Below are 57,671 nucleotides of genomic sequence, written 5' to 3'. Positions count from 1 at the left end.
GCGTCATCGGAAGCGATATCGGTTCCCTGCTGCTGCCGATCGGCACGCTCGCAACCTTGATGTGGATGCATATCGTGCGCAAAGGCGGCGTCAAAATCAGCTGGGCCCAATACCTGAAGGTGACCGTCATCGCGATTCCCGTCACCGTCCTGTTTACGTTAATCGTTCTTTCGTACTGGGTCGGCTGGATTTTTTGAGATATAAAGGGATGGGAACATCGCCGGAACAACGGGACGAAAAAAAGACCCGCGTTTTCAGGCAGGTCCAAGATATAGATGATGGATATAGGATAATTTATGCCGATGAGGCAATAGAAGGTGCAGGTGAATATCCGTCTCAGACATGGAACCATTCGTGACGGAATAGCATGAAACAGGACTTCAGGCGTAATCGGTGCCCGAGGTCCTATTTTCGTTTAGAAGGAAAATGATGGATTTTGTCGAATAAGGAGAGTATCGAAAAAAGGAAGGAAGAGTGCAGGATGAATATGAAAAAAAGCGGGCGGCGGTCCTTGCGGGACAAAGGAGCGCCGAAGAGAATGGCACAGCAGGGAACTCATGCAGCAATCGGAGCGTTCCGCAAATGGGCGGTCGTTCCATTCGTTGCGGCGGGGCTGCTGCTGGGAACGTGGGCGGCGGAGACCCCGGCATTTGCCGCGCAGGTCCAAGCGGACGGGATGGATCAGGATCAACGCGAGGCCTTGGCATACCTGAACGACGTCCGGGCCAAAGCGGGACTGCAGCCGTTGCAGCTCAGCGGCATGATATCCCAGGCGGCCCGCCTCCATGCAGTGTATTACAACGAGAATCACGACAAAAAGCAGGAAAGCGCCCATAACGAAACCAAAGGGATGCCAGGCTTTACCGGCGCAACCGTTACGGACCGGTTGAAAGCGGCAGGATGGACGTACGGTTCGAAGGGATATTCGACAGGCGAGGTCATGCATTACGGGCAGGCCAGCAGCAAACAGGCGGTCGACGGCTGGCTGGATACCGCCTATCATCGCAAAATCATTCTCAGTCCCAAATACAGGGAGGCCGGTTTCGGTTTGGCGGACGGAACGGCCGTGGCCGATTTTGCCGGTTTTTCGGAGCCTGCTCCGATCCAAGGGGGAATCTCGGTTTATCCCTATGACGGCATGAAAAACGTCGGGGTCGGTTTTTACGGACTTGAATCTCCGAACCCGCTGAGCCAATTTAACGTCAAACATTCCGGCTACATCATTTCGGCCACGACGGAACGGGATATGGTTTGGCATGATGCGAAGATCACCGACGAAAGCGGCGGGGACGTGCCGTATAACGAAGAGCTTTACGGCGGGGACACGTTGTTCCTGTTTCCCAAGCAAGTTTTGAAAGGCAATCATACATACAAGGTGTCCCTCTCCTACGAGATGAAAGGGACGTCCGGAAAGCTGCAAAAGACATGGTCGTTTACCACCGGCAAAGGGCATCAGTTGGTCTCCGTCCAATCCAAATACCCGGAGCTTGTTCTGAATGAAGGCGGGGAACTGCAGGTTTCGGCGCAGGGGCAATACGACGACGGAGTGACGGAGCCGGTCCAATCCGGAATCGGCTACGCGAGCAGCGATCCGAAGGGGCTCGCCGTTTCGCCGGATGGCCTGTTAAAAGGCATCAAGCCGGGAAATTACACGGTGACGCTGGCTTTAGGGAGCATTCAAAACCGCGTCAAAGTCCAAGTGCTGCCCAAGCTGAAGCAGAAGGAATATCCGGGAACCAACCCCGCCACCATGAAGGATATTGCCGGACACCGCAGCCAATCCGCGATCGAATGGGCCCTTCGGTCGGGAGTCATGAGCGGTGCGGACGGCAATTCGTTTCGTCCTGACGCAGCGGTGACCGAGGCCGGGTTCTGGTCGGCGCTGCTTCATATGTACCGAATCGACGATGCGGCGTATGCGCCGGCGAAAAAAGCGTATGGGACGGACGGCGCTTACCAAATCGCGAAGGAACGGAATATTCCGCTGGCCGGAATCGCGAACGTCGCCGCAAGGGAACAGTCCATGCCCCGGCAAAAAGCGGCCGAAATCATCGCCGCGATCGACGGGGTGAACTACGCCAACACCTATGCCGTGTGGTACGTCATGGGGATGGGTTACGCGCAGGGCGTCACCGACAGCTCGCTCGAAGGCTTCCAAAGCGAAACGCTGCTTACGCGCGGAGAAACGGCGAAGCTGCTTCAGTACCTGCAGCCCAAGCTGAAGGAGCTTCGCGGGCGTCCTGCGTCGCCCACGCCTGTAAGCGAACTTCCGCCGCTCCCGGCGCGGGAAGTATACGAAAAGCCCGCCCGGCTGGAGAATTTGATGTTTATCGCGGATTTTCATGCCGATCGCACGCTTTCGCTTGAAGGAAAATTTGCAAGCCATGCGGGAGAGACGCTGAAAATCATGGTGCAGACCGGGGGAACCAAACCGAAGCAGATTGAGGACCTTCAAGTGACGCTGAACAAGGAAGGCGTTTTTCGCTTGGATTCCGCGGGTCCGTATAACGAGGATGCCTTAAACTTGTATCTGGTCACGCCGGAAGCTTATTATTGGATCGATGTCGCTGCCGGCAGATTTAACGTCAGCCAATATCAACCGTAACAGTTTGCCTGAAGCCGCTCCTGAACAGGAACGGCTTTTTTTTGCATGTTTTCGAAAATTAAAATGGGCTTTACATTTCCGATGTCCTAGTGTACTATCTAACTATAACACTAATACAAAGGAGATGTGAACGTGACGCAATCTCAAAACATACATGAAGAAACCGCCGTGCTTTCGTTAAGAGGCGTGTCCAAAAAAATCGGAGGCAAAAAAATCGTCGACCAGCTTTCATTCGACGTGCGCGAAGGAGAGATCGTCGGGCTGCTCGGGCCGAACGGCGCCGGAAAAACGACGACCATCCGGATGATTGCCGGACTGATCCAAATGACCGAGGGCGACGTGTTCGTCCGCGGCAGCAGCATCCGGCACGAATGGAAGAAGGCGATCCGCCATATCGGGGCGATTATCGAAAACCCGGAATTTTATCCTTACATGACGGGTTACGACAATCTGAAGCAATATCAGCGGATGAACGAATGGATCAGCAACGAACGGATCGACGAGGTTGTCCGGCTGGTGGGACTCGAACAGGCGATGAAAAAGAAAGTCAAGGCGTATTCGCTCGGCATGCGCCAGCGCCTCGGCATCGCGCAAGCGCTGCTGCACGAGCCGTCGGTCCTTATCCTGGATGAGCCGACCAACGGCCTCGACCCGGCAGGCATCCGCGAAATGCGCGATTACCTGAAAACGATCGCCCGCGAGGAAGGCATCTCGATCCTGGTCTCCAGCCATTTGCTGCTGGAAATGGAGCAGCTGTGCAGCCGCGTCGTCGTCATTCAGGACGGCAAGCTCGTGACGGTTCGCGCCATCGGAGAAAGCGGAGCATTCGCGGCGGAAGAGAAAAACTTCGTGCGCGTCATGTTCCGGGTCGGGCTTCTCGAGGAAGCGAAGCAAGTGCTGGGAAGCCAGAAGCATGCCGAAATATTGCAGGTAGCGGAGGAGCAAAACGAACTTCTGCTAGCGCTCCGCTACAAGGATATTCCGGATATCGTCACTGCCCTTGGCGCCGCCCGGGTGCCGATCTACCAAATCACGGAGCTGAAGCAGTCGCTGGAAGACGAATTTTTGAAATGGACGGGAGGAAACCGCATTGCTTAGTTTTAACCGGCTTGTCTTAAACGAATGGCTTAAAATGTCCAAAAAACGCAGCTTTTTTATCCCTTACGCGATCATTGCCGTCGCTCTCGTGGCGCTGGCCTGGGCCTTCAAACGCTGGGGAGGGGACATGATCGGCTCCGCATTCGAATATACGGCCATCATGTCGTCGACGAACGGCTTCGGCCAATTTACCGCCATGCTGGCCGTCATCTTTACCGCCGGGCTGGTTGCAAGCGAGCACAGCCTGGGAACGATCAAGTTCCTGATGATCCGCGGGCAAAGCCGCAGGAAAGTGCTCGCTTCGAAATATGCCGCCGCGTTGCTCTTTACGTTGTCGCTTTTCGTCTGGCTGATGGCAGTGGGAATCGCTGCCGGCGCCGCGTTTTTCGGAACGGCTGCCTCCGCCGGTTCATGGCAGGATCTGGCGGTTGCCGGCGGAAGCGCGTTCGTCTATAGCGTGGTTTACGTGACGCTGGGCTTTATGATGGGCGTGCTGACCCGTTCCACAGGCGCGGCGATGGGCGTCAGCATGGCCGCGGTCGTGCTCGGCAGCCTGACGATCCCGAAAAGTTTTTACAAGTACGTGCTGTTCCCGAACGCCGATCTGTCGGTGTACAGCAACGGAGGGCATCCGCCGATCGAAGGGATGACGCTTCCTTTTTCCATCGCGGTACTGGCGGTATATATGGTCTTGTTTCTTGGCGCCAGCTTTGTTACGTTTAAGAGACGTGATATAGCCTGATGCGGCAAAGGAGCTAAGCTGACGGCGAAAGGAGTCTGTCCACTTGAGCATCGAATTCGACAACAATTTGCCGATCTATCTTCAGATCATGAACCACATCAAAAGACAGATCGTATCCGGCCTGCTTCAGCCCGGCGATAAAATCCCGTCGGTAAGGGAGCTGGCGGCGGATATGCAAATCAACCCCAACACGATTCAGCGGACGTTCCAGGAACTCGAACGCGAGGAGGTCGTTGAGACGAAACGGGGTCTGGGAAGATATGTGACAAGCGAGGAATCCAAAATTATGGCGATCAAAAAGGAAATGGCCGGAGAACTGCTTCACCAATTTATCCATGGCATGCAGGAGCTGGGGTTCAAAAATCAGGACATCGTGACGATCGTCAAGGAGGCCGTGGCGGCCGCCGAAGACGGTACGGACCGGAAGGAGGGGCATCCGGATGGACGCACTTCTGAAGGTTGACGGCGTATCGAAAAAATACGGCGGAAAGCAGGTGCTGGACGGCGTCAGCTTCCACATCGGACAGGGCAGGTTGATCGGCCTGCTCGGCTCGAACGGCAGCGGCAAAAGCACATTGATGCAAATCATCGCAGGGCTCACCCCGGCCTCGTCCGGCGACATTTCTGTAATGGGCATACCGACCGGCAGAGAGACGAAAAACCTCATTTCCTACATGCCGGATCGCCCGATGACGGAAAGCTGGATGAAGGTGAGGGATGCCATCGCCTTTTACAACGATTTTTATGCGGATTTCGATATGGAAAAAGCCCGCGAGATGCTCGACTTCATGAAACTGGACGAAAAAAGCGGCGTCAGCATCCTCTCCAAGGGGATGAATGAACGGCTGCAGCTGACGCTGGCCCTCTCCCGGAACGTCAGTCTGTATTTGCTCGATGAGCCGATCGGCGGCGTCGATCCGGTGGCCCGCGGCAAAATTTTGGACGCGATCGTCCGCTTCTACCGCGAAGACAGCAGCCTGATCATTTCCACCCATCTGGTGCGCGACATGGAACGGATTTTTGACGAGGTGATGTTTTTGCAAAACGGCCATATTGTACTGCACGAAGAAGTGGAGCATATCCGCATGAAGCATGGAAAAAGCGTTGACGACATGTTCAAAGAGGTGTTCGGCGAATGATGAAGCTGCTGAAATACGACCTGAGGCGAAACGCGAATTTGCTGCTGGCCGTTTGCGCCGTGCTGATTTTATGCGAACTGGCGGTGATCCTGTCGCCCGCGATGCTGGAGGTCAAAATAGCCGTCATCATCGTCGCCAACCTCGCCGCCGCCGTCATTTTCATGATCAACAACCTGAGGGTGTTCGACTACAACATCAAATCGGTAAGCCGCAGGCTTCTGCCGGTAAATACCCTCTCTTACGTTTGGGCGTCCCTCGTCTACGGCATCCTGAATACGTTGGCTTTAATCGTGATCGGCGGCGGGGCGGGGCTGTATTTTTTCCGCCGTTACGATATGCTCATTTTGGGGAATGCTATCCAGCTGCCTGCATACGTGTGGCTTGGTTTGGCGCTGGAGGCCGTTTTTACGACCGTTTACGGGTTTTTGTTGTTTTACGTGGTGATTGCGCTGGCCCGCAGCATCACGAAAAAAGGAGCGTTTTGGGTCGGTCTGCTGCTGTTCCTGGTTTTGTCGGCCGCCGTTGACTGGCTGGAGAACCTGCTGTTCAGCGAGGATTCCACTCAGCCATTCAATCTGGTGACCTTTCATTACGAAAACTCTACCGGCGTTATTGCGAGTGATCCGTTGACGGCCGCTGAAGGCTGGAGATGGTTCGGATCGTTCGGCTTCGAGCTGCTGCTTAGCATCGCGTTTCTGTTCGTCATCAAGTGGTGCGTGGAAAAACGCATCGAAGCGAGATAAAATAAACCGGAGCCTGCGTGGTTTTTTCACGCGGGCTTTTTTTCGTGACAGGGTACCGGCTTAAGCTTGTTGGGGATGATTGTGCCGCTTGCCAACCGCGTTTCCGAGCGGGTACAATAAGATTGACATTCAGGCGGAATTCGCTTTCATCCAAGCGGGATGATGATATTCCGGACGAGCCGTTTTTTGAAAACGTTCGCGCAAAACGGGAAGGGGAGAAAACATGCCGGGCATGCAGGAAATGGGGAAAACGCTGCTGAACATCCGCAGCCATATGAACGGGTTGACCAAAACCGAGCAGAAGGTTGCGCAGTATATTTTGGAGAACGCCCAGGATTTGATCTACGATTCGGTGACGGAGCTGGCGGAGAAGGCGGATGTCGGCGAGACGACGGTGCTGCGTTTTTGCCGGAAGATGAAATTCCAAGGGTTCCAGGACTTCAAGCTGTCGCTCGCCCAGGATTTGGTCAAACCGACCGATCATATTCACGAAGAAATCGCCGAAGACGACGACCCGTTGACGCTGAGCCAGAAAATCATCGGCACGCATCTGCGCACGCTGGAGCAGACGAGGGAGCTTGTCGCCGAAGAGCAGCTGACCCTCGCCATCGACGCGCTGGCGGAAGCGGGGAACATTCACTTTTTCGGCGTGGGATCGTCGGGGCTGACGGCGGCGCAGGGGGCGCACAGCTTTGCGAGAATCGGGAAAAACAGTCTTGCAAGCAGCGATACCCATTTTCAGGCGATGCAGGCATCGCTCATGAACAAAGGCGACGTCGCCGTAGGTTTGTCCATTTCGGGCAGCACCAAGGACACGATCGATAACCTGAACATCGCCAAAAAAGCGGGGGCCCGCGTCATTGCCATCACCAGCAACGCCCGTTCGCCGATCACCAAAATCGCGGATATCGTGCTGATCGTCGTCGGCAGGGAAAATCCGCTGCAGGGCAGCTCGCTTGCGGCCAAAATATCGCAGCTTGCCGTCATCGACATTTTGAATGTCGCCGTATCGTTAAAAATGAAAGACGAAGCGATCAAATACCGGGAAATCACCGCCAAGGCGACCTCGGACAAGCTGTATTAATCGAATGTTTACGGCGAGGTTTTAACGCTCATCCGGAATTACCCGGGGCAGGCGGGAAGGCAGGCATAAAAAAACGGCTGTTCCACCGTAGCTCGAGTCTACTTGCGGAACAGCCGTTTTTGATTGATTTCGAATTTTGGCCACGCATATCATAACGCGCTTCACTCTACCCGGACTAAGGCGTATACTCGGATACCGCTTCCAGCAGCCGGCGGTAAGCCTGGTCAAAAGCGGAAGGGTCCGTGTTTACTTCCGTAAAGCTGTTCATGCAGACCGATAGGATGTCTTCGGCCAGTTCCGGGCGATGATCCCGAAGATCGCGCAGCAGCTCATAATCCTCCACGCCGGCGCGCATCGCTTCCAGCCTCATGCTGAGAAGCGGGCCGTCGGGACCGGGATACGCGATATGGGTGTCTCCGGCCGGTACCCGCCGATCGTGAACGTCCGGAGCAAGCAGCGGATTCGTCAGCTCGAACGGGTCTTGATTTTTAAAATAATAATTGAATCCCCAGTGCAAATATCCATCCAGCCCGTACTTGAAATTGCCCCAATGCAGGTAACGCGTCTTCAGGAGAGGGAAGTCGAGGAAACGGTTCAAATAATCGCCTCCCGGATTCCAGCACGTGTAGAACCATAACGTGTCCCCGCATTTCCGGTAACCTTCGTAGTCTTCCTGATGAAGTTCATATTCCTTGTTCGTCGGCACCCATATATCGACGGCTCCCGCAACGCCCGTATTGATCACGGCATCGATAAGCGGCACGCCAGGAAGCCATTTGCGCACGATGCCCGACAATATGCGGTAGTCCGCCGCCGAAGGCTCGATCGGCTCATCCGCGACGTGCTGAACCAATAACGAAAGCCAGCCTTTGCTTTCAAGCCACTCCCGCCATGCCTTCAAATATTGGGACAAAAAAACGTAGCCTTCCCTTGACGTCGCCTGAACGCTGGGATCCGCATTCAAGACGAAGGTCGGATCTTCCCAGTTCAGGCGATTCGCCACATGGCCGCCTTCAATATGGGTAAATCCAAGCTTGAGAAACAGGGTGATCAGACGTTCCGCTTTCGAAAAGTCAAAGGTATAACGTCCTTCCCCATGCGGCTTGACGTCGATAAACGAGCCGTTCACGAGGAAGTGGGTTTGCCGGCAGCGCCTCATCGCCAGTCCGTACTGCTCAAGCATCGACCAAAAGGCTTCGGACCATGGCTTCAGTCCGTACCGCTCGGCAATGTTGCGCGTAGAAAACCAGTTGGTCACATGAAGCCGCCCTTGTTCAGGAATAAGCGCCTTAAACACCTCGATTTGAACGGGGATAATACAGGTCTGATTGTCGGCTGCAAGGATGATGTCACCGCCGAAAATACCCGGGGCAGCTTGTGCCGGAATATGCCAGCATAAGTAGTAGGCTTCGGTGGAGCTGCCGGCGGAACATTGCCGCCCGACCGGAAGCAGCGCGTCATATACGCGGAACGGGGCTTGGCGCGTGACGTAAGGAGGGGCCGGCGTTCCAGCGGGTACGGTCGATACATCGACATCGGTATTTTCGTTCACTTGGACATCGATGAGCCGATAGATCCGCAATTCAGGTTCGCAGTGGGGACGTTCTTCAGGCCAACTCCGCCCGCGAAACGTCCAGGTCAGCTCTGCCTGGGGCGGAAGATCGTTGAAAAGGACTTGACACCCTGCATACGAGCCGCGGGCGCCCGCGATCCGAATCCGGAGCTCGCGTTCCGGCGGATCGGCAATGGTTTGATCGGGATATACCCATTCGTTTGCGCTAAAGACTTGGAATTTCAAGCAGAATCACCTCTTGCTTAAGGTCGTTCGAGCCGCCCGGACCGAACGTCATTCCTTTTGATTTTTCGCTTCCGTAATCTTGACTGCGGACTCTTCTTTCAGTTGGCGCAGGAACGATGCGATGTCCATATCCGATCGGGAAAACTTTAGCATGGATCCTCCAATGTCGACGTACTGGTCCCAGGAACTGATTTTTGCCGGAGGCAGAGCCGGCGGGACCTCGTAAAACGCCGCCACATTTTTCCCTTTGAACACCTCCACGTCTTCGCCGAAGTGGCTGATCACGTCTTTGTTATTGAACAGCGGCGGCGCATCCCCGATTTTGGCAAGCTCGGTTTGATGCTCAGGGGAGAGGTAGGCCATCAGCACTTTGAAAGCCGCATCCTTATGCTTGCTGTATTTGTTAATGACAAGGAGATTGCTTCCGGCCGGCGGAGCGGACTCTTCCCCGTCTCCCCATACGGGCAGCGGAGCCGCTTCCATGTTGGCTGCCACTTCGGGATCCCCGACGCCCCAACGTAAATATTCGATCCAGGATACGATCATCCCTACGTTTTTTTTCGGAAATTCATAATCCTTGCGGGCTTCCGGGTCTTCGTTCACGATGCCGGGAATGCTGTAAATTTTTTTCATCAGCTCCAGGTATCGCGTCACGGCCGGTTCTTTGTCGATGAGGACTTCGCCCGTATCCGGGTCCGTCAAGTTGACGGCAAGCTGGGACAACGGTACGGTGACTTCGCCTGAGGCGAGTCCGGGCCCCATTTCCAGCCCGCGGTATTGAACTCCGTCGCGTTCCGCGGTCATCTGCTTCGCAAGCTCGGCGACCTCATCCCAGGTTAAACGTTCCGCAGGATATTCGATGCCGAATTTATCGAACACGTCTTTGTTATACCAAATTCCGTACGGGCTGTATTGGATGGGAAACCCGAGAATCCTTCCTTTTCCCGTTCGATCCATCGAGCGGATGGAGGCCAGGAGCGAAGGATCCAGCGTATCCAGGTCAAACTGATGTTTTTGAATCAGGTCATCCAGCGGTTCGATCATATCAAGCTCGTATAAGGCGTCCAGTCCCCAGTTTGCAAAAATGATGTCCGGTACGATTTTTTGGGCGTTCAGCTCCTGAAGCGGGTCCATCTGGGCCTGGGAATCGACAAGCTCGATCGTGACGTTCGGAAGCAGCTTCTCAATACCGCGGTACCGCAGCTCGAAGTTATCGGCCCCCCATGGATACAAAATTTTGACGGTAACCGGTTCGTCGTTCGTTTTTTCATCCGGATCCGTTTGGCTTGGCGCCGATGCGGCATCGTTTTTCGGAGTCGTTTCTTGGGGAGTAGAAACGCTTCCCGAAGAACTTGGAGAAGAGCAGCCGGAGACGATGATCGTCAAGAGCAGAAAAACGGCGAGCAGCATGCGTTGACAGCGATTTCTTTGATTCATAAAGGCAACCCCTTTCTGAATTCAATTCGTACGGCCTTGGGTTCGGCGACAACTTCATTATAGGGAGGGAGATGTTAATTTAGTGTTAAATCGAACGGCGTAACATCGGTGGGCATTATAATGACAAATGGAACAATCGGCTTTGGAAACGCGGCGTTCCGGGAGATGGCTGTACAGGTTGCGGACCGGCTGTTATGGGGTATATGATGACCGTAAGCCGCTATAAAAAAGCTTCTGTCCAAATCCAACTTCGATAAGTTCCGCAAATAAGAGAACCCGAAAGCGAGGTGAACGCGATGCCGGAAATACCGGATCATCTGGATTACGGTTTGTCGATTTTGTTTATAGGCTTTAATCCGAGCCTGCAGTCCGGAGAAACCGGGCATCATTACGCCAATCCGCGCAACAACTTTTACCGGATCCTGTACCGGGCGGGGCTGACCCCCCGGCTGTATGAAGCTTCCGAAGACCAGGACCTGCTGAGGCTCGGGTACGGATTCACCAATATCGTCGCGCGTCCGACGCGGGGAATTGACGATATCGACCGCGGCGAATATGCGGAGGGGAGAAAAATCCTTCATACGAAGCTGCTGAAGTACCGCCCAAAGGTGGCCTGTTTTGTCGGCAAAGGCGTCTATACCCAGTTCAGCCAAAAAAGCAAAGCGGACTGGGGATTTCAGCCGGACCCGGTCATCCCGGAAATCCATGAATTTGTCGCCCCGTCGTCAAGCGGCCTGGTGCGGATGCCGATGGATGAGATCGTGGCGATTTATCGCCGGCTGGCGGAGCATATCGCGGAGCATGGGAGTTAAAACATATAAGGTACAAGCACTCAAGCTCTCATTTCGGTAGATGCAGAACCAGATACTGAAAAACACGGTCCATATAAGCAAAAAAAACTGCCCCTTACCTTAAGGGACAGTTTTTTTTGCTTTGATTGGATGATCAGTAACCCCAGATCATCGCAAAGAGCGTACCGAAAATCGTAACGACGCCGACGAAAACCGCATAGGCGATGTTGAGGTAAAGCGTCTTTTTCGAGTCTGTTTCACCGATGTGCATGAACAGGACCAGCTGCAGTGACGCCTGAATGAGAGCGCAGATGATCAGAATGACCATAGCGGCCGCGAACGTCAGATCCCAGTAAATCACGCCGAGTGCCACAAGCGAAAGGACCAGCGAGAAGATGTATCCCATCACGTGACGTATCGGGAACAATCGTGCCATATTACATCAATCCTTTCATGTAGACAAAGCTGAAAATGAAGATCCAGACGACGTCAAGGAAGTGCCAGTACAGCGAGAAGATAAACGATTTGTTCGCCGTCTCTGTCGTAAAGCCTTGGCGGCCCACTTGAATCAGGATGCCTGCGCCCCATAGAATACCCATGGTCACGTGCAGACCGTGCGTGCCAAGCAGGACGAACAAGCTGGACAGGAATGCGCTCGTTTGCAGCGTTGCGCCTTCATGCACGTAATTGACGAATTCCGTAATCTCGATGCCGAGGAAGCCAAGGCCCATCAGCAGCGTAACGATGAAGAAAATCATCATCGGTTTTTTCAGTCCAAGGCGCATGGCATGAATGCCAAGGCCGCAAGTAAAGCTGCTTGTGAGGAGCAGGAACGTTTCCCAGATGACCCCGCCGACCTCGAAAAGCTCTTTGCCGGTCGGGCCGCTGCCCGTGCGGTTCCAAAGCGTGAAGTACACGGCGAACAACGTAGAGAACAAGGCGATCTCTGCTCCAAGGAAGAGCCAGAATCCGAAGATTTTGTTGCTGTTCTCCTCGGTTCTGTACTCCAGCGGCAGTGTGTCATTTATTTTCATACGGTATCACCCCGCAGTTTCTGTTCGGTAGCGGCGATTTCCTTCGGTGAAATATGGTAGCCGTGATCGCGTTCGAAGGAACGAACCGCCAGCATGACAATCACGCCGATGCCCGCGATAATCGCAGGAATGAACCAGCTGAACACGAGGAAAAAGCCAAGGAAAAACATAATTACGCCGAGAATAAACGGTTGCCCGCTGTTGTTTGGCATATGAATCTCTTCGTAAGGTCCTTCTTCGTAAAGCGGAACGTTATGCTTTTTGGCATGCCAGAAAGCATCTTCGGACTTCACGTTAGGCAATTTTGCAAAGTTGTAAACCGGAACCGGACCAGGTGTGCTCCATTCGAGCGTGCGTCCATCCCAAGGGTCCCCGCCTTCGTTGCGTGGGCTGTGGCGGAAGCTGTAGAAGAAGTTGTAGCACAGCACCACAAAGCCGATTGCAAGGACCAAGGCGCCGATTGTCGCGATCATGTTCAGCGGACCGAAGCCGGTGCTTGCCGAATAGGTGTACATCCGGCGCGTCATGCCGTTAAGTCCGAGGAAGAACAGCGGCATAAAGGCAACGTTGAAGCCGACGATGATCAGCCAGAAGGCCGTTTTAGCCAGCCGTTCGTTCAAACGGAAGCCGAACATTTTAGGGAACCAGTAGTGCATGCCGGCCAGCACCCCGAATACCGTACCCGGAATGAGCACGTAGTGGAAGTGGGCAACCAGGAACATCGTATTGTGGTATTGATAGTCGGCGCTTGCCATCGCAAGCATGACGCCGGTTACGCCGCCGATCGTAAAGATCGGGATAAAGCCCATCGCGTACATCATCGGAGACGTAAACGAAATTTTGCCTTTGCGAAGCGTAAACAGCCAGTTGAATATTTTCACCCCGGTCGGAACTGCGATCGCCATCGTCGTGATGGAGAAGAAGCCGTTGACCATAGCGCCTTGGCCCATCGTATAGAAGTGGTGAGCCCAGACGAGGAAGGACAGAACCGAGATGGCGACCATACTGATAACCATCGATTTGTAGCCGTACAAATTCTTTTTGGAGAATGTCGAAATAACATCGCTGAATATGCCGAAAGCAGGCAAAATAACGATATATACTTCAGGGTGTCCCCACACCCAGAACAGGTTGGCCCAGAGCATATCCATACCGCCGTTGGCCATCGTAAAGAATTGGCTGCCAAAGATGCGGTCGAACATCATCAGGGCAAGCGCTACGGTGAGCACCGGGAAAGCAAACAAAATAATGACGTTCGTAATGAGCACCGACCAGGTGAACATCGGCATACGCATCAGTTTCATGCCCGGGGCGCGCATTTTCAGGATTGTCACGATGAAGTTGACCCCGGTCATCAGCGTACCGATACCGGATATTTGCAGCGCCAGCGAGTAGTAGTTGTTGCCTACCGTCGGACTGAATTCGTTGCTCGCGAGCGGGAAGTATGCGGACCAGCCGGCATCCGGCGATCCCCCGATGACAAACGAAATATTGAACAGCATCGCTCCCGCAAAGAACAACCAGAAGCTGACGGCGTTAAGTCTAGGGAAAGCGACGTCACGGGCGCCGATTTGCAGCGGAACGACGACGTTCATCATCCCGATGACAAACGGCATCGCCATGAACAGAATCATGATAACCCCGTGGGTCGTAAATATTTCATTGTAGTGCTGCGCATCCAAAAATTTGGAGTCCGGCGTCGCGAGCTGGGCCCGCATCAACAAAGCGTCGACGCCGCCGCGGAACAGCATGATTAGAGCCGACAAAATATACATAATGCCGATTTTTTTGTGGTCCACCGTGGTGAGCCACTCACGCCACAGATATCCCCATTTTTTGAAATAGGTCAATCCGATCACGATGGCGAGCGATACGAGCACGATGCTGATATCGGCCGCGTAGATCATCGGCTCGCCGGTAACAAAAAATTCGTCCCATTTCATGCAGTGTGTTCTCCTTTCTCCATGATGTTAATGTCCTTGTTCCATGGAAGAATGATCGTTCATGTCTTTCATGTCACCCATGTTCTTCATATGATCTGCGGAATCCGTGCCGGATTCTTTGCTGTCTTTCGAATTGTCCCCGCCATGCCCGTGTTCGGACATGTTCATGTCGGACATATCCATAGGCGCCGGCGAGAAGCTCAAATGCGTGGAACTGTAAGATTTGCGTCCGACGAAGTCGGTATGCAACACAGTGTTGAATTCCTGCTCGGTCAGCTTCGGTGCCGTTTGCTGCACTTCTTTGACCCATTTCATGTAGTCGGCAGGAGATTGGGCGAGCACCTCGAATTCCATTTGGGCGAAGCCTTTACCGGAGAAGTTCGAGTTTTTACCCATGTACGAACCTTCATGTTCGGCGACGAGATTCAGCTTGGTGATCATGTCGCTCATCGCGTATTTCTGGCCGCCGAGCTGCGGAACCCAGAAACTTGAAATCGGACCGTACGAGTAGAGACGGAACTCGACCGGACGGTTCGTCGGAATGTTGACGTAGTTCACCGTTTCGATGCCTTCCTCCGGATAGCTGAAATGCCATTTCCAGTTGGAGGAGGCGGCGTAGATGACAAGCGGCTTTTGATCCTCATAGCCGGCAGGCACCTTTTCTACGGCATAAGTCGTACGCACGGTAACGACAGACAAAATGGCTACGATAATGATCGGGATGGCGGTCCAGATGAATTCGAGCCATTTGCTTCCTTCCATATGAGGCGGTTCATAATCATCCGGCGTTTTGCTGGCCCGGTATTTGGTCAGCATGAAGATGTACAGGACGTACACGACGATTAGCACGAGCGCCATCATTAGAATGGAAAAGATAATTGTATTGGATTGTGTTTTCGCTACCGGCCCTTTCGGATCCAGAACCATCAGTTTCGAGTCGCATCCGCTGAGCAGCATGACGACGGAAATAAACATGAGTGAAAACAACCATCTTTTTTTCTTCACTGTAAACTCCTTTCTAGCATGCCTTCATCGCTGAGTGTTTGGATCATTCGCGAATCCTTATAGCCATAGCATATTAACTTGTGAAAAAGAAAACAAATACATTAGAATGCAAAAATGTAAATAAAATACAATTATTCTGTGACAAACTTCACATTGTTCATGAAAAAACGCCAAAAAAACCGATTAAGCTTTGAAAAAGGCTGAATTCGGTGATTTTCATTTTTGTTCAAAATTGATCGGGCGGGGAACAGTTGTGCCAGTTTCGTCACAATTGAAAGGGTTTTAGCCCTGAATACCCTCTTTTTAAACGCGGGCGGCAGCCGCCGAAACCGGCTAGTACCGCGGTGGAATGTGCTAGAATAGACACAAATTCGTTTTCCGTAACAAACATCACAACAGATCGAGAGGGATGGACATGGGGGAGAAACGGAGCTTTGGCAAAGGCATATTTTTTGACGTGGACGATACGCTTTACGACCATTTGCAGCCACTGCGCGAAGCGCTGCGCGACGTGCTGGGCACAGGGGAAGAATTTCCGTACGAGGAGGTTTATCACCGGTTCAGATATTACAGCGACATGCTTTCGGCCAGCCACGGCGCGGTGAATGCGCAGGGGGCGGAGCGGGATTTGCAAGACATGAGGGTAAAACGGGCCCAGCTTGCGCTGGCGGAATTCGGGGTTCATGTGACGAACCCGGAGGCAGCCCGGATTCAGCAGCAGTATCTGGAGCGCCAATTCCGAATCACTCCGTTTCCCGGGGTTATGAAGCTGATATCCGATCTGCAGGCGGCGGGACACGTGGTCGGATTGATCACGAACGGGCCGGAGCGCCACCAGATGGCCAAAATCAAGGCGCTGGCGATGGACGCGGCCATTCCTTCCGAACGCATCTTCATTTCAGGCGCGGTCGGGTACGACAAGCCGGATCCCCGTTTGTTTACCTTTGTCAATGAACGAACGGGGACAAAAGCCTCGCAAAGCTATTATGTCGGCGATTCCTGGCGCAATGACGTGGTGGGCGCGCTTGAGGCGGGATGGACCGCGGTCTGGTTCAACCACCGGCGGGTCGAACCCGAATCGGAACATCAGCCGCATTATACGGCAGGAAGCTACCGGGAGCTGGCCGAGTTCCTATTGTCATAAAGGAAGAAGCGGAATGGATATACGTAAAAAGCAGGCGCGTACCTTCAAAGGCAGCAGCGCCTGCTTTTTTGCACAATAACGAAGCCGCCGGAGTTATTCAATCCGGCGGCATATTTTGCCTGCGTTACGGCTCTACCGCCGTATCTTCCGGCGCCGCTTGCGCCGGGGCGTTTTTGCGTTTGTACATCAGCCTGGACACGACGATCCCGATCGCTCCGAGCCCGATGAACAGAATCGCCCTCACTGCGACGGACACGTCCGGCAGATCGGCGACGATCACTTTGATGAGCGTCAGGAACAGCAGGCCGATGCCGGCAAAACGGACCATTTGCCGCTGGAGCGCCAGCCCGCCGACGATGACGGCGATGGCGTATACCGCCCAAACGGCGGACAAGATCAAATGCCGGAGGTCTTTGGCCAGCCCGTCTGTCAGCACATTGGTCAGTTCGGTCAAAAAAATGATGGCCAGCAGCGCGTCGATCCACATGCATAGATCCGGCAAACGGCTGGAAAAAATACGCTCAGGCATGCGGCGCAGCACGTACGCGAGGATGGCAAAAGCGGCCAGCAAAACAAGCCAGGATAGGCTTTCCGCCGAAAAGACGCGGTCGATGACAAGGAAGAGCGTTCCCGCCGCGCCGTACGCAAACACGATGGCCGCCGTGATTTGCTGCATGACGGTGTTCAGCCTGAAACCAAGGATGATGCCCGCGGTTCCGATGACGACGGCCGCGGCCGGCGAGTAGCTCTCGTTCAGCAGATCAAGCGCCCACAGGAACCAGGCTGCCGTTGCGATGGAGACCAATACCGGGGAACGCTGTTCCTTCATGTATTTGCCCCATGCGGACAAAGTGTAGATCAGCGCCCATACGAGCAGCATCAGCGGGCGCCAGTGAACGGCGCCTTCGGACATCGGATACAGGGCGTAGATCCATAGCGCCATGATGCCGAATCCCGGGAAAAGCGACAGCGTTTCGTCAAGCTTGCGGCGTCCGGGCCCAAACAGGGCGTATGCGAGCAGCGCCGCGTGCTGAACGAAAACGGCCCCGATGAAAACATGGCGGCTTTCGCCGAAATCGCCGGCGGCATAGCCGATGAGCAGCGGCAGATGAAGCACCCCGACCGCCACGAAATAAGCCGCCCGGAAATCGAACTTCAGGGAAACGGCGATCATCGCCAGCGAAAACGCGGCCTCGTATCCCCCGAATACCCATGCATTCGGCTGGGCGGAATGCACGAGGAAGGGGATCAAATACCCGGCCACCGTCGCGATGATGATCAGCGCTTGGGAACGGCGCCGCAGCGCGGTAAATACGCATAACGCGATCGAAAGAACGTACAGCGCAAAGGCGATGCCCGAAGGAATCAATTCATACAGCTGGTGCGCCGCAAACACGGACAGGATCAGGATGCCGATGGACCCTCCCAAAAGCACCTGGCCGAGCGCCTCCCGTTTGCTGCGGATCTGCCGTTCGCCAAGCCAATACATGGCGGCGGAAACGGCGACGCCAAGCAGGCAGCGGACGGGTTCGGTCAAATATCCGGCTTTGACCGCCGCCGTAAATCCCCACAGCACGCCAAGCAGCAGCACCACGATGAACACGCGGGGCAGCCATACCCTGGCGATCAGATGCTCCCAGTCCTTCGGCGGCTTGGGCTCCCGGGGGATATTGGCATGCTGGGGCGGATAGGCATACGGGTTCATGCCCTGCGGGTAAGGCCGTTCCGCCGTCTGATATTGAGGCTGAACGGGCGGCATCTGGCCCTGATAACCTTGCCCCGGCGCCCCTGGTGGCGGGTATGCGGGCATTCCTTGGCCGTAGGATGGCGGATACCCCTGCCTTCCGTGCGGCGGGGGCGTCTGGCCGCCGTACATGCCTTGTCCCGGCGGTGCCTGAAATCCGGGCACACTCTGCGGGGGAGCCGGCCGGTGCGGCATCGGTCCGGCAGCGGGAGCCCCCGCCTGAGCGGGATGTCCGCCCGGATGAGGGGACTGCCCCGGCTGCTCCGGCGCCGGTTGTCCCTCCCCGCGCCTGGCTTGGCGCAGTTCATTCAGCTCAAGTTCCATCTGTCTCATTTTGGACTCCAGCTGATTCATTCTCTTTTCCAAATCCAATGGTTAACCACCCCTGATAAACAAAATTTAAACTTTCTGCGATAGGTTTATCATACCACAAAATTCCATTCAGAAGGCTTTTGCGAGCGTGATTAATCCCGTGATGGTGATGACGTTAAAGAGGGTCGAAAGCAGCACGGTTTGCGCGGCGAAATCGGGTTCGTTTTTGTATTCCTCGGCCAGGATGGACGTATTGACTCCGGTCGGCATGCCGGAAGCGATGAGCAGCGCCTGCGCGGGAATCCCTTTGAGTCCCAGCGCGAAGACAAGCGCGCACCCGATCGCCGGGCCGATGATCAGCTTCAGGAACATGCTGACGTAAACGTCCAGCCGGTAAAGCTTAAGCGGATATTTGACGATTTGCGCCCCGAGCGTCAAAAGGGCGATGGCAACCATCGACTGCTGGGCGTACGTCAGCGGCTGGGACACGAACAAAGGCAGCGGGGCTTTCAATATATGAAGCAGCAGCCCCAAAACGAGCGCATACGGAACCGGCATCTTCAAAAAACCGATGATCATGCTCCGGTAATTTCCTTTCAGTTTCGCCCCCTGAATCGCGATGACGCCGTACGTGAAAGTGAGGAGGCTTTGCAGGGACATGATCAGCGCCTGCATTGACGAGGCAAGCGGATCCCCCTTGAATACGAGCGCGTTGATCGGCATCCCGTAATTGCCGGAATTGTCGAGCATAATGCTGTTATTAAAAGCGGCCTTCATGCTGCTTTCGAACTTGAACAGGCGTCCCGTGACGGTCCCGATTACCCATAAAACGAGCACGTACAGTCCGTAAAACAAACAGACGGTGCCGAGCAGCTCCCCGGACATGTCGGAATGGTACATGCTCATGAAAACGGCGGCCGGCGTAATGAAATAAAAGTTGATTTTGGATAAGGTATATAAATCGAGCTGGAAAAGCCGCTGCATGAGCGACCCGAAGGCGATCAGAACGAACACCGGCAGCACGACTTCAAGCAATATCGTCGCAATCATTAGTTCAGCTTCCTTTGTCTTTTTCTTGATGATATAAAATGGCGGGCCCATTCATTATAGCATCACTCGGAAGCGGCGGGGTTAAGAAAAACGTCTACCGACGCACTTTTACAGAAGACAGACCGCGTTTCGCGGAGGTTATTTTTAACGTTATGGAGTTTATAAAATAGAGTATATAAATTTCGGCCTCCCCGCAAAGTACATGAACCCGCTTCGAGGCAAGGCCCCGCTTTGTAGGGTTATTTTACGATCATAGATTGTTCGGCTTGGCTGAAAACTTAAGCATTCCAATGATGATCAAAAAATCGAGGTTGCACAGGGAGGTTTTTTTATGGAAAGTTCTTCATTTTTTAGGAAATAAGGTCGATATATATAGCATACACGCAAAATCGGACTGCAATGGGCATTCAGACGCATGAAACATCAAGGGCTTTGGCACCAATCCAAGCCAAGAGACAGAGGGTCCAGGGAGAAGCAGTTCGAGCAGTAACCGTGGATTTTGTCGAATTCATTAGGAAGCCATTCATCGGCAACGTCATGGATTCATTTGGCTGTTTCGAAGCAGGGAAAGGGCATCCGGCGTCATATTTTTGCAAGATTCTGAACGGGGAGGTTATCGAGATGCTGCCTTTTTCGGTACAATCGCAAAAAAACATCCGCAGCGGACTTTTTCACGAGGATGCGTACGAGTTGTATGCCAAAGCCCGCAGCTGGAACGATTTATCCCTTAGTTACATCCATTTTGCGCGCCCCCTGCTGGAGGCAGGTTTTTGCAAAGCAGCGCTGGTTGTCGCGCACATGAGTGTCAAAGCGAAGCTGAAGCAGCTTTATATGCAATTGGAAGGAAAGTTTCCGCCGGAGGATCTTTATTTCGACGAACTCATCGGCCTGCTTCGGCAAACGGCCGGGATCGATTTGGAAACGGAGCTGTTCCTGAATACGCTGCAATATATTGCCGAATGCACGGACGCAGCCTTTTTTCTGCAGGACGGGGGCGACCATCTGCCAAAGATGCTTGAGAGGGTGGAACAAACGCTGGAACGTTTGGACGTATGTGCGGTTGGCGGCAGCGTGAAAGTCAGGCTCGAAAATTAGTCAAAAAGCCGGTTACGTCATCCGCAGATGATGGTCTCCGGCTTTTTTTTCGTTCAGCACTTGCTCCACCTTCGAAATATGCAATTCCATGCGGGCGGAGGCTTCCTTGGCATCCTGTCCGGCGATGGCTTCGTAGATCCGGATATGCTCCTGAAGCAGCCGTTCCGCGGAGGAGCGTTCGGCATAAAACCAAAGCGCGCGCATATCCTTCATGCTTTCATGCAGCTTGCTCGCCAGCGATTCCATCAATTCAAGCAGAAGCGGGTTGCGGGTTGCGGCCGCGATCTGCTGGTGGAATTTAACGTCGGCCTGTTCGATAAAATGCTCGTCTTCGGATTGTCTCATGTCTTCAAGCAGCTTCTCGAAAACGGCCAAATCCTCCGCCGTTCGCTGCTGGGCGGCAAGCGCGGCGCAGCCGGTCTCAAGCACCCGGCGCACTTCGAGGAGATGGCGCAGCGATGCGGCGCGGCCTTCCCACAAGTCGTCGTACCGCTGCATCGGGTGTACCGGGCCGGCTTCGGAAGGAGGCGCTTTGACGAACGTGCCCCCGCCTTGCTTAATGTTCAGCAGTCCCATCGCTTTCAGCGCGCTAAGCGCCTCCCGGATCGTCGATCTGCCTACATTGTACTGGGCGGCCAGGTCGACGACGGAGGCAAGACGGTCTCCGGGAGCAAGCCGTCCTTCATCCATCTGTTTTTTTAAATCGTTCATGACCCATTCGTACTGCTTCAAAGGTCTTTGCTGGTTCGTCAAGATCTCGACATCCTTCCTTGAATCTCTAATCCCGGCCGCTGAAACGGTTATGTACCGGTTAAGGTTCCACCTGTTCCGCGGCGTTTGCATCGGTAATGCTTTTTTTCAATATAGATTGGACATGCCGAAAAAAAATTTCGTTCTGGTCTATTTTCGATCCATATATTCTAGTGTATACTTGTTCACAAGAAAAGTCATCAGATGACCTGACTAATTTATAACGAATAACCCAAACCCAATGAATCCAAGGGGGGCTTTCCTTGCTGCAAGAAGAAGTCAAACGCGAACTTGCCTCGTTCCTCGGCAGCGAATACGTGAAGGACGATCCGCAATCGCTTGTCACCCATTCCTATGACGGCACGCCGATGCTCCAATCGCTGCCGGATGCCGTCGTTTACCCGTCCAGCACCGAAGAGGTGTCGCAAATCATGAAGGTGCTCAGCCGCCACAAAATCCCGGTCGTGGGCAGAGGTTCAGGCACGAATTTATGCGGGGGCACGGTGCCGGTACAGGGCGGTGTCGTGATGGTCATGCACCGAATGAACCGCATTTTGGAAATCGACCTCGAAAATTTGACGGCAACGGTGCAGCCCGGTTTGAACACGAAACAGTTCAGCACGCATGTCGAAAGTTTGGGCTTGTTCTACCCGCCCGATCCGAGCAGCATGTCCATTTCCACGATCGGCGGGAATATTGCCGAATGCTCCGGCGGCCTGCGCGGCCTGAAATACGGAACGACCAAAGATTACGTGATCGGCCTCGAGGCGGTGCTCGCAAACGGAGACGTGATCCGTACCGGCGGGAAGCTGATGAAGGACGTGGCGGGTTACGATTTGACGAAGCTGCTCGTCGGGTCGGAAGGCACGCTCGCCATTATTACGGAAGCGATTTTGAAGCTGATTCCGCCGCCAAAATACAAAAAGACGATGCTTGCCATGTACAAGGACCTTTACGGCGCGGCGCGCACAGTATCGAAGATCATCGAAAACCGCATCATTCCGGCGACGCTGGAAATTTTGGATAACGCCACGATTCGCGTTGTGGACGATTTTGCGAAGCTGGGGCTGCCGCTGGACATGGAAGCGATCCTGATCATCGAGCAGGACGGCGACGAAGAAGCGGTGGAGCGGGATATCGCCGTTATTACCGAGGTTTGCAAAAGCGAGCATGCCGATCAGGTAAGTATTGCTGCAAGCCAAGAGGAGGCGGAGAAGCTGCTGACCGCGCGCCGGAGCGCGTTTACCGCGCTGGCCAGGCTGCGTCCGACGACGATTTTGGAGGACGCAACCGTGCCGCGCTCGAAAATCGCCGACATGGTGGTGGAAATCAACCGGATCGCGAAAAAGCATAACGTGCAGATCAGCACGTTCGGCCATGCGGGCGACGGCAACCTGCATCCGACCGCGACGACCGATGCCCGCAACAAGGAAGAGATCGCCCGTGTCGAGGAAGCGTTCGAGGAAATTTTCGAAGCGGCCATCCGTTTGGGCGGAACGATTACGGGCGAGCACGGCGTCGGCATGGTGAAATCGCCGTACCTGGAATGGAAGGTGGGCCCGGCGGGGATGGACGTGATGAAAGCGATCAAAAATTCCTTCGATCCGCATAATCTGCTCAATCCGGGCAAAGTATTCGCGAAGGAAACGCGCAAAAGGGTGGTGATCCAGCGTGGCTAATGGGCAAACGCAGCATACGAATCCACTGACCGAGAAGCTCCGTTTGCGCCTCGACGAAGACCAGCTGACCAACTGCATGCGCTGCGGGTTCTGCTTGCCGGCCTGCCCGACGTTCGCCGAAACGGGGCTGGAAGCCGAATCCCCGCGGGGACGGATCGCCCTCATGAAAGCCGTGACGGACGGCCTGATGGTTCCGGATCAAGCCTTCGAAGAGCAGATGAACCACTGCCTCGGCTGCCGCGCCTGCGAGCCGGCCTGCCCGGCGGGAGTCAAATACGGCCAATTGATCGAGCAGGCGCGGGACGCGATCGAAGACCATAAACGCCACAAGCCGTGGGTGCAGGCAACGCGCCATGCTGCCTTCAAGACGGTATTCCCGCATCAGAAGCGGATGAAATGGGTCGGCCGCGGCCTGCAATTTTACCAAAAATCCGGGCTTCGCGCCGCAGCTCATGCCACAGGCGCGATGAAGCTGTTCCCGAAGCATTTGCGCGATATGGAGAAAATTTTGCCGGACGCGACCGGGCGCGGCGTCGTGGAGCAGATCGGCGAGCGCCATCCGGCGAAAGGCGAAAAAATCGCGACGGTCGCCTTGTTCCGGGGCTGTATCATGGATGTTTTGTTTACCGACACCAACATCCATACGGTGGATTTGCTCACGGCTGCGGGTTTTGAAGTCGTCATTCCGCGGGAGCAAAACTGCTGCGGCGCGCTGCATGCGCACAGCGGGGAAGCGGGGGGAGCCAGGGAGCTGGCCAGACGGAATATCCAGACGTTCAAGGCTGCCGGAGTGGATTATATCGTTTCCAATGCGGGCGGCTGCGGGGCGATTTTGACCGAATACGACCATCTGCTGCACGAAGACCCGCAGTGGCGCGACGACGCCGTATGGTTTGCGGAGAGGGTCGTCGACGTCAGCGATTTGCTCGTGCGCGTAGGCAGAAGCCTCGATTTCGGCGAGGAAGTGACGTCGGACAGCACGGAACAAGTCCGCATCACCTATCAGGATTCATGCCATCTGCGCAACGTCATGCGTTCATCGGACGCTCCGCGCAAATTGATGCGCCAAGTGAAGGGGGCGCAGTTCGTCGAGATGAAAAACGCCGACCGCTGCTGCGGATCGGCGGGGATCTACAACATCACGCAGCCGGAAATGGCCGGGCAAATTTTGGACCACAAGATGGAACATGCCGAAGCGACCGGGGCGGGCTACATGCTGACCAGCAATCCGGGCTGCCTGCTGCAGATGAAGCACGGCATCGAGGAACATGGGCTGAGCGGGCGGATGAAGGCGGTCCATATCGTGGACTTCCTGCATGAACGATTAAAACGTTAGCTTTCGACGGCTATGATGGCATAAAAATACAAACGGGATGTCCCTCAAGCGAATCGGCTTGAAGAACATCCCGTTTTGCTTATAGCTCCGTAATTGACGACGCCTTTTACGGTTATCTCTACTTGTGCAGGAACTTTTTGCACCTATTCATCGAGCTTGAAGCGGTCGATCATCGCCTGCATGTCCGCCGCCATCCGGGCCAGGCCGGCCGCGGAGGAACTGATTTCTTCCATGGAAGCGAGCTGTTCCTGGCTGGCTGCGGAGACTTGTTCGAACGAGGACACGGTTTGGCGCGAGATCCCGGCAACCTCGTGAACGGCGGCCGAAATTTCCTGGCTGCTGGCCGACATCTGTTCCGTGATCGCGGAGATGTCCTGGACCTGGTCCGAAATCTGCTTGGCGGAACGCTCGATGTTCACGAACGCCTCCAGCGCTTCCGCAGTGACGTCCAGCCCCTGGCTTACGTCGGCTTGAACCTTGTTCTTCATCACGTCGAAGGCGCTGGCGATCAGTTCGGTCATCTTGGCGATCGTCTCCTGAATCTCTTCGGCGGTGATGCGGGATTGGTCGGCCAGCTTGCGGACTTCGTTCGCCACGACCGCGAACCCCCGCCCATGTTCGCCGGCGCGTGCCGCTTCGATCGCCGCATTCAGCGACAGCAGGTTCGTCTGCTTGGAAATTTCCGAAATGGCCGTGCTCATGTCCGCGATGTTTGCGCTATGTTCATGCAGCCGATCCATCAAAGCGGCCGATTCCACGGTGGATTGCCGGATCGTATCCATTTGAACGCTAACCAGGCGTATTTTCCGGCTGCCGTCCTCCACGTCCTCTTCGGTGCGGCTGGACGAATCCACGATCGCTCCGGCGGATTCGGCGATTTTCTGGATGCCGCGCGTCATTTCTTCCAGCGTCCGGGCGCTTTCTTCGGTAGCCAAAGCCTGGGTTGCGGCACCCTCGGACGAATCGGATATGAGCCGTGAAACCGTTTCGACCGATTGGGCGTTCAATTCGGTGCTGGCCGTCAGCTCTTCGCTGGATGCCGCCAGTTGACTGGACGTATCGCTCATGTCCAGCACCATGCTGCGGAGGGAAGCGACCATGCCGTTGTAATTTTCGGCGAGCGTTCCGATTTCATCCGTGCGTTTAGTGATGACCTGCTCGCTCAAATGGCCGTTGCTGACCCGGATGGCCGATTGGTTCAACTGCTCGATCGGTTTGATCATGCCGCGGATGATGAAGAACATGATGACAAGAATAAGGGCGACGGCAATCACGAGCACGCCCACGGAAGTGTACAGGATCGGGCGCGTGGCATCGTCGTATTCGCTGTCGGGAAGTATGCCCACGATTTTGAAGGACGTCGTTCCGTTGGTGGTGAAATATCCCCGCTGAAGCACATGGGTATCGGGATTGGTATAGTGAATGAAACCTTCCTTCTGGCTGTGCATAACCTCAAGCTGGGGGCCAGCCGCTTTGTCACCGATTTTTTTGGTCGGGTGGGCCATCATGAGGTCGTTGCGGTCCATAATGTACAGATATCCTTTGTTGCCTAGACGGAGATTATTGACGATTTTGTCCAATTCTTTCATGCTGAAGCTGACATTGACCGCGCCTTGCCCGTCAGGCAGCATTTTGGAAATGGTAAGCACGTAATTGCCTGTCGTAAACGAAACGGAAGGATCGGCGATCATCGCTTGATTCGGATATTGCTTGGCCAGCTTGTACCATTCCCTGGTGCGCGGGTCGAAGTCCTGCTTGCCGGGGTCCGGCGCTTTCATCCAGGCTCCCCGGTCGTTGCCGATCGACACGATTTCAACCTCCGGATGCTGGGCTTTATAATCATTGATGAGCTTCCGGACTTTGATCGAGTTGACGTCGATATCTTCTGAAGTGATTTGACCGGCAAGCATCTTCACGTTCGACACCTGCATTTGGATCATGCTGTCTACAAGGTTGTCCAGCAGCACGACGCTGGATTTCGTCGATTCCTCCATTTTGCCCTGCAGTTGGGTCTTGGCGCTGTTTACGGAAAATAACGCCACGAAAATGTTTGGAACGATAACCATCAGACTGATAATGAGCAAAAGCCGGGTGCGCAGTCTTTTGATTTTCAGAAGCCGCAAAACTCCACTAAATTGTTTTTTCAAATAAATTCCCCCATATGGTATATATCAATCATGTGGTCTCTTGAGAGGAGTCACCTCCTATATTTCGACAAAAACAGAGCATTTTTTCATAGCGCAATCAAAAAAAAAGAGAATCCGGCCGTTTGCCGAATCCTCTTTTTTCGATTTTACGCTTAGATTCAATCATCGGCCGCGAAAATCAGCCGAGCCTCCATTCTTTTATCGCGGCATCCAGCCGTTTCATCGCTTCCGTGACCGTCGCCTTCGAACAAGCTACGTTCATGCGCATAAACCCTTCTCCGCCCAGGCCGAACGAACCGCCTTTGTTCAAGGCGAGTTTCGCTTTGGTCAGCAGGAAGTCCGCAAGCTCGTCTGGCTTCATGCCGAGGGAGCGGAAATCGAGCCACAGAAGATAGGTTGCCTCCGGTTTCTGGACTTTGATTTCCGGGATATGCGTTTCAATATAATCCGTTACGTAATCGATGTTTTGCTGCAAATAAACCAGCACCTCATCCAGCCATTCGCGTCCTCCTTCGTAAGCCGCTTGCGCCGCGGTGCTTCCGAGCGCGCTGATGGAGCCTACATGGTACAGCTGGAGCGCTTTGCGGAATTTTTCGCGGATTTCCGGATCCGGAATGATGATGTTCGAGGTGTTCAGCCCGGCGATGTTAAACGTTTTGCTTGGCGACGTGCAGATGATGGTTCTTTTCTTCGCTTCGCCGGAAACCATGGCAAGCGGCATATGGGCATGGGGGGCATACACCAGATCGGCATGGATCTCGTCGGACACGATCATCACGTCATGGCGCACGCAAAGCTGGACCAAAGCCGCAAGTTCTTCGCGCGTCCATACCCGACCGACCGGATTGTGGGGGCTGCACAAAATGAGCATTTTGACGCGCCCGCCCTCCAGAATCTTCTCGAGACCTTCCAAATCCATGGCGTATCGGCCGTTTTCGCAGACCAGCGGGTTAAGCGCGAGCTCGCGGCCTTGCTCCTGTACGACGCTGTGAAACGGCGGATATACGGGCGGCTGGATCACCACTTTGTCTCCCGGTTCGGTGAAAGCCTGAATGGCGAAGCTCAGCGCGGGCACGACGCCAGGGCAGAACACGAGCCATTCCGGGTCGATCTCCCAGCCGTGGCGCTCTTTCATCCACGATGCAACGGACTCCCTGTATTCAGCCGTCACCATCGTGTAGCCGAATACCCCATGTTCAACACGCTGTTTAAGCGCGGAAACGACGGAAGGGGGGGATTCAAAATCCATGTCGGCCACCCACATCGGCAGCGCGTCCGCCGTCCCGAAAATATTTTTCATGCCGTCCCACTTTTCGCAGCCGGTCATATGTCGTGAAATCGGTTTGTCAAAATTCAAAATGTTGCCCTCCTCAAAGAATAAGTAGAAAGAAATAAAAGGTTCATGCCTATATTATATCAGAGGGGAACTTGGAGAAAGAGCATCGGCAAAGTAAAATAGGATCAGGAAAGGATCATCGATCCGAAAAAACAATGTCCGAGCAAGGGAGAGGTCGTTGTGCAGCTGATTGCCATGCTGACCATGCTGGTCGACCATATCGGCATCGTGTTTATGGAAGATCAGTTATGGCTGCGAATGATCGGCCGGGCGGCGTTCCCGATTTACGCCTATGCCCTCGTCCAAGGGCATCGTTATACGAAGTCGCCGACCCGCTATTTGATCCGGCTTTTTGCTTTAGCCTTATTGTCTCAAGTGCCGTACCAACTGGCGCTCGATCCGGAAGGGCTGAACGTCGTCGCGACGCTGCTCATGGCCGCCGTGGTCATGAAGGCGCTCGACGGTATGGCGTCCGATTGGGCGAAAGTCGGGACCGTGGTCGCCGTCTGCGCGGTCATGGAGCTTTTTCCGTTCGATTACGGGGCCTACGGGCTGCTGCTCGTCTTATCCTTCCGCTATTTTGCGTCCGAACGGCTTCTTTTTATCCATTTGCTGCTGAATTTATTCTATTTGATCTTGCACGGGCTCGGCGGCATGCTGCAAATGCTGGGCATCATCCCGACGCTGCTCCTCGTCTACGGTCCGGCCGTTTGGAAAAGGCTTGAGGGCATCAGGGTACGCAAGTGGGTGTGGCGCTCTTTTTATCCCCTTCACTTGCTGGCGCTTGCCGCCGCGGAATGGGCATTCGGTTAACCGACCGGAAAAATGCCTTCGATTTTATTCAGCGGAAACAAAATCCGGGAAGGATGTTTGCCCCTCGCCTGCACTTCGATAAAATCGGTTCCGATTTGAACGAGGCGGATGTCGGAAAAAGCTTTGCCCGTTCGGAAGGTCGTCCGCAGGCCGACCCGCGCGGTGCGGGCAGCTCGTTTCACGCCGAATACCCGAATCGATTGCAGGCTCAGCGGCACGAACAGCTCGCCGGAAACCTGAATGAAGTTATTTTTGAACACCCGCTGCAATCTCCCGGGCTCCAGCCCCAGACCCTCACCGTTGATTTCCGCCAGATGGCCTGTCAATTCGGCAAGCCGCTGCTGAAGCGATATGTTTTTCCTAAGTTTGAGCATCGACAAGAATATCCCCTCCGTTTTTGCATTTGCTCTATTGTATGAGGCCCGTTTTGGGCGGGTGAGAGCCTCATGCGGCGAAAGTCCGCGAAATGAAAGCGGAGGGTGAAATTTCCCATTTCCGGCAATGCTATAAGGACAGATGCAGCATGCGACCCCGGAGGGAAGGAGACAAACGTGAAAAACGATTCCGAGAACTTGAAAACGCGGGCTTTGGAAGGCCCCAGCATCCAAATCGACCCGCTGTTCCCTTATTACCAGGACCGTTCCAGGGACAGCGTTGCGGAAGAAATTCAGCTGGCCGGTTACCAGGTTGTCCGCTATTTTGTCGTGAATGAAAACGAGATCGACGGCGAATTGATCGATTGTCTGCACCGCCGCAACATCGCCGTTTGGGCGCTCGTGATCGGCAACGGGACGTTTTCGACCTCCCATTTGCCCCCGGAATGGCCGGCCTGGAAAATGGGGCTCGTCAAGGAACTGAACGACGGTTTCGAGCGGCTTTCTCCGTTTTCGCAGGCGTACGTGCAGTGGAAAAAGGAAGCCGTCGCCGAAATGCTCCGCCGGTACCCGTTTGACGGGATCGAAATCGCGGAGCCTTATTTTCCCGAATGGGACGGCATCCGCCGCGGGGTTTACGGGGACATCGGCCCCGCCGCGCAGCAGGCGTTCCGCGAAAAATACGGCCTTGCCGTTCCCGAGTTCGCCAACCGGTTTGCGATCAATTATTATAAAAAAACGCCGGATATTTACGCCAAATGGGTCGATTTCCGCGTAGACGCCGTCAATGCATTTATCGATGAAATCATCAACGGGAGCGGCGGCGCGCGCGAGACCCGTCCCGACGTGCGGGTCGCCACCTGGTCGCTGGCGGTCGACGGCGGGGCCGTGTCCACCCTGAGGCTGAAGGAATGGCAGGGGCTCGACGCCATTTCCATGATCGCCAGAGTGAAACCCGACCTGCATATGCTGCAGACGCATTGGCCCGATTGGATGAAACGCGGCCTCAAAGCGGAATACGCCCGGTCGTACGAAAGTTTTGCCGCCCCGATCCGCGCCGCATACCCGCAGCTTCCGCTCGGCATTCAGGCCGATATCGGCTCAAAGGCCAACATGGTAAAAGGACGCGATTGGCTGAACGGTTTTCAAAACACCGTTTACGATTTGGGGTACCATACGTGGACCGCATACGAATATCATTTGGGCGGGTACATGTACGAGGAGCCGCCCGAGCCGATGATTGCCGTCATCCAAGGGAGCGCGGACGTGAGCGTGTCGTTCAACAAACGGGTGGACCCCGAATCCACCGGCGTGATCGTAATGGAGGAAGGCGAGGGAAAATGGGGAGAGATGCATGCGCTCGAAAGCTGCGTCGACGGCAACCGGCTGCGGCTCCGCTTTCACCGGCTGCCGGAGCGGCGGCCGTTTCAGATCGAGCTGCGGCAGGTGAAGGATACCCCGGCGTTATGGCATGTAAAGGGAAAACGGCCGAACGAAACGCCCTTGGGAACCCGAATCACCGTCAATTAAGCAAAACGTTCACCTACACCTTTAAAGAAGACCCTAACCGCACAAGCGGAAGCTTTTTCTTGCGATAATAGCATCTTTCGTTTCAATGAAACTTTGCATTTGTTAAAACCAAAACGCCCGAGGTCGGCTTTTCGCCGACCCGGGCGTTTTTTTACGGGGCTCCCCGCAAAGTGCCTGAATCAGCTTCGAAGCCAAGGCTCCACTTTGTGGGGTTATTTTATTGCGCGGTATACCCGCCATCGACCAGCAGGCTGGTGCCCGTGACGAACGACGCGTCGTCGCTGGCAAGGAACAGGACGGCTTTGGCGACCTCTTCCGGCGTTCCGAGGCGCCCGATCGGATGCAGATCGACCAGCTTCCGCTTCTCCTCGGGCGGCAGCACTTTGAGCAGCGGCGTTTCGATGTACCCCGGGCAAACCGCATTGACGCGAATGCCTCTGTCGGCGTATTGGATGCCCAAGGTTTGGGTCAGCATGACGACCCCGCCCTTCGACGACCCGTAGGCGGTGACGCCCGCCTTGGCCGCGTGCCCGTGTATGGAAGCGGTGTTGACGATCGCCCCGCCGGTACCCTGCTTCAGCATCTGGATCAGGGCGTATTTATCGGACAGGAAAACACCCGTCAAATTGACGTCGATCGTCTTCTGCCACTTTTCCAGCGAAAGCCGGTCGGCTGCGTCGTCGTTGGCCACGCCCGCATTCGCGAACATGATGTCAAGCTTGCCGAAGGCGTGCACCGTCCGCTCGATCAGCTCCTGGATTTGATCTTCCTTCGTGACGTCGACCTTGAAGAAAATGGCCTGGTGGCCGTCGTCCCGCAGCCTTTTGGCATGTTCTTCCCCCGCCTCGGAAAAATCGGCGATGACGACGCTTGCGCCCTCCTCCGCGAACAGCCGCGACGTCGCCTGCCCGATCCCGCTGGCCGCGCCGGTAACGATGGCCGATTTGCCGGATAATTTCATACGCTTACGCTCCTTTGCAGACATGATGTGCAGCGATTGATGGTTCGGATTGGTTATGGATGGCTCCGAATGGTGCGCTTTCCTTATCATGGCCCGCTTTTCGAATAATATCCCGACAAGGCCGCACAGCCAGCAACATTTGTATACGGAAGTAAAGACCGGTATATAGCCTCTGCGAGGCGGCGCTACCTATAATAAGGTTAGAAGGCGGCAAGAACAAAACAACCGAAGATTCGACAATGATCGCTATCACCAAAATGGGAGGGTCAATCGTGCAAAAAATACGTAAAATCGGGCTGGCGCTGACGCTGATCCTGAGCCTGGGCGTCACGGCCTGCAGCAGCAAAACGGCGGATACCGGATCGGCGGAGCCAAAAACGGCCGAGCAGCCGGCTTCTGCAAAGGAAGGCGGAGTCATCGAAATTTCGACCGTGCGCGCGCAAGACCCGTATCTGAAGTTTGACGAAGGGGAGAATTTCGACAAAAACGCCGTGTACGACGCGTATGAAAAAGACATCGGCGTCCGCATCAAAAACCAATGGGTCGTCGACGGCACCGTGGACGGGCCGCAGTTCCAGGAAAAGCTGAAGATGGCCATCACCACCAACGACATTCCCGATTTCTTCCCTGCCACGCCGGCTCAAGTGCAGCAGCTGATCGAAGCGGACATGATTCAGGATCTGACAAGCGTTTACGATCAATATGCCAGCGACGAAACAAAGGTGTTCATGCAAAAGGACGGCGGGCTGCAGATGAAGTCCGGCACGTTCGACGGCAAGCTGATGGCGATCCCGCAGACGGGCAATCCGTTTGCTCCGCAGCTCGTATGGGTGCGTTCGGACTGGCTCAAGAAGCTGAACCTGCCCGAGCCGAAGACGATGCAGGATTTGATGAACATCATGGAAGCTTTCGCGACCAAAGATCCGGGCGGTACGGGAAAATCCTACGGCATCGCCTTGAACAAAAAATTCGACGAAGGCGCGCTTGGGCTTGTCGGTTTCCTGAACGGCTACCATGCGTATTTGAACCAATGGATCGACGACGGAAACGGCGGATTGATGTACAGCGACATCCAGCCCCAGATGAAGGAAGCGCTGCGCGGCCTGCAGGACATGTTCAAAAAAGGTTTGATCGATCCGGAATTTGCCGTCAAGGACATGCAAAAGGAGTCCGAACTGATTTTCAGCAACAAAATCGGCGTGCTGTACGGCGCGGAATGGACGCCGGCCCATCTGGCCCAAGGCGCCGTTAAGGACGGCAAAGTCGTTCAGGAATGGAGCGTGTACCGCCTGCCTTCCATTGATGGCACGGAAGCTGCAACGCAGATCGAGCTTGGCACGAACAGCTATTACGTCGTATCCAAAAAGGCCAAACATCCGGAAGCGCTGATCAAGCTGCTGAACCAATGGATCGCGGTCGACAACCATCCGACGCCAGAGCAGAAGGTATACGAATACGGCAAAGACCTGAAAGAAAAAGGCAACAACTATTGGCTGTTGAGTCCGGTCATGGCGTTCAACCTGACGAGCGACAACGGCGACGTGCTGCCGAAAGCGATCGAAACGAAGGATGCCGGCCTGCCGAAAACGAAGGACCAAAAAACGCGCTTCGAGCGCGCGATGAAATACGTCAACGGCGAAGATATCAGCATGTGGTGGGAATACCTGATCTCCGGACCTAAAGGAGCGGTATCGAACATCCCTTACCTCAAGGAGCATAACCTTTTCCACCAGAACAAGTTTTACGGCGCGCCGACGCCGACGATGGTGGAAAAACGGGAAATTTTGAACCGCAAGCGCGACGAAATTTTCTTGAAAATCATCATGAACCAGGTATCGATCGATGAATTCGACAAGTTCGTCGAAGAGTGGAAAAAGCTTGGAGGCGATGACATCACGAAAGAAGTCAACGAATGGTACGCGAAAAACAAGTAATCGGCTTGAAAGCTTGAAGGAGTCAATCAATTCGACAACGACGACGGTAAGATCATTCGCGGGGAATCGGAAATCGATTCCCCCCTTTTTCTAATTCGACTTGAAGCAGGTGACGCATGTATGAATCAACTTGCACGCAGATGGAAGCGCGAATGGCCGCTGCATTTCATGGTGGTTCCCGCATTGATTTTCCTTGTCCTATTCAGTTACATCCCGATGGCCGGCGTCCTGATGGCATTTCAGAAATATATCCCGACCAAAGGCTTGTTCGGCTCTCCGATGGTTGGCCTTAAGCATTTTAAATATTTGCTGGATTATCCGGATATCGGCCGGATCGTGTTTAATACCCTGTATATCGCGACGATGAAAATCATCGCTGGGCTTGTCGTGCCGATCACGATCGCGATTTTGCTTAACGAGCTGCGCCAGGAATGGATGAAACGCACGTTCCAAACGATGGTCTATTTGCCGCATTTTTTGTCCTGGGTCCTGCTGAGCGGGATCATCATCGACGTGTTGTCCCCGTCGACGGGCATTATCAATCAAATTTTGGGGCTGTTCGGCGCCAAGCCGATTTTTTTCCTCGGGGACAACAAATGGTTCCCTTACGTGATGGTCATTACCGATGTGTGGAAGGAGTTCGGCTTCGGCACGATCATTTACCTGGCGGCGCTGACGAACATCAATCCGTCGCTTTATGAAGCAGCCGAGATCGACGGGGCGGGACGCTGGAAGCAGACCATAAACGTCACGCTGCCCGGCATGATGCCGATCATCATACTGATGCTGACGCTGAATATCGGCAACGTGCTGAACGCAGGTTTCGATCAAATTTTCAACCTGTACAGCCCGCAAGTGTACGAAAGCGGGGACGTGATCGACACCTTCGTGTACCGAATGGGTATCGAGCAGGCGCAGTACGGGTTTGCGACCGCCGTCGGACTGCTCAAATCGGTCGTGTCCTTCATTTTGATTTCGGTATCCTACATCATGGCGTATCGTTTTGCCAATTACCGCATTTTCTAGCAAAGGAGAACGGTCAACCTTATGAAAAAGTCATTGGGCAGACGGCTGTTTCTTGGCTGCAACTTCGTGTTTCTCGCGGTGCTGTCGCTGATGTGCCTTATGCCGATCATCCACATTTTGTCGATTTCGTTCAGTTCGGGTTCGGCCGCATCGGCCGGGAAAGTATTGCTTTGGCCCGTGGAATTTACGCCGGCGGCTTACCAAAACGTGTTCGGCAAACCCGAGTATTTGCGCGCGTTTTGGGTCACCATTCAGCGGGTCGTGCTTGGAACGGCGATCAGCATGTTCTTGACCATTCTGACGGCGTATCCGCTGTCCAAAGAAAAGCATCAGTTCGGCATGCGCACCTTTTACGCGTGGGTGTTCGTCTTTACGATCCTGTTCAACGGAGGCCTCATTCCCTGGTACATGACGATCAAAGCCGTCGGCCTGATCGATTCGATCTGGGCGCTGGTGCTGCCGGGCGCGGTGCAGGTGTTTAATATCATTTTGCTGCTGAATTTCTACCGCAACCTGCCGAAGGAACTGGAGGAGTCGTCCAGGATCGACGGCGCGGGTCACTTCACGACGCTGTGGAAAATCTATGCGCCGCTGTCGCTTCCCGCACTGGCCACCACCGGGCTGTTCACGATCGTCTGGCATTGGAACAGCTGGTTCGACGGCATGATTCTGATGAATCATCCCGATCATTATCCGCTGCAAACTTTTTTGCAATCGATTATCATTAAAATGGATCTCCGCTTTTTGAAGTCGCAGGACATCGAATTGATGCAGAAGCTGTCCGACCGGACGAGCAAAGCCGCGCAAATTTTTGTGGCCGCTTTTCCGATCCTGATCATTTATCCGATCCTGCAACGGTTTTTTATTAAAGGAATTGTGATGGGGAGTGTCAAAGAATAATAGTTCCGGGATCATCTCAGGAACGGGGGAACGACCATGAAACTGTTATTCCGGATGAAAGACTCTTCGATTTTTATGAAAATGATGGCGGTGTTCCTGAGCGTTCTGCTCCCCCTTATGATGATTACGTGGTTCATCAATGAGCGGGGAGCAAGCAGCATTCAGACGGAAATATCCCGTTCGACCTTGAATACGGCCAGCTTTTACCTCGATTCGCTTGATAAAGAGGTTGAGCGCATCATGCAGTATTTGCCGAATTACGTCATGGATAACGATTTGATGGAGCTTGCGGCGATCGGGACGGACATGACGGACTATGAGCGGGCCCAAAGCATCACGCTGATCCAAAAGCGGCTCGATCTGATGAAAAACTCAAGTCCGTTCATTCAAGAGGCCAAGGCTTACGTCCCGAAAATCGGGCGAACGCTGCTCAGCGTGAAATACGAGACGGGGATCGATGAAGCCGAATACGCGGCGATGCAGCATGACGGGCCTTTCTACGACGATCCGTTCGTCTACTGGAACGACCGGTTGTTCCTGACGATGTCCTACCCGACGAATACGTTCAAGGATCCTTTGTACATGGTAGGAATCGAATTGTCCACGCGCAAAATCAAGGAGGCGCTGCAGCAAATCACCGGATCGCTCAGCGGCGAAAGCATGCTGCTGAATGCGGAGCAGGGGTTTCTGATCGGCAGCAGCGACAAGACGGAACTGCAGGATGAGCTCAAAGACTTTATTGCCAAAAAGCAGGCGCAAGGCAAACAGCAGGGTTATGAGAGGGTCCGATTCGGAGACGGGCGTTATCTTACCGTATTCAAGTACTCCGATGTATGGAAGTCTTATTCCGTCACATGCATCCCAGAGTCGGCCGTTTTGGGGCCGATCCAGACTTACAAACGATGGTTTCTGTGGGCATGCGGCCTTGCGGTCGCGGCAGGGGCGTTTTTCTCCTATTCGCTCATGAAGCTGATGTACCGCCCGCTGATGCGTCTGATCCACGGCTTCAAACGGGTGCAAAAGCTGGAGCTCCTGCCGCTGTCGATCGATCGGAGGCGCGACGAGTTCGGTTATTTGTACCAAGCCTTTAACGACACGGTCCACTCGCTGAAGACGCTGATCGAGCAAAATTACGAGCAGCGGATCCTGAGTCAGCGCTCCGAGCTGAAGCGGCTGCAGTCGCAGATCAACCCTCATTTTTTGTACAATTGTTTTTTTGTGTTATGCAGACTGATCAAGTCCGATAAAAAGGAGAAAGCTTACCAATTTTGTCTCTATATCGGTGAATATTTCCAGTTTATTACGAGAAATGATGAAGATATTATTCCGTTCGAACTGGAGATCAAGCATTCAAGAACTTACGTTGAGATGCAGTCGGTCTGCTACGGCGACCGGATTCAGGTTCGGTTCGAAGTAGAGCCGCTGCCGCTGCAGGTGCCGCGCCTGATCCTTCAGCCGATCATCGAAAATGCCTACAAGCATGGTTTCGGCGGGATGGCTGGAAAAGGGGATCTTAGGGTTTGCGGCGAGCGGAGGAAGGACCGGTTCACGATCTGCGTCGAGGATAACGGCAACAGCCTGGACGACGACAAGCTGGAGCAGCTGCGGCTCCGGCTTGCCCGTGCCGGTGACCGGATCGAAGAAACGACGGGGCTGATCAACGTGCATCGGCGAATTCAGCTTCATTACGGAAGGGAATACGGGCTTGAAGTTTCACGATCATCGCTGGGCGGACTGAAAGTGCTTATACATCTTGGAATGGAATAAGGAGGTATCGGTGATGCGCAGGCTTCTTATCGTGGATGATTTGCCGATTATCGTTGACGGGCTGCTGGAATTGTTTCAAATGACGGAGCATTTGGGGCTTGAGGTACTGAAAGCGTATTCGGGAGAAGAAGCGCTTCAGGTGATGCGGGAGCGGCCGGTCGATATCGTCATTTCGGACATTAAAATGCCCGGGCTGGAAGGCATCGAGCTGCTGCAGGTCATTCGGGCCGATTGGCCTTCCTGCAAGGTCATCTTCCTGACGGGATACAACGATTTTCATTATATCCGGAGCGCGATGGCTTACGGCGGTTTCGACTATATTTTGAAGGTGGAAAGCGACGACAAGATCATCGCCTCCGTGGAGCGAGCCCTCGAAAAGCTGGAGGAGGAGCGGAACCAGCTCCGGATGCTGGAGCGGGCCAACAGGCGGATGCGCGAGGCGCTCCCCCTTCTTCAGAAGGAGTATATATGGGAGCTGCTTCAAGGCAAGCAGGAGACGCCTGCGGAACTAGCGCGCCATTTTGAGGAGCTGGGTATTTTGCTGCGGGTGGACCGGCCCGTGCTGCTGCTGCTTGGGAGAGTGGATACGTGGAAGGAATCATATACGCCCATGGACAAAGCGCTGCTGCTTTACGGGGTTCAAAACATAGCGGAGGAATACGCGGGCGCCGGCATGAAATGCTACTCCTGCGTATACGAAAATTCCCGCATCATTTGGCTGCTGCAGCCCTGGGAGGGAGACGAAGCGAAGCAGGAGGCATGGAAAGCGGGCTGCGACCATGTCGGCGGCATGCTGGAGGCGATTCAGCAAACCTGTCAGCGGCTGCTGCGCGTGTCGGTATCTTTTGCGATCAGCAGCGAGCCGACCGGGCTGACCGCCATTTCGGAACGGTTCCATTTGCTGAAATATTGCTTTGTGCACGGGCTTGGACTGTCGCCTGCCGTCATCGTGACCGATAAGGATCTGCTTAAGCTGCAGAACGGCGGAGAAGAAAAAAACGACTACTGCCATCACGCCCGGCTGCAGCTGCTTCAGCGGTGCCTGGAGAACAAACACCGGGAAGAGTTCAATAAGCTGTATTTGCATCTGACGTCCATCTGGACCGACGACGCGCAGGTTTACGGGCGAAAAATGGAGCTGTACCATTCGCTCGCGGCCATTTTTTTGTCGATCATGGAGCAGAACGAGGATTTCAGGCAGGATGCGTCCAAAAACATGGATACGATGCTCCTGTACCAAAAGGACGAGGGCATCTCCTGGCCGGACGTGAAGCAGTATTTTTGGAGCTTGGCCGACTGCTATTTTGCCAAACATGCACGGCAAGGGGAACAGGTGCCAAGCGACCTGGTCAAAAGAGTGCACCGTTTCATCGAGGAGCATTTGGCCCGCGACATATCGCTGATCGCGATCGCCGAGCACGTCGGGCTCAACCCTTCCTATCTCTCGCGGTTGTATAAGCAGCTGACCGGGATTGGTTTATCCGATTACATCAATGAATACCGGAACCTGAAAGCCAAGGAACGGCTGCTGAACAGCACGATGAAAGTAGGGGATATCGCGGCGGAGCTCGGGTACAATTCGGCGCTCGCGTTCATCCGCTTTTTCAAGAAGCAGAACCAGGCGACTCCCCAGGAATACCGTCTGCAGCGCCAAGCCAAGGAAGTCAACAATAGTATATGAATGTACGGAAATGTCTCTTTCGGGCCTTCCGCCGCGAGGCGTACAATCAGGGCAGCATAAGCGACATATCGAGGAGGAACCGAAAGTGAAGACATTAACAGCCGTATTGCTTGGAGCCGGCAGCAGGGGACGGTATATTTACGGCCCTTATGCCGAGAAGCACCCGGAAGAATTAAAAATCGTGGCGGTCGCGGAGCCCCATGAGGAACGCCGGCGGCAAATCGCGGCAATCCACGGCATCGCGCCCGAAAACGTCCATTCGTCGTGGGAGCGGGTATTCGAACAAGGGCGGATCGCCGATGTCATGATCATCAGTACGCTGGATCATATGCATTTCGTGCCGGCCATGAAGGCGCTGGAGCTGGGATATCATATATTGCTGGAAAAGCCGATGTCGCCCGTGCCCGAGGAATGCGTCCGGATCGAGCGGGAGGCGATCGCCCGTAAGCGGGTGCTGACCGTCAGCCACGTGCTGCGTTATTCGCCGTTCTGGTCGGGAATCAAACGCTGCATCGAGTCGGGGGAAATCGGCGGCATCGCGACGATCCAGCATGCGGAATTCGTAGGCTACCGTCACATGACGCACAGCTACGTGCGGGGCAACTGGCGGAATTCGGCGGAGACGAGCCCGATGATTTTGGCCAAGTCCTGCCATGACCTCGATATCATCTCCTGGCTGATGGACCGGCCTTGCACAAGCGTCAGCTCCTTCGGCTCGCTGCTGCATTTTCGGAAGGAGCGTGCGCCCGAAGGTTCGACGGACAGATGCACGGACGGCTGCCGGGCGGAACGGGAATGCCCGTTTTCGGCGCTCAAGCTGTACAATCAGCCGCCCGAACATCCTTGGGCGCGATATATTACGCATGATCTGTCTCCCGAAGGGATTATGGCGGCATTAAAGGTAGGGCCTTTCGGGCGCTGCGTGTACCGCTGCGACAACAATGTGGTCGATCATCAAGTCGTCAACATGGAGTTTGCCGGCGGGGCGAACGCGACGTTCACGCTGTCGGGCTTTACCGAAAGGGAGGTTCGCAGCGTGCGGGTTATGGGCACGAAAGGCGAAATCTACGGCGATATGGAGGAAGGAACGTATACGCTGCGCCGCTTTGCAACGGGGGAAACGATCGAATTTCATTGCGGCGTTTCCGGCGACGGACACGGCGGCGGGGACGAGCGGATGGTCGCGGATTTCCTTCATCAGGTGAGGGAACACGGAAACGGCGCGGGTTCGGGGCTGACTTCGGCGACCGCTTCGCTGCAAAGCCATTTGATCGCTTTTGCCGCGGAGGAATCGCGCCTTCAGGAAGGGAAGTCCGTCAAATTGACGGAGCTGGCCCGGCGGGTGGCGACCGTTCATCCTTAAAACGTTCAAATCCCGTCTACAAAATTTTAAGGAAACTTGAAGGTTATTTTCATCTAATTTTAAGAAAGGGTTTCTATAATAAATGCATACCCCTTTTATAAATATATTGCTTGTGCCCCGGAGTCCGCTGCTCCGGGGCATGTTTTTGTCTGCTGGAGCAAAAAAAAGCGGGCCTTCAACCAAATTGAAGGCCCGTTTCCATTTTTATTGCAACTCCGGCATTCATGCCTTATTCGCCAAGTTCTTTGCCCATTCCCTTCAGGAAGCGCAGACCGAAGCCGATAGCCCGGTTTACGTCGGGATCCTTCAAAGCGCTCATCAGGGAGAAGACCGTCACTTTTTTATCCTGCGGCTTGCCGGCTTCTTCCAGACCTTTCGCCACGCTGCCGAGCAGCTTGGCGGTCTGGTCCGGGTCGATCTGAGCCAGGGCCCCGGCCGCGGCCATCCCGTTGTTGATCATGTTCGTCACTTCGGGACGTTTCAATTGATACAGGGCGATTTCGGCGACCTTGGCTTTCGCTTTCAGGAGCGCTTCCGCCGCCTCCAGCACGCCGCTGCCGTACAGCTCGCTCAGGACGTCGATCGCCTTGTCGATCGCCTGCTCATGCTCCGCAAGGGAGTCCTTCAGCTGGTTTAGCGATTGCTGTTTGATTTCTTCTTCGGTTAACGCCTTTTTCTTGATAAACGATATAGGTTCAGCCATTCATCTTCCCCCCTTCCTTAGTCCACAAGAGAAACATAATCCGGACGGTTCCATTTGCGGTGCACCTCGACGCCGTTTTGCGGATGCCGTTTTTTGTTGCGCGGATTGCTGAGCGGCAGCGGGCTTGCTCCCTTGACGTTCAGCACCTGCATCCGGACTCTCGCCTGCTTGTAAGCCGGCGTATGCGTGCGGACGTCGACCGCACCGCCCGTCAACAGGTTGACCGCCGTTTCATGGCTCGTCGAGTGCATCGGCACGTACACTTCGTTGCGGTGCACCCGGTCGGTGACGAGCGCCTTCAGCTTGATCGCGCCGTACGGCGATTCGAGCCGCACCAGCGTGCCGCTTTCGACGCCGCGCTCCGCGGCAAGCTCCGGCGAAATTTCGACGAACACCTCCGGCAGCTTCAAATTGATGCCGTGCGATTTGTTCGTCAGGTTGCCTTCGTGGAATTGCTCCAGCAGGCGGCCGTTGTTCAGCACAAGATCGTATTCGGCCGGGAATTCCACCGGCGGGATGTAATCCACGAGCGAGAAACGCGCTTTTTTATCCGGGAAATAAAATCCGTCGGTGTACAGAAGCGGCGTGTCTTCGCCTGTCGACGAGCCCCAGGTGAAGCTGCCCCAGCCTTCGAGCACGTCGTAGCTGGCTTTTGCGAAAAACGGCGTCAGGCTGGCCATTTCCGCGAAAATTTCGCTCGGGTGGCTGTAACCCCAGTCGAAGCCGAGGCGTTTGGCGATTTGCGTCGTGATCCACCAGTCCGGCTTCGCGTCGCCGAGCGGCTCAAGCACCTGGTACAGCCGCTGCACGCGGCGTTCGGTATTCGTGAAGGTGCCGTCCTTCTCCAGGGAAGGGGTGGCAGGCAGAATGACATCGGCAAACTGGGCGGTTTGGGACAGGAACACGTCCTGCACGACAAAAAAGTCGAGCTTGCTGAGGAGATCCTGCACATGGTTTGCGTTCGAATCCACCCAAGCCATGTCTTCTCCGACGAGGTACATTCCTTTCAGCTCGCCGCGTTCCACCGCATCAAGCATTTGGATGTTGTCCATGCCCGGCTTCGGCGAAATCTTGACGCCGTAAGCCTGCTCGAAGCGGCCGCGGGCTTCGTCGTTTGATACATGCTGGTAGCCCGGCAGCCATGGCGGGAGCGTGCCCATGTCGCAGGCGCCCTGCACGTTGTTATGGCCGCGGAGCGGATACGCTCCGGCACCCGGACGCATGAAGTTGCCCGTCGCCAGCAGCAGATTGGAAATCGCCGCCGACGTATGCGATCCGGCGATGTTTTGGGTGACGCCCATACCCCAGCAGATTGCGGTTCCGTCCGCTTCGTGAATCATCGTCGCGATCTCGATGAGCGTTTCTTTGGAAATGCCGGTTTCCGCTTCCGCGAAATCCAGCGTGAATTTCTCCAGCAGCTGCTTGTATTCGCCGAATTGATGGACATGCTGCTGCACGAACGCTTCATCATGCCAGCCTTGATCGATCATGTATTTCGTGACGGCGCTCAGCCAGACGAAGTCCGTGCCTTGTTTCGGGCGAATGAACAGATCGGATCGTTCGGCCATTTCATGCTTGCGCAGATCGGCCACGATCAGCTTCTGCCCGTGCAGCTTGTGGGCGCGTTTGATCCGCGTCGCCAGCACCGGATGGCCTTCCGCCGGCGCGCAGCCGACCAAGATGACGAGTCCGGCCGAAGCGATGTCTTTGATGGACCCGGCATCGCCGCCGATGCCGACGGTGGACATCAGGCCGTCCGAAGCCGGCGACTGGCAGTAGCGGGAGCAGTTGTCGATGTTGTTCGTTTCGAACACCTGGCGGGCCAGCTTCTGAATCACATAGTTTTCTTCGTTTGTGATTTTGGAGGACGAAATGAACCCGAGCGCGTTGGAGCCGTATTCTTTTTTAATGCCGCCGAGGCGTTCCGCGACAAGCGCCAGCGCTTCGTCCCAGGTCGCTTCCACAAACGCGTCCCCTTGGCGGATGAGCGGCGTCGTGATGCGCTCTTCGCTGTTCACGAAATCCCAGCCGAATTTGCCTTTGACGCAGGTGGAAATCGCGTTGACCGGCGCGTCGTGGGACGGCTGGACTTTCAGGATTTTCCGCCCTTTGGTCCATACTTCGAACGAGCAGCCGACGCCGCAGAACGTGCACACCGTTTTCGTCTTGCGCGTTCTCGTGTCGCGCATCGCCGCTTCGATTTCGGAGATGGCGAAGATGCCGCTGTATCCCGGTTCCACCTCTTTGACCAAATCGATCATCGGATCGAGGATCGGCTTGTCGATGGCGGTCATGAACCCGGCTTCGCCCAGCATCGATTTTTCCATCAAGGCGTTGCATGGGCAAATCGTGACGCATTGCCCGCAGCTGACGCAGGAGGAGTCGTTGATGGAAACGCCATCATCCCATTTGACGCGCGGAATGTCCGCTTCCCAATCGATCGACAGCGTTTCGTTGACCTGCAGGCTTTGGCAAACCTCGACGCATTGGCCGCAGGCGATGCACTGGTTCGGGTCGTACCGGTAAAACGGGTGGGACATGTCGACCTCGGAGGGGTCGACCTTCGGGCGGTAAGGATATTTTTGATGTTCGATTTCCATCATTTCGGCCGTGTTATGCAGCTTGCAGTTGCCGTTGTTGTTGTCGCATACGGTGCAGTACAGCAAATGGTTTTCGAGAATCCGGTCCATCGCTTCGGTCTGCGCTTCTTTCGCTCTCTGCGAGGAAAGCCGGACGTCCATGCCGTCCGCGGCTTTGGTCGAGCATGCGCGCTTTAACTGGCCGTTGATTTCGACGATGCACGTATCGCATGTTTGAATCGGATCGACCTCGGGAACATAGCAGATTTGAGGGTGCGACAAGCCGGCCAGATTAATGGCTTCAAGCACCGTCATGCCTTGTTTGACTTCGACCTGTTGTCCGTTCAAAGCTATGCTTACCGTTTCTTTGCTCACGAAAATAACCTCTCTTCCCATATAGAATGAACTAAAGAAATGAAGGTTATAGGGCCGTATCGGGCCCGTTTAACAGGAAGTTTGATGCAAACTTTAGTTCAATCTATACAGCATGATTTTTTTAGGTAACGGAAGACTTCGGGCGCTGTTAAAATGCATACAATACGCTTGCGAAATTTAAATCACTGAAATGTCAATGTCGAAAAAAGTTCCGCAAACAAAAAACTCCACTAAACCCGGTCCGCTAGCTCTGGTGCGGCAGGTTGTAGTGGAGTAACCGATTAGCAATGGCCTACTAAACTGATCATTCCGTTATGAAATTAACATGCAATGAAAAAACTCACGTCTCGCCATGATTATACTACTTCCGCCCGAAAAAACAAGGTTGAAATATTCTGTACATTGTCCCTAAGATTTAGTATAGTGTTAAACTTGTGATGAGGTGATTGAGGGATGAAAAAGGAAGTCGCGTTTAACGACATTATCCGGAAAGTCCGGAAAGACACCTTCGGCAAAGGGCCTGAGCGCATTCATACGACGTTCGTCGAAAACATGGCGATCACCCGGATGTACGGGAATTTTACCCCGACGGAAAAGTTTATCGCGCAAACGGCGGAAGGCAAAAAAATGGTGCATAGCGCCAGAACGCATATGATCAAGGAATTGTACAAGGACCAGGTGCCGGAAGGGCTCGAAGAGCTTTGCGGCTCCAAGCTGGTGCATCTCTTCACGGATATCAAGGTCGATGAGGACGTCGCGATTTCCGTGTTTATGTTCGAAAAAAACATTGTGTGAGGATGAGGCCGAATGAACGCTGTGACGAAAGAACAGGGCGGCATCATCCGCTTCGAGCAGGGGCGCGCAACGGAAAAATCCGACCTCGTCGTCGCCGAGCACCCCGTAACGATCAAAATCAACGGCGAAGAATTCGCCACGCTCGTTTGCACGCCCGAATACATTGAGGATATGGCGGTCGGTTATCTGGCGTCGGAAGGCGTCATTGCCGGCATCGACGAGTTGCAGGATTTGTGGGTGCAGGAGGAGGAAGGTTTCGTCCACGCCACCGTTAGCCGGTGGAGCCCGCTTCATCGACAGCTTTACAGCAAAAGGTACGTCACGTCATGCTGCGGCGCCAGCCGGCAGGGCTTCGTGTTTTTTAACGACGCGAAGACGGCCAAACGGCTGCACGACGCTCCGGTCGAGCTTTCGTTTGACGACGTTTTCAGGCTGGTGCGCCGGCTGCAGGAAAGCTCGGAAACGTTCAGCCGGACCGGCGGCGTCCATAACGCGGCATTATGCGATAGGCAGGGCATTTTGCTGAACCGGATGGATATCGGGCGGCATAACGCGCTGGATAAAATCTATGGCCACTGCCTGAAACAAAACATCCCCGTGAACGATAAAATCATCGTGTTCAGCGGGCGGATTTCTTCGGAAATTTTGCTGAAGGTCGCCAAAATCGGCTGCGGCGTCATTTTGTCCAAATCGGCGCCGACGCGGCTGGCGCTGGAGCTGGCGGAGAATTTGGGCATAACGGCGGTCGGCTTCGTTCGCGGGCAGTCATGCAACGTGTATACGCATCCGCGGCGCATCATCGAATGCCGGCAGATGCTGAATCAACATGCGGCAGAGGCGGAGCGGCCGGAATTGTAATTCGGTCATTTTCGCATGCCTTTGGCACGAGAAATGGAGTGAGAAATCATGGAAACCAGTGATTATTTCAAACGAACGCTTCGGGACCTGCGGATTTCCGTGACGGACCGCTGCAATTTCCGGTGCCGTTATTGCATGCCGGAGGAGATTTTCGGCAAGGATTATCCGTTCCTGTCCCGGGACTCCGTGCTTTCGGTCGACGAAACGGTAAGGATCGCCAGGATTTTCGCGCGGCTGGGCGTCCGGAAAATGCGGATTACCGGGGGAGAGCCGATTCTGCGCAAGGAACTGCCGGAGATCGTGGCCGGCATAGCCGAAATCGAAGGGGTAGAGGATATCGCCCTGACGACAAACGGGAGCCTTCTTGCCAAGCAGGCCGCGAAACTGCGCGAGGCCGGATTGATGCGGGTGGCGGTCAGCCTTGACGCTTTGGACGATGATACCTTCATGAAAATGAACGGCGGCAAAGCGAACGTGCGGCAGGTGCTCGAAGGCATCGACGCGGCCGCCGAAGCGGGTTTGTCCGTGAAGGTGAACATGGTGGTGCAAAAAGGCGTCAACGAACATGCCCTGCTGCCGATGGTCCGCTATTTCCGCGAAAAAGGCCATATTTTGCGCATGATCGAATATATGGACGTCGGCAACACCAACGGCTGGGATTGGAAACACGTCATCAGCAAAAAAGAGATGCTGGAGCGGATCGGCGCCGAATTTCCGCTGGAGTCCGCCGCCCCCAATTACACGGGAGAGGTGGCTTCACGCTACCGCTTTGCGGACGGCAAAGGCGAAATCGGGATCATTTCCTCGGTCAGCGACGCGTTCTGCCAGACCTGCACGAGAGGCCGGTTGTCGGCGGACGGCATGTTTTATACATGCCTGTTTGCGACAAAGGGGCATGATCTGCGGACGCTGCTGCGCTCCGATGCATCCGATGACGATATCGCCCGGCGGATCGGATCGATTTGGGAAGGCCGCCACGACCGGTATTCCCTGGAGCGCGAAGAGGCAAGGGGGAAGACGGACGGGGCGAAAGTGGAGATGTCCCGGATCGGCGGTTAAAAAAGCTTGCAAGACAAAAAATCTTGAAGTTCACATCGTTGACAAAAATAAAACGTATGGTTATCATGTGTTATGTGTTAGCGAATGAAGGGGCTGTAGGCGTTGCAGCCGCTTTATTTGACGGATGAACGTGTGATTGATGCTCCTATAGGAAACGGGTAGGAGAATTAACCGGCACAAATCTTTCTTTTCGGTTCTGGCGGAAAGAAGGGTTCGTGGCGGTTTTTTTGGTTTTGTCGGAATGATTTTTGCCGTAACCGTTTTCACGAAAGCTAATTAACGAAATGGTATGGAGGAATGCAGTATGTCGTTTTACACACCGCAGCAAATAAAGGAGATCGCAGCCGAAACCGGGGAAAAGAAGGCCAAACTTCCCGTTACCTCGGTGTTGATCCTTGGATTTTTGGCCGGGGCGTTTATTGCGCTCGGATTTTTGCTCGATATTCGCGTCATCGGCACGGCGCCGAAAGAATGGGGATCGTTTGCGGGATTTTTGGGAGCCGCGGTTTTCCCGGTGGGGCTGATTTTGACCGTGCTCGCAGGCGGCGAACTGTTAACGGGCAATATGATGACGTTACCTATCGCTTGGTTTTCGCGTAAAATCGGATTCGGCCCCGTGCTGATAAATTGGATCCTCGCCACGATCGCCAACTTTGTCGGCGCGGTGTTCGTCGCTTACTTTTTCGGACATATCGTCGGCCTGACCGAAGGCGCTTTTCTTGCCAAAACGGTGGCCATCGCGACCGGCAAAGTGCATGACAGCTTCGGGCAAGCGTTCGTGTCCGCCATCGGCTGCAACTGGCTCGTATGCCTTGCGGTGTGGCTCGCCTATGGCGCGAAAGATTTTGCCGGCAAAATCGTGGGCATTTGGTTCCCGGTCATGGCTTTCGTCGCCATCGGCTTTCAGCACGTCGTCGCCAACATGTTCGTCATTCCGGCCGCGATTTTTGCCGGACAAATGACATGGAGCCAATATTTCCCGAACTTTGCGGCCGTCTTCCTCGGCAATCTGGTCGGAGGCATCGTCTTCGTGGCGGGGGCTTATTTTGTCGCTTACCGCCAGCCTGCAGGCGTCCAATCCGTGCAGGGCGCTCAAAAATCGGCGTAAAGAGACTGCACGTTCGTTTTCAAGGTTTGGATAAACTTCAAAACCGCCATTACAGCCGGTTCGTCCTTGCTCTGCAGCAGGGACAGATCCCGGCTGATTTTCGTTCCTTTGATCGGGACCTCCTTCAACTCGCCGCTTTCGAGCTCTTTTCGGACCACCCAGCGCGACAAAAGGGCGATGCCGAGGCCGCAGGCCACCGCCTCCTTGACGCCTTGGCTGCTGTTGAACACGAAGCTGCGTTTGACGGCAAGGCCTCCTTCCTGGATGAGCCTGTCGCTGTAGGCGCGCGTGCCGGATCCCGTCTCCCGCATCACCCATACCTGATTCTGAAGCCGGGCGAAATCGACGTTTTTTTCGGAAGCGATCGGATGGTCCGGCGCAGCGATCAGCACCATCTCGTCTTTCATGAACGCCGTCACCTTCAGGTCCTTGGCTTCGACATTCCCTTCGACCAGGCCGATGTGGAATTTTCCGGCGCGAATATCCTGCAAAATGTTGTCCGTGTTGCTGATATGGACCTGGACATCCACAAGCGGGTACTGCTGCGCGTATTCCGCAAGCACCCTCGGCAGAATGTATTCGCCGATCGTAAAGCTTGCCCCCATTAACAAAGCTCCCGTCACTTCGTCCCGCAGCATATGGATATCTTCCTTCGCTTCATCGTACAAAGCCAAAATCCGCTGCGCCTTGCCGAATAAAATTTCTCCGGCCTCGGTTAATTTGACAAGCTTCGGGGAGCGGTGCATCAGCTTGGTTCCAAGCTCGTTTTCCAGGTTGCGGATATGCAGGCTGACCCCCGGCTGGGACAAGTTCAGCAGCTTGGCGGCCTGCGAGAAGTTCCTCTGCTCAGCCACCGTCACAAACACTTTTAATGTATCGGTAATCATTGCGATGTTCCTCCAGTATGGTTCGGGAATATGGTCATCCCTACCTATAGATCGTCTTCATCCTGATTTTTCTTACGGTAAAACGTGATCAAAAGCGCAGGAATGAGCGAGGCGGCAAAAAGCACGGCTCCCAATATGACGGCATTCATTATAGAGGTTTCGGAAAAAAGCGCAACAGCCGCGAAAACGGTTATTCCCGCAGCCAGCGGACCGATGACCGCTTTGCCATAAGAAAAAGGCTTGCGGCCCGGCCGTTCCGACTCGACTGCGGTCCGGAGCCTGGAATAGGAAAGCACGATCGCCGTAATGAGCACAAGCAGCCACAGGGGGTTGCTCCGGGCATGCTCGTAACCGTTCCGTGTGCCGTCAACCGCCAAAATGAGGATGATTCCCAACGTTTGAACAAGAAATGCGGTTTTGATATGCTTCAGGTTTTCAAAAACAATTCTTTCATCGGTTACTTTCTTCATTATTTTTCCCCTCCCGAGTCTACCCAAAACAGGTCGTCCAGCGTCCGGTTCAGGGCGTAGCAAATATCCAAACATAATTTCAATGAAGGATTGTAGGCGCCTTTTTCGATCAGGCTGATCGTTTGGCGGGTGACACCCGTTTTGTCCGCCAGCTGCTGCTGGGTTAAATCCGCTTGAACTCGCGCCATTTTTACCTTGTTCACCAATAAGCATCGATACCTCCTTTGATTAAATTGTAATATATATTTTACATTTTGCAATATATAAATTACATTTTTTGATCAGGATTTTGCAAAATCACCAGGTATAGATTTCATTTTAGGGATAAACGATACATTAGAGTTCCGCAATATCCCAATGATAAGTTTTCCTCATGATAGGGATAGCAAATCGGTATTTCCCTTCCTCGCAGGCCGACTTTATAGTGAGCGTATAAGAACACCGAGTGAAAACAAAGGGGATGGCAATGCCATGATTTCAAGGGAATCTGCGGCTCCGCGCAGAAAAAGGAACACAAACGCATTTATGTTGGGGATCGGCCTGACGCTCATTTTATCCTTGCTCGCCAAAGGGCTGTCGCTGCTTCCGTTTTTGAGCATTATGGGTCAGCTGGTTCTGGCCATTATTCTCGGCATGGTCTACAAGGCGGCAGTCGGCGTGCCGGAATCGATTATGCCGGGCGTAGGTTTTTCCAACAAAAAGCTGCTTCGCTTCGGCATCATCCTGCTGGGGATGCGGCTGAATTTGGTGGATATCGCCCATGCCGGGCCCAGGGTCATATTGATTGCCGCGATAAATATTACGGTAACGATTTTCGTTGTATACGGACTGGCGAGACTGTTTAAAGTGGACCGCCCGCTGGCGCTTTTGACGGCATGCGGGACGGCCATTTGCGGCGCCGCCGCGGTTGTGGCCATCGCGCCACTGATCAAAGCGAGGGAGCAGGAAACGGCCGTTGGAGCGGCGACCGTCGCGATCCTCGGCACGCTGTTTACGCTCGTTTACGTCGGCTTGTACCCGTTTCTCGGGTTGACGCCTTCGGCATACGGAGCGTTTGCGGGAGGCACGCTGCACGAGGTGGCGCATGCGATCGCGGCTGCGGCGCCCGGCGGCAAGGAAGCGGAGGACATGTCCGTCATCGTCAAGCTGACGCGGGTTGCGCTTCTGGTTCCCGTCTCGCTGTGCGTCGGATATTGGGCTAGCCGCAAGCAGGAAGGGACGGCACAAAGAAGCAAAATCCAAATTCCGTGGTTCGTGCTCGGGTTCCTGCTAATGAGCGGCGTCAATTCGCTTGGCGTCATCCCGCATGCCGTGACCGCGCAAATCATTAACCTCGCTTACATCCTGATCGCGATGGCGATGGCGGGGCTCGGTCTGAACGTGGACTTTGCGTTTTTTCGCCGCAACGGGGTAAAACCTTTCGCAGCCGGCGTATTGGGGTCCATCGTGCTCGCCTGCCTAGGTTTTCTGCTTGTTCATGCGCTGGGTTTCATATAAGTCAAAACATCGGCAAACACGAAAAACGGCCTCGTTATGGGGGCCGTTTTTCGTATTCTCTCTGCTCTAGCCTTTTTTCAAACAGTCTCGTCCGTGCCTCATTCCGTCTCGTCCCCGTCAAACCCGTTGATCAGGTCGGTTCCATGCATATCCTCGATGGTCGCCACAGGGTCGATCGGGCTGTCCTTCTGGATGTCGTCCGCGTCCGGCACGTCTTCCAATTCGGTATATTCTTCGCCGATTTCGTCGGAAGCAGGCCCGACCGATGGCTCGGGAGGCGTATTATTGCGGCGGCCGCCAAGCTCGGGGCTCATGTCCGAGCGGACATAAAATGCCGCATCGGCCGGATCGGGCTCGCTGGTGATGCTTTGCACCGTTTCGGCGTTCGCCTCGCGGAGATCAGCGTCAGGCAGGCCGTCTTCCACGGGATGTTCTCCCGCGTTTTGATAACGTTCATAGGTCCAGTCCGCTTCGGATTTGTATTTGTCAGGCATTCGGGTACCGCCTCCTTTTCATGAAAGATGCCGTAAAACGCAATCTGAAATCGTATTTATCCTTTTGGGGTTCATATTTACCCTTACCCGAAACAAGGGGAAATAAACCTGGGGGAGTAAAGGCAAAAGCTCCCGTGTTCAGCGTAAATCCAAGTATTTCGAATTCAAGAAATTGCGTAAAATACCAGAATCGAACATAATAAACCCAAGAGATTTTTAGGAAATTTCGGCGAATATTGTCGGTCTGCCTCTAAAACATTTCACATCTTTTGGGGTGTCCTATGAAAAATTCGATCATCAAAGCGCTCCTCATCCCGATCCTGGTCATCCCGGTTTTGTTCGGATGCCTCCCGCATTCCGTCTTGGCGGCTTCGGCCGCCGAAGCGGAGGTTGTCCAGTGGGGCTGGGAGTTTAAATGGAGCATGCCGACCACCGCCCAAGAAAACGAAGGAGGAGGCTGGCAGCGCCTCGATTCCTTGCGAAAACTTCCGGACCGGCGGCTCAAAGCCAACGAGGCGTGGTATCGGACAATCGTGCCCGACCTTCCTTCCGAGGCTTCGGCGCTGCTCCTGAAAAAGGTGTACGGCGAGCGCATCGCGGTTTACCTGGACGAGCGGAAAGTCTATGAGCAGAGCCGAGGTTACATGTACGACGTTAGTAAAATTTTGCTTCCGTTAAGCCCGGACGACGAAGGGAAAACATTGCGCGTTCAGATCGTGTCGGAGAAGGAACGCGACCGGATCGGCATCGGGGGAGAGGTTCTTGCCGGTGACTATCCGACGCTTTTGGAACAATATGTAAAATCGAATCTTGACGATTTGATCCTGGGCAGCTCTATGGTTTTTCTCGGCGTCATGATGCTGATTCCCGCCTTGTTCATGCGGAAAAGCCACTTGGCCAGCTGGCTCGCTTTAACGGCGGTGCTGACGTCGACCGGCATTTTAATATTGACGTACTCCCCGCTTTTGTACGGCCTGTTCAACCGGTACGGGCAGTGGTTTTTGGTTATGTTCGACGCGGCGCTTCTAACGCTGCTGCCTTCGACGACGTTTTTCTTTGAAAAAACGGTCGGTGCGGGATACAGGCAGCTGATCCGGCATTTTCGGAAATTCCAGGTTTTTTATTCGGCGTTTTGCCTCATTCTTCTGACGATCAACGTTTCGCTGCACGACCGCATCATCGGCATATACGACCTGTTTTCGGTCAAAATGCTCGGCTACCTGATCATTGCCCAGGTCCTTTTGCTGATCGCGAGCTCCGTCTATTATGCCGTCAAAGGAAACCGGAACGCTTTGATTTTTACGCTCGGATTTGCCGTGTTCGGCTTGACCGTGCTGGTTGAAATGACATGTTATTTAGCCAGCGGCGGAAAATACGAGCTTTTTTGGTGGAAATGGGGCGTGCTCGGATTTGCCGTTGCGCTGATTGCCGCGCTCGGCCTTCAATTCGCGGAAAACCACAAGCAGATTCTCGTCTATTCGAAGGAATTGGAAAGATTCAACACGGAGCTGCAGCGGTCGGAAAAAATGGAGATTATCAGCGAGCTTGCGGCATCCGTTGCGCATGAGGTCCGCAATCCGCTGCAGGTCACGCGCGGGTTCCTCCAGCTGCTTCAGAAAAAGTCCGCCAGCAAGGAAAGGGAGTATCTTGAACTCGCATTGGAAGAGCTTGACCGGGCTTCGGGCATCATCACCGATTTCCTTACTTTTGCCAAGCCGGAAATCGAACAGGTGCAGCTGCTGGACCTGGCCGAAGAGTTCCGGCATATCGAAGGCATTCTGAATCCGCTGGCCAACTTCAATGGCAGCAAAATCACGTCGGATATCCCGCCGGGGCTATACGTTCAAGGGAATTCCTCCAAGTTCAAGCAGGCATTTATCAATATCGTCAAAAACAGCATCGAGGCGCTGCACGAGGAAGGGCAGATCCATATTTGGGCTTACGCCCGGGACGGGGGAATCGCCATCCATATCCTCGATAACGGCGAAGGCATGGAACCCGCCGAAATGGCAAGGCTCGGCGAGCCTTATTTCTCCAATAAAACCAAAGGAACCGGTCTGGGGCTGATGGTAACGTTCCGAATCATCGAAGCGATGCAGGGACGGATCGAATTTATGAGCGAAAAGGGGCTGGGGACCGAGGCCGTCGTTCGTTTTCCCGAACCAAGCAGCGAAACAGGACCAACATAACGCAGCGCAAAAAGACGCCGAGTCGCCAGGGCGTCTTTTTGCGCACTTTAGATGAGCGTTTCGCTCGTACCGCCGCTTCTTAAATCACTCCAAGCCACAAACAAGCTGAGTGCGGCGGCGATCAAAAACAAAATAGCCGAAATCAGGGCGATTTCGTTTCTTTGTCTCGTCGGTATAACGCCTCCGGTACCTCCAGCACCTCCGACACCTCCGCCGACGCCTGCTCCTCCGCCGCCGATGCTCCGTGTTTTTACCGGTTTTACTTGCTTCACGTGCAGACACTCCTTTGGACCCAATGGCATTTGCAAGTATAGTACGTATTGAGCACATTGTAGATTATGTCGGCGGGAAGTCTACCGTTCCGGAATGGGGCGAAAATGTACGGATCAGCAAAACAAAGCCCGGCCTCTTTATGCAAAAGAGCCCGGGCTTCGCTGCCGGTCAGGCTTCAGGCTTTGCCAATCGCAAAGCTGACGATGAGGATGACCAGGACGATGGACGTAATGATGACGTACAGTTTGTCGCCTTCACGCGCGAACACCCAAATCGAAATCGCGACGCGCAGCACCGGCGTAAGGATCAGAAGCATCAATCCTACCGTAATGACGGCATAGGGCTTGAATTGGATCAACCCGCCGAAAATATCATGCAGATTATGCGGATAAAATTCTCCCGGGTAGCCGCTTTCGCCCCGGATAAAAAGCAGGATGAGGCCAAGGATAATGACGCAGGCGCTGATGATGACGCCGACCCGTAGCCAGCGGCTGACGGCAAGCTCGACGTCCTGAATTTCGCTGTTTTCGTTCATGCTACAGCCCCACTCCTTCATAAATCATTTGAAACGCCACATAAAGAAGAACCGGGATAAACAGCATGCGGATCGTTTTGCTTTTCAGCCGCTGCATGATTTGCGCCCCGATGGTGGCCCCGGCCAAAACCCCAAGCGCGACCGGACCGGCGATATGCGGATCGATGTCCCCGCGCAGCAAATAAACGCCCGCGCTGGCCGCCGCGGTGACCCCCATCATGAAGTTGCTGGTCGCGGTGGACACCTTCAGCGGCAGCTTCATGAATACGTCCATCGCCATCACTTTGAAGCTGCCGCTGCCGATTCCGAGCAGTCCGGACACGATGCCCGCGCCGTACATGACGCCGAAACCTCCGTACACGTTTCCTACATTATAAGAGATCTGCTGCTGGGCCGCTTTATCGTAGTAGCTGCCCGCCAGCTTCAATTTGGCGGCGGCGGGATGCATGCTGACCTGCTCCTGCTGCGCGCCTTTTTTCCTTTTGATCATATTCACCGCCGAATAGACAAGCAAAAGACCGAAAATGATATAAAGCAGATTGGGGGCGATCAATCCTCCGATAAAAGCCCCGGTAATCGCGCCGACCGTGGTGGCGATTTCCAAAAACATGCCGACGCGAAGATTGGTGATCCGGTCGCGTATATAAGCGATCGCCGAACCGCTCGACGTCGCGATAACGGAGATGATGCTGGCGCCGATCGCGTGTTCGATGCTGACGCCGAACAGCAGCGTCAAGGCCGGGGTCACGATGATGCCTCCTCCCAGCCCCAAAACGGATCCGACGATGCCAGCCAAAACGGAGATCAGAAGGATTTCCAGCGAAAACATGACCAAAGGTAGACACCTTCCTCTCGATAATAGTGAATCCGATTGCTTTTCACTCCGCGATGCTTGTAAACTGGGAGTAGATTGATTTGACAACCGATTCGATTCCCGGTTTATTATACAACGATTGTAAAATAATTTATATACAATCGGTCATTTTTATTTTTATTTAATTTACATTGTAAAGATTAGCGCATCCGATGGATATGCGTTGATCATAAGAAAGAGGGGAAGGCAGATGCGGTTTAAACATTTGGACGAAAAGGACGAGATGATCCTGAAACATTTGCTCGACAACGGCAGACTGAGCCACGCGGAGCTCGGCAGGCTTGTCAATCTGACGCGTGCAGCCGTGCGCGAGCGGGTAAACCACTTGATGGAGCAAGGGATCATCGACAAATTTACGGTGACGGTCAATCCGATCAAAGCCGGGAAAAACATGTCCGTTTACTTTAACATCGACGTGGAATGGAGCCTGCTGGAGAGCGTCGCCGAGCAGCTTTTGAGCGATGAGGAGATCACCAGCGTATACCAGATGAGCGGCGGCCCCCACCTGCATGTCCATGCCTTGATGGACGACCAGGAGCATGTCGAGCGATACCTTGCGAGACTTCGAAAGCTGGAAGGCATCACGGGCGTCCACAGTGAATTTTTGATCAAACGTTTCAAGGAAAGGGAAGGTCTCCTGATCTGATTCCTTTTGCCTACAGTATGTCCGGTTCGGCCGCGCCGTACCCGAGGGCTGCCCGCCGTTTCCTAAAAGGACATAATCGAAAGAAGCCATATATAGTGACAGAAGCGGAAGACGATATCGATTTGCGGCGTGAACCGGGGAACATCGAGGTGTGGGAAAAGGATCAAAAGCAGGTTTGGTTCTGGGAGAAACTGAGCGGGCTGCAAAGAGCAGAATTTTGGAAAGGCTGCGGCAAAAAAAACATGGCCCTGGACGATACGGATCGTTAAGGGCCATGCGGTTTGGAATTATTGTTTGGGTTCTTCGCCTTCGCCGGACCAGCGGTTCAGCTGTTGATCCGAAGGCAGCAGGAAGGTCAGGACGCCGAGAAGCGGCAAAAAGCTGCAAATGGCCATGACGGTGTTGACGCCGGCAAGGTCGATCCATTTACCGAGCACCAACGCCCCAAGACCCCCTAAACCGAAAGCCAGGCCGGTAATGAGGCCGGAGACGGTGCCGATTTTGCCCGGAAACAGCATCTGGGCATACACGACGGTGACCGAAAAGCTCGAAAAGACGATCAAGCCGAGCAGCGCAAGCAGGATGCCGACGCCCCACAGCCCGACATGAGGCAGCAGCAAGGCGAGCGGAGCGGCCAGGACCATGGAAGCGAAAATGACGTTTCGTTTGCCGATCCGATCCGCGACGGGACCGCCGAAAAAGGTGCCTACGGCTCCGGCGCCGAGAAACAGGAAAATGAAAATTTGGGCGTCGTCGACGCTCAATCCGAAATGATCGATCAGATAAAACGGAAAAAAGGTGCTGATCGAGGAGCTGTACCAGGACCGGACGAAAACGAGCACGACGAGCATGACGATCGCAAACCGGACCTTGGAGCGAACCTCGGGCTTCAGCTGGCGGGCTTGGGCTTTTTTCTTGACCTGGGCTCCGCTTCGCAGTTTGTTGCCGTACCATCTGGCGATGTAGAGCTGAACGGCAATACCCGCCCCGGCAACGAGGGTGAACCAGATCGAACCGAAAAGTCCAAGCGGAATAAAAATCCACATCGTCAGCATCGGAGCGAGCGACTGCCCCGCGTTTCCTCCGACTTGGAAGATGGATTGGGCCAATCCTCTGCGCGTGCCCGAAGCCATGTGGGCGACCCTGGATCCTTCGGGATGGAACGCAGCCGAGCCGAGTCCGACAAACACGACCGCCAGCAGCACTGCGGGGTACGAGTGGGCGAACGCGAGAAGAAGCATGCCCGTGAACGTAAATCCCATCCCGATCGGCAGCAGCGCCGGCTTCGGCTTGCGGTCCGCGAACCAGCCGACCACCGGCTGCATGATGGAAGACGTAAAGTTTATGGCAAAGGAAATCCAGCCGATCTGCGTATAGTTCAAATGCATCGAGGAACGCAAAATCGGAAAGATCGCCGGGATAACCGACTGAATCGAATCATTGAACAAATGAACGAGACTGACCGCAATCAGGATGCGGAAGACGGTAGAGCCGGCATCGGCGCCGGCAAGGGGCTGCCGTCCTTTTTGCGGCGCGGCGGTTTGAACGGTGGGAATGGACATGTTGGCCTCCTGGTCTCATCGAATGGTTAAGGAGATTATATGACAAAAAAAGGGTATGCGTATACCCTTTTTACCAGACTAATTTCGGGGGCTCCCCGCAAAGCACCTGATTCAGCTTCGAAGCCAAAGGCCCCACTTTGCCGGTTATTTTATAATGACCCCGCCAAAAGGAATGATTTCGCGCAAAATCCGTTTAAAAAGATTGTCCTGATCCATTTCTTCCCGCAGACGGCTTCCCGTGGGTCCCGCATGGAAAAGCACCGTGCCGACGCCCGTCATTTTCCAATGGTAGTTCATATGCTGGCTGGCCAGCGTGTTGCCGTAGACGGTCAATTCCAGTTTGGCGTTTTCGGGATAGGCGAAGAGGCTGCGGGCGTCCACGTAAAGCGGCTCGGAGGGATGAAGC

At 54.5% G+C, this 57,671-nt stretch carries 53 protein-coding genes (2 of these 53 cut by a window edge); 29 read left to right on the top strand and 24 right to left on the bottom strand.

Annotated features, from left to right (window positions below; all coding sequences use genetic code 11):
* From RJP21_RS24745 to RJP21_RS24710, 8 genes are all read left to right on the top strand, one after another.
* Positions 1–197, top strand: the final stretch of a protein-coding gene (locus RJP21_RS24745; protein WP_310861667.1) for an arsenic transporter. It extends 1,135 nt beyond the left edge of the window; the window shows 197 of its 1,332 coding nt (coding positions 1,136–1,332); its start codon lies beyond the left edge, outside the window; it ends in the stop codon at positions 195–197.
* A 284-nt stretch (positions 198–481) separates the two neighbouring features.
* Positions 482–2,605, top strand: a complete 2,124-nt coding sequence (locus RJP21_RS24740) for a CAP domain-containing protein (RefSeq protein WP_310861666.1) — start codon at positions 482–484, stop codon at positions 2,603–2,605.
* Between the two features lie 132 nt (positions 2,606–2,737).
* On the top strand, positions 2,738–3,703 hold the full coding sequence (locus RJP21_RS24735) for an ABC transporter ATP-binding protein (protein WP_310861665.1): 966 nt from the start codon (positions 2,738–2,740) through the stop codon (positions 3,701–3,703).
* On the top strand, positions 3,696–4,445 hold the full coding sequence (locus tag RJP21_RS24730) for an ABC transporter permease (protein WP_310861664.1): 750 nt from the start codon (positions 3,696–3,698) through the stop codon (positions 4,443–4,445). The genes RJP21_RS24735 and RJP21_RS24730 overlap by 8 nt, the downstream gene beginning before the upstream one ends.
* Positions 4,446–4,488: 43 nt before the next feature.
* Complete coding sequence (locus RJP21_RS24725; RefSeq protein WP_160043727.1) at positions 4,489–4,908, top strand: GntR family transcriptional regulator; 420 nt, start codon at positions 4,489–4,491, stop codon at positions 4,906–4,908.
* On the top strand, positions 4,886–5,584 hold the full coding sequence (locus tag RJP21_RS24720) for an ABC transporter ATP-binding protein (RefSeq protein WP_310861663.1): 699 nt from the start codon (positions 4,886–4,888) through the stop codon (positions 5,582–5,584). Before RJP21_RS24725 ends, RJP21_RS24720 begins: the two co-directional genes overlap by 23 nt.
* Entirely contained in the window at positions 5,581–6,327 is a 747-nt protein-coding gene (locus RJP21_RS24715; protein ID WP_310861662.1) for a hypothetical protein, read from the top strand. Before RJP21_RS24720 ends, RJP21_RS24715 begins: the two co-directional genes overlap by 4 nt.
* A gap of 223 nt (positions 6,328–6,550) precedes the next feature.
* On the top strand, positions 6,551–7,411 hold the full coding sequence (locus RJP21_RS24710; RefSeq protein WP_310861661.1) for a MurR/RpiR family transcriptional regulator: 861 nt from the start codon (positions 6,551–6,553) through the stop codon (positions 7,409–7,411).
* A 175-nt stretch (positions 7,412–7,586) separates the two neighbouring features.
* Here the strand turns inward: RJP21_RS24710 and RJP21_RS24705 are convergent, their stop codons facing one another.
* Positions 7,587–9,209, bottom strand: coding sequence for a DUF4091 domain-containing protein (locus tag RJP21_RS24705; protein WP_310861660.1), 1,623 nt, complete (start codon positions 9,207–9,209; stop codon positions 7,587–7,589).
* A gap of 48 nt (positions 9,210–9,257) precedes the next feature.
* Entirely contained in the window at positions 9,258–10,646 is a 1,389-nt protein-coding gene (locus RJP21_RS24700; protein WP_310861659.1) for an ABC transporter substrate-binding protein, read from the bottom strand.
* A 296-nt stretch (positions 10,647–10,942) separates the two neighbouring features.
* Between RJP21_RS24700 and RJP21_RS24695 the strand changes: the two genes are divergently transcribed.
* The gene (locus RJP21_RS24695; RefSeq protein ID WP_397386276.1) at positions 10,943–11,458 is read left to right on the top strand and encodes a mismatch-specific DNA-glycosylase; all 516 of its coding nucleotides are present in this window, start codon (positions 10,943–10,945) and stop codon (positions 11,456–11,458) included.
* A 133-nt stretch (positions 11,459–11,591) separates the two neighbouring features.
* On the opposite strand, the gene qoxD is transcribed toward RJP21_RS24695, so the two are convergent.
* Genes qoxD through qoxA form a run of 4 tightly spaced genes read right to left on the bottom strand, consistent with a single transcriptional unit; the run spans position 11,592 to position 15,419 of the window.
* Positions 11,592–11,873, bottom strand: coding sequence for a cytochrome aa3 quinol oxidase subunit IV (qoxD, locus tag RJP21_RS24690; RefSeq protein WP_310861658.1), 282 nt, complete (start codon positions 11,871–11,873; stop codon positions 11,592–11,594).
* 1 nt (position 11,874) lies between these two features.
* Entirely contained in the window at positions 11,875–12,471 is a 597-nt protein-coding gene (gene qoxC, locus RJP21_RS24685; RefSeq protein ID WP_310861657.1) for a cytochrome aa3 quinol oxidase subunit III, read from the bottom strand.
* A complete protein-coding gene (gene qoxB, locus RJP21_RS24680) occupies positions 12,468–14,414 on the bottom strand; it encodes a cytochrome aa3 quinol oxidase subunit I (protein WP_310861656.1) in 1,947 nt (648 codons plus the stop codon). Before qoxB ends, qoxC begins: the two co-directional genes overlap by 4 nt.
* A gap of 27 nt (positions 14,415–14,441) precedes the next feature.
* Entirely contained in the window at positions 14,442–15,419 is a 978-nt protein-coding gene (qoxA, locus tag RJP21_RS24675; RefSeq protein ID WP_310861655.1) for a cytochrome aa3 quinol oxidase subunit II, read from the bottom strand.
* Between the two features lie 415 nt (positions 15,420–15,834).
* Between qoxA and RJP21_RS24670 the strand changes: the two genes are divergently transcribed.
* Positions 15,835–16,563, top strand: a complete 729-nt coding sequence (locus RJP21_RS24670; RefSeq protein ID WP_397386275.1) for an HAD family hydrolase — start codon at positions 15,835–15,837, stop codon at positions 16,561–16,563.
* A 124-nt stretch (positions 16,564–16,687) separates the two neighbouring features.
* On the opposite strand, the gene RJP21_RS24665 is transcribed toward RJP21_RS24670, so the two are convergent.
* Positions 16,688–18,679, bottom strand: a complete 1,992-nt coding sequence (locus RJP21_RS24665) for a DUF2339 domain-containing protein (RefSeq protein ID WP_310861653.1) — start codon at positions 18,677–18,679, stop codon at positions 16,688–16,690.
* Positions 18,680–18,748: 69 nt separating this feature from the next.
* Positions 18,749–19,669, bottom strand: a complete 921-nt coding sequence (locus tag RJP21_RS24660; protein ID WP_160043739.1) for an AEC family transporter — start codon at positions 19,667–19,669, stop codon at positions 18,749–18,751.
* A 621-nt stretch (positions 19,670–20,290) separates the two neighbouring features.
* Between RJP21_RS24660 and RJP21_RS24655 the strand changes: the two genes are divergently transcribed.
* A complete protein-coding gene (locus tag RJP21_RS24655) occupies positions 20,291–20,764 on the top strand; it encodes a hypothetical protein (protein ID WP_310861652.1) in 474 nt (157 codons plus the stop codon).
* Between the two features lie 12 nt (positions 20,765–20,776).
* Here the strand turns inward: RJP21_RS24655 and RJP21_RS24650 are convergent, their stop codons facing one another.
* Positions 20,777–21,517, bottom strand: a complete 741-nt coding sequence (locus RJP21_RS24650; protein ID WP_310861651.1) for a FadR/GntR family transcriptional regulator — start codon at positions 21,515–21,517, stop codon at positions 20,777–20,779.
* A gap of 260 nt (positions 21,518–21,777) precedes the next feature.
* Here RJP21_RS24650 and RJP21_RS24645 point away from each other — a divergent pair, with 260 nt between their 5' ends.
* Together RJP21_RS24645 and RJP21_RS24640 are read left to right on the top strand one after the other, a co-directional pair.
* Positions 21,778–23,193 carry an FAD-binding oxidoreductase gene (locus tag RJP21_RS24645; protein WP_310861650.1) on the top strand — a complete coding sequence of 472 codons (1,416 nt, stop codon included), beginning with the start codon at positions 21,778–21,780 and terminating at the stop codon, positions 23,191–23,193.
* Positions 23,186–24,529 (top strand): (Fe-S)-binding protein, encoded by a 1,344-nt coding sequence (locus tag RJP21_RS24640; protein WP_310861649.1) that lies wholly within the window; start codon positions 23,186–23,188, stop codon positions 24,527–24,529. The genes RJP21_RS24645 and RJP21_RS24640 overlap by 8 nt, the downstream gene beginning before the upstream one ends.
* 143 nt (positions 24,530–24,672) lie before the next feature.
* Here the strand turns inward: RJP21_RS24640 and RJP21_RS24635 are convergent, their stop codons facing one another.
* Together RJP21_RS24635 and RJP21_RS24630 are read right to left on the bottom strand one after the other, a co-directional pair.
* Positions 24,673–26,676: a methyl-accepting chemotaxis protein gene (locus RJP21_RS24635; RefSeq protein ID WP_310861648.1), complete on the bottom strand. Its 2,004-nt coding sequence runs from the start codon at positions 26,674–26,676 to the stop codon at positions 24,673–24,675.
* Between the two features lie 178 nt (positions 26,677–26,854).
* The gene (locus RJP21_RS24630) at positions 26,855–28,033 is read right to left on the bottom strand and encodes a MalY/PatB family protein (RefSeq protein WP_310861647.1); all 1,179 of its coding nucleotides are present in this window, start codon (positions 28,031–28,033) and stop codon (positions 26,855–26,857) included.
* 159 nt (positions 28,034–28,192) lie between these two features.
* On the opposite strand from RJP21_RS24630, the gene RJP21_RS24625 reads away from it, so the two are divergent.
* Positions 28,193–28,825 (top strand): TraX family protein, encoded by a 633-nt coding sequence (locus RJP21_RS24625; RefSeq protein WP_310861646.1) that lies wholly within the window; start codon positions 28,193–28,195, stop codon positions 28,823–28,825.
* On the opposite strand, the gene RJP21_RS24620 is transcribed toward RJP21_RS24625, so the two are convergent.
* Complete coding sequence (locus tag RJP21_RS24620; RefSeq protein WP_310861678.1) at positions 28,822–29,199, bottom strand: hypothetical protein; 378 nt, start codon at positions 29,197–29,199, stop codon at positions 28,822–28,824. The two genes, RJP21_RS24625 and RJP21_RS24620, sit on opposite strands and share 4 nt — an antisense overlap.
* A gap of 177 nt (positions 29,200–29,376) precedes the next feature.
* Between RJP21_RS24620 and RJP21_RS24615 the strand changes: the two genes are divergently transcribed.
* Positions 29,377–30,729, top strand: a complete 1,353-nt coding sequence (locus RJP21_RS24615) for a glycoside hydrolase family protein (protein ID WP_310861645.1) — start codon at positions 29,377–29,379, stop codon at positions 30,727–30,729.
* 217 nt (positions 30,730–30,946) lie between these two features.
* On the opposite strand, the gene RJP21_RS24610 is transcribed toward RJP21_RS24615, so the two are convergent.
* Entirely contained in the window at positions 30,947–31,690 is a 744-nt protein-coding gene (locus RJP21_RS24610) for an SDR family NAD(P)-dependent oxidoreductase (protein WP_160043745.1), read from the bottom strand.
* A gap of 257 nt (positions 31,691–31,947) precedes the next feature.
* Here RJP21_RS24610 and RJP21_RS24605 point away from each other — a divergent pair, with 257 nt between their 5' ends.
* The 6 genes from RJP21_RS24605 (at position 31,948) to RJP21_RS24580 (ending at position 40,361) form a co-directional block, all read left to right on the top strand.
* Entirely contained in the window at positions 31,948–33,624 is a 1,677-nt protein-coding gene (locus RJP21_RS24605; RefSeq protein ID WP_397386279.1) for an extracellular solute-binding protein, read from the top strand.
* A 120-nt stretch (positions 33,625–33,744) separates the two neighbouring features.
* On the top strand, positions 33,745–34,650 hold the full coding sequence (locus RJP21_RS24600) for an ABC transporter permease (protein ID WP_310861643.1): 906 nt from the start codon (positions 33,745–33,747) through the stop codon (positions 34,648–34,650).
* Positions 34,651–34,671: 21 nt separating this feature from the next.
* Positions 34,672–35,550 carry a carbohydrate ABC transporter permease gene (locus RJP21_RS24595; protein ID WP_310861642.1) on the top strand — a complete coding sequence of 293 codons (879 nt, stop codon included), beginning with the start codon at positions 34,672–34,674 and terminating at the stop codon, positions 35,548–35,550.
* Between the two features lie 36 nt (positions 35,551–35,586).
* The gene (locus RJP21_RS24590) at positions 35,587–37,317 is read left to right on the top strand and encodes a sensor histidine kinase (RefSeq protein WP_310861641.1); all 1,731 of its coding nucleotides are present in this window, start codon (positions 35,587–35,589) and stop codon (positions 37,315–37,317) included.
* A 13-nt stretch (positions 37,318–37,330) separates the two neighbouring features.
* Complete coding sequence (locus RJP21_RS24585; RefSeq protein ID WP_310861640.1) at positions 37,331–38,998, top strand: response regulator transcription factor; 1,668 nt, start codon at positions 37,331–37,333, stop codon at positions 38,996–38,998.
* An 85-nt stretch (positions 38,999–39,083) separates the two neighbouring features.
* Positions 39,084–40,361 (top strand): Gfo/Idh/MocA family protein, encoded by a 1,278-nt coding sequence (locus tag RJP21_RS24580; protein WP_310861639.1) that lies wholly within the window; start codon positions 39,084–39,086, stop codon positions 40,359–40,361.
* A gap of 229 nt (positions 40,362–40,590) precedes the next feature.
* Here RJP21_RS24580 and RJP21_RS24575 read toward each other — a convergent pair whose 3' ends face one another.
* Positions 40,591–41,064: a helical membrane plugin domain-containing protein gene (locus RJP21_RS24575; protein ID WP_310861638.1), complete on the bottom strand. Its 474-nt coding sequence runs from the start codon at positions 41,062–41,064 to the stop codon at positions 40,591–40,593.
* 17 nt (positions 41,065–41,081) lie between these two features.
* Positions 41,082–43,997, bottom strand: a complete 2,916-nt coding sequence (gene fdhF, locus RJP21_RS24570; RefSeq protein ID WP_373309273.1) for a formate dehydrogenase subunit alpha — start codon at positions 43,995–43,997, stop codon at positions 41,082–41,084.
* A 474-nt stretch (positions 43,998–44,471) separates the two neighbouring features.
* On the opposite strand from fdhF, the gene RJP21_RS24565 reads away from it, so the two are divergent.
* The 4 genes from RJP21_RS24565 (at position 44,472) to RJP21_RS24550 (ending at position 47,838) form a co-directional block, all read left to right on the top strand.
* The gene (locus RJP21_RS24565; protein WP_160043753.1) at positions 44,472–44,813 is read left to right on the top strand and encodes a Na-translocating system protein MpsC family protein; all 342 of its coding nucleotides are present in this window, start codon (positions 44,472–44,474) and stop codon (positions 44,811–44,813) included.
* 12 nt (positions 44,814–44,825) lie between these two features.
* Positions 44,826–45,671 (top strand): formate dehydrogenase accessory sulfurtransferase FdhD, encoded by an 846-nt coding sequence (fdhD, locus tag RJP21_RS24560; RefSeq protein WP_310861637.1) that lies wholly within the window; start codon positions 44,826–44,828, stop codon positions 45,669–45,671.
* A 48-nt stretch (positions 45,672–45,719) separates the two neighbouring features.
* Entirely contained in the window at positions 45,720–46,730 is a 1,011-nt protein-coding gene (moaA, locus tag RJP21_RS24555) for a GTP 3',8-cyclase MoaA (protein ID WP_310861636.1), read from the top strand.
* A gap of 304 nt (positions 46,731–47,034) precedes the next feature.
* Positions 47,035–47,838 carry a formate/nitrite transporter family protein gene (locus tag RJP21_RS24550; RefSeq protein ID WP_310861635.1) on the top strand — a complete coding sequence of 268 codons (804 nt, stop codon included), beginning with the start codon at positions 47,035–47,037 and terminating at the stop codon, positions 47,836–47,838.
* On the opposite strand, the gene RJP21_RS24545 is transcribed toward RJP21_RS24550, so the two are convergent.
* From RJP21_RS24545 to RJP21_RS24535, 3 genes are read right to left on the bottom strand one after another with little or no spacing between them, the layout of a single operon-like run.
* Positions 47,823–48,725, bottom strand: coding sequence for a LysR family transcriptional regulator (locus tag RJP21_RS24545; RefSeq protein ID WP_310861634.1), 903 nt, complete (start codon positions 48,723–48,725; stop codon positions 47,823–47,825). The two genes, RJP21_RS24550 and RJP21_RS24545, sit on opposite strands and share 16 nt — an antisense overlap.
* Positions 48,726–48,769: 44 nt before the next feature.
* On the bottom strand, positions 48,770–49,195 hold the full coding sequence (locus tag RJP21_RS24540; RefSeq protein ID WP_310861633.1) for a hypothetical protein: 426 nt from the start codon (positions 49,193–49,195) through the stop codon (positions 48,770–48,772).
* Positions 49,195–49,383 carry a helix-turn-helix transcriptional regulator gene (locus RJP21_RS24535; RefSeq protein ID WP_310861677.1) on the bottom strand — a complete coding sequence of 63 codons (189 nt, stop codon included), beginning with the start codon at positions 49,381–49,383 and terminating at the stop codon, positions 49,195–49,197. The genes RJP21_RS24540 and RJP21_RS24535 overlap by 1 nt, the downstream gene beginning before the upstream one ends.
* A gap of 283 nt (positions 49,384–49,666) precedes the next feature.
* On the opposite strand from RJP21_RS24535, the gene RJP21_RS24530 reads away from it, so the two are divergent.
* On the top strand, positions 49,667–50,692 hold the full coding sequence (locus tag RJP21_RS24530) for a YeiH family protein (protein WP_310861632.1): 1,026 nt from the start codon (positions 49,667–49,669) through the stop codon (positions 50,690–50,692).
* A 98-nt stretch (positions 50,693–50,790) separates the two neighbouring features.
* Here the strand turns inward: RJP21_RS24530 and RJP21_RS24525 are convergent, their stop codons facing one another.
* A complete protein-coding gene (locus RJP21_RS24525; protein ID WP_310861631.1) occupies positions 50,791–51,186 on the bottom strand; it encodes a hypothetical protein in 396 nt (131 codons plus the stop codon).
* A gap of 281 nt (positions 51,187–51,467) precedes the next feature.
* Between RJP21_RS24525 and RJP21_RS24520 the strand changes: the two genes are divergently transcribed.
* Positions 51,468–53,375: an ATP-binding protein gene (locus RJP21_RS24520; protein ID WP_310861630.1), complete on the top strand. Its 1,908-nt coding sequence runs from the start codon at positions 51,468–51,470 to the stop codon at positions 53,373–53,375.
* A gap of 47 nt (positions 53,376–53,422) precedes the next feature.
* Here RJP21_RS24520 and RJP21_RS24515 read toward each other — a convergent pair whose 3' ends face one another.
* The 3 genes from RJP21_RS24515 to RJP21_RS24505 all read right to left on the bottom strand — a co-directional run bounded on the left by RJP21_RS24515 (position 53,423) and on the right by RJP21_RS24505 (position 55,012).
* Entirely contained in the window at positions 53,423–53,647 is a 225-nt protein-coding gene (locus tag RJP21_RS24515) for a hypothetical protein (RefSeq protein ID WP_310861629.1), read from the bottom strand.
* A gap of 176 nt (positions 53,648–53,823) precedes the next feature.
* The gene (locus tag RJP21_RS24510) at positions 53,824–54,183 is read right to left on the bottom strand and encodes a DUF1634 domain-containing protein (protein ID WP_310861628.1); all 360 of its coding nucleotides are present in this window, start codon (positions 54,181–54,183) and stop codon (positions 53,824–53,826) included.
* A gap of 1 nt (position 54,184) precedes the next feature.
* Complete coding sequence (locus tag RJP21_RS24505; protein WP_160043763.1) at positions 54,185–55,012, bottom strand: sulfite exporter TauE/SafE family protein; 828 nt, start codon at positions 55,010–55,012, stop codon at positions 54,185–54,187.
* Positions 55,013–55,247: 235 nt separating this feature from the next.
* On the opposite strand from RJP21_RS24505, the gene RJP21_RS24500 reads away from it, so the two are divergent.
* Together RJP21_RS24500 and RJP21_RS24495 are read left to right on the top strand one after the other, a co-directional pair.
* On the top strand, positions 55,248–55,703 hold the full coding sequence (locus RJP21_RS24500; protein WP_160043764.1) for an Lrp/AsnC family transcriptional regulator: 456 nt from the start codon (positions 55,248–55,250) through the stop codon (positions 55,701–55,703).
* 95 nt (positions 55,704–55,798) lie between these two features.
* Complete coding sequence (locus RJP21_RS24495) at positions 55,799–55,972, top strand: hypothetical protein (RefSeq protein ID WP_310861627.1); 174 nt, start codon at positions 55,799–55,801, stop codon at positions 55,970–55,972.
* 18 nt (positions 55,973–55,990) lie between these two features.
* Here the strand turns inward: RJP21_RS24495 and RJP21_RS24490 are convergent, their stop codons facing one another.
* Positions 55,991–57,265, bottom strand: a complete 1,275-nt coding sequence (locus RJP21_RS24490) for an MFS transporter (protein WP_310861626.1) — start codon at positions 57,263–57,265, stop codon at positions 55,991–55,993.
* A gap of 144 nt (positions 57,266–57,409) precedes the next feature.
* Positions 57,410–57,671, bottom strand: the end of a protein-coding gene (locus tag RJP21_RS24485) for an AIM24 family protein (RefSeq protein ID WP_397386274.1). The gene runs 440 nt beyond the window's last position; the window shows 262 of its 702 coding nt (coding positions 441–702); its start codon lies beyond the right edge, outside the window; it ends in the stop codon at positions 57,410–57,412.

It is taken from the genome of Paenibacillus sp. VCA1 (assembly GCF_031583795.1).
GTDB lineage: Bacteria > Bacillota > Bacilli > Paenibacillales > Paenibacillaceae > Paenibacillus_AQ > Paenibacillus_AQ albilobatus.
This window is presented reverse-complemented; position numbering and strand designations above follow the sequence as displayed.

Coding starts and splice junctions, on each gene's coding strand:
- RJP21_RS24740 (WP_310861666.1), top strand. CDS start 482: ATGAATATGAAAAAAAGCGGGCGGCGGTCCTTGCGGGACAAAGGAGCG.
- RJP21_RS24720 (WP_310861663.1), top strand. CDS start 4,886: ATGGACGCACTTCTGAAGGTTGACGGCGTATCGAAAAAATACGGCGGA.
- RJP21_RS24715 (WP_310861662.1), top strand. CDS start 5,581: ATGATGAAGCTGCTGAAATACGACCTGAGGCGAAACGCGAATTTGCTG.
- RJP21_RS24710 (WP_310861661.1), top strand. CDS start 6,551: ATGCCGGGCATGCAGGAAATGGGGAAAACGCTGCTGAACATCCGCAGC.
- RJP21_RS24700 (WP_310861659.1), bottom strand. CDS start 10,646: ATGAATCAAAGAAATCGCTGTCAACGCATGCTGCTCGCCGTTTTTCTG.
- RJP21_RS24695 (WP_397386276.1), top strand. CDS start 10,943: ATGCCGGAAATACCGGATCATCTGGATTACGGTTTGTCGATTTTGTTT.
- qoxD (WP_310861658.1), bottom strand. CDS start 11,873: ATGGCACGATTGTTCCCGATACGTCACGTGATGGGATACATCTTCTCG.
- qoxC (WP_310861657.1), bottom strand. CDS start 12,471: ATGAAAATAAATGACACACTGCCGCTGGAGTACAGAACCGAGGAGAAC.
- qoxB (WP_310861656.1), bottom strand. CDS start 14,414: ATGAAATGGGACGAATTTTTTGTTACCGGCGAGCCGATGATCTACGCG.
- RJP21_RS24670 (WP_397386275.1), top strand. CDS start 15,835: ATGGGGGAGAAACGGAGCTTTGGCAAAGGCATATTTTTTGACGTGGAC.
- RJP21_RS24660 (WP_160043739.1), bottom strand. CDS start 19,669: ATGATTGCGACGATATTGCTTGAAGTCGTGCTGCCGGTGTTCGTTCTG.
- RJP21_RS24655 (WP_310861652.1), top strand. CDS start 20,291: ATGCTGCCTTTTTCGGTACAATCGCAAAAAAACATCCGCAGCGGACTT.
- RJP21_RS24620 (WP_310861678.1), bottom strand. CDS start 29,199: ATGCTCAAACTTAGGAAAAACATATCGCTTCAGCAGCGGCTTGCCGAA.
- RJP21_RS24610 (WP_160043745.1), bottom strand. CDS start 31,690: ATGAAATTATCCGGCAAATCGGCCATCGTTACCGGCGCGGCCAGCGGG.
- RJP21_RS24605 (WP_397386279.1), top strand. CDS start 31,948: ATGGGAGGGTCAATCGTGCAAAAAATACGTAAAATCGGGCTGGCGCTG.
- RJP21_RS24600 (WP_310861643.1), top strand. CDS start 33,745: ATGAATCAACTTGCACGCAGATGGAAGCGCGAATGGCCGCTGCATTTC.
- RJP21_RS24595 (WP_310861642.1), top strand. CDS start 34,672: ATGAAAAAGTCATTGGGCAGACGGCTGTTTCTTGGCTGCAACTTCGTG.
- RJP21_RS24590 (WP_310861641.1), top strand. CDS start 35,587: ATGAAACTGTTATTCCGGATGAAAGACTCTTCGATTTTTATGAAAATG.
- RJP21_RS24585 (WP_310861640.1), top strand. CDS start 37,331: ATGCGCAGGCTTCTTATCGTGGATGATTTGCCGATTATCGTTGACGGG.
- RJP21_RS24575 (WP_310861638.1), bottom strand. CDS start 41,064: ATGGCTGAACCTATATCGTTTATCAAGAAAAAGGCGTTAACCGAAGAA.
- RJP21_RS24565 (WP_160043753.1), top strand. CDS start 44,472: ATGAAAAAGGAAGTCGCGTTTAACGACATTATCCGGAAAGTCCGGAAA.
- fdhD (WP_310861637.1), top strand. CDS start 44,826: ATGAACGCTGTGACGAAAGAACAGGGCGGCATCATCCGCTTCGAGCAG.
- moaA (WP_310861636.1), top strand. CDS start 45,720: ATGGAAACCAGTGATTATTTCAAACGAACGCTTCGGGACCTGCGGATT.
- RJP21_RS24550 (WP_310861635.1), top strand. CDS start 47,035: ATGTCGTTTTACACACCGCAGCAAATAAAGGAGATCGCAGCCGAAACC.
- RJP21_RS24545 (WP_310861634.1), bottom strand. CDS start 48,725: ATGATTACCGATACATTAAAAGTGTTTGTGACGGTGGCTGAGCAGAGG.
- RJP21_RS24540 (WP_310861633.1), bottom strand. CDS start 49,195: ATGAAGAAAGTAACCGATGAAAGAATTGTTTTTGAAAACCTGAAGCAT.
- RJP21_RS24535 (WP_310861677.1), bottom strand. CDS start 49,383: ATGGCGCGAGTTCAAGCGGATTTAACCCAGCAGCAGCTGGCGGACAAA.
- RJP21_RS24530 (WP_310861632.1), top strand. CDS start 49,667: ATGATTTCAAGGGAATCTGCGGCTCCGCGCAGAAAAAGGAACACAAAC.
- RJP21_RS24525 (WP_310861631.1), bottom strand. CDS start 51,186: ATGCCTGACAAATACAAATCCGAAGCGGACTGGACCTATGAACGTTAT.
- RJP21_RS24520 (WP_310861630.1), top strand. CDS start 51,468: ATGAAAAATTCGATCATCAAAGCGCTCCTCATCCCGATCCTGGTCATC.
- RJP21_RS24510 (WP_310861628.1), bottom strand. CDS start 54,183: ATGAACGAAAACAGCGAAATTCAGGACGTCGAGCTTGCCGTCAGCCGC.
- RJP21_RS24505 (WP_160043763.1), bottom strand. CDS start 55,012: ATGTTTTCGCTGGAAATCCTTCTGATCTCCGTTTTGGCTGGCATCGTC.
- RJP21_RS24500 (WP_160043764.1), top strand. CDS start 55,248: ATGCGGTTTAAACATTTGGACGAAAAGGACGAGATGATCCTGAAACAT.
- RJP21_RS24490 (WP_310861626.1), bottom strand. CDS start 57,265: ATGTCCATTCCCACCGTTCAAACCGCCGCGCCGCAAAAAGGACGGCAG.